The sequence below is a fragment of the Reyranella sp. genome, assembly GCF_036558665.1.
Classification (GTDB): domain Bacteria; phylum Pseudomonadota; class Alphaproteobacteria; order Reyranellales; family Reyranellaceae; genus Reyranella.
Window position 1 is genome coordinate 1 of the sequence record NZ_DATBFE010000139.1, and the last position, 55,097, is coordinate 55,097.

Annotated in this window: 56 protein-coding genes, 1 tRNA gene and 1 riboswitch (1 of these 58 running past the window's edge); of the genes, 29 read left to right on the top strand and 28 right to left on the bottom strand. The window is 66.5% G+C overall.

The features are described 5' to 3' along the window. The 3 genes from VH499_RS20155 to sugE form a co-directional block, all read left to right on the top strand. On the top strand, positions 1 to 524 hold a 524-nt coding region (locus VH499_RS20155), incomplete at its 5' end, for a DapH/DapD/GlmU-related protein (RefSeq protein WP_332054543.1). Further along, entirely contained in the window at positions 521 to 1,456 is a 936-nt protein-coding gene (locus VH499_RS20160; RefSeq protein ID WP_332054544.1) for an N-carbamoyl-D-amino-acid hydrolase, read from the top strand. The genes VH499_RS20155 and VH499_RS20160, both read left to right, overlap by 4 nt. A gap of 139 nt (positions 1,457 to 1,595) precedes the next feature. After that, positions 1,596 to 1,916, top strand: a complete 321-nt coding sequence (sugE, locus tag VH499_RS20165; RefSeq protein ID WP_332054545.1) for a quaternary ammonium compound efflux SMR transporter SugE — start codon at positions 1,596 to 1,598, stop codon at positions 1,914 to 1,916. Here the strand turns inward: sugE and VH499_RS20170 are convergent. The 3 genes from VH499_RS20170 to VH499_RS20180 are packed head-to-tail and all read right to left on the bottom strand — an operon-like array spanning position 1,913 to position 3,990. After that, complete coding sequence (locus VH499_RS20170) at positions 1,913 to 2,386, bottom strand: ketosteroid isomerase (protein WP_332054546.1); 474 nt, start codon at positions 2,384 to 2,386, stop codon at positions 1,913 to 1,915. The two genes, sugE and VH499_RS20170, sit on opposite strands and share 4 nt — an antisense overlap. Before the next feature lie 10 nt (positions 2,387 to 2,396). Further along, complete coding sequence (locus tag VH499_RS20175) at positions 2,397 to 3,224, bottom strand: S49 family peptidase (RefSeq protein WP_332054547.1); 828 nt, start codon at positions 3,222 to 3,224, stop codon at positions 2,397 to 2,399. 40 nt (positions 3,225 to 3,264) lie between these two features. Further along, positions 3,265 to 3,990, bottom strand: coding sequence for a tRNA1(Val) (adenine(37)-N6)-methyltransferase (locus VH499_RS20180; RefSeq protein ID WP_332054548.1), 726 nt, complete (start codon positions 3,988 to 3,990; stop codon positions 3,265 to 3,267). A gap of 69 nt (positions 3,991 to 4,059) precedes the next feature. Between VH499_RS20180 and VH499_RS20185 the strand changes: the two genes are divergently transcribed. The 13 genes from VH499_RS20185 (at position 4,060) to VH499_RS20245 (ending at position 18,121) form a co-directional block, all read left to right on the top strand. Further along, on the top strand, positions 4,060 to 5,082 hold the full coding sequence (locus VH499_RS20185; protein WP_332054549.1) for a polyprenyl synthetase family protein: 1,023 nt from the start codon (positions 4,060 to 4,062) through the stop codon (positions 5,080 to 5,082). An 11-nt stretch (positions 5,083 to 5,093) separates the two neighbouring features. Then, entirely contained in the window at positions 5,094 to 6,578 is a 1,485-nt protein-coding gene (gene glpK / locus VH499_RS20190) for a glycerol kinase GlpK (RefSeq protein WP_332054550.1), read from the top strand. 105 nt (positions 6,579 to 6,683) lie between these two features. Next, on the top strand, positions 6,684 to 7,655 hold the full coding sequence (locus VH499_RS20195) for an ABC transporter permease (protein ID WP_332054551.1): 972 nt from the start codon (positions 6,684 to 6,686) through the stop codon (positions 7,653 to 7,655). A gap of 49 nt (positions 7,656 to 7,704) precedes the next feature. Beyond that, entirely contained in the window at positions 7,705 to 8,730 is a 1,026-nt protein-coding gene (locus VH499_RS20200) for a sugar ABC transporter substrate-binding protein (protein WP_332054552.1), read from the top strand. A gap of 95 nt (positions 8,731 to 8,825) precedes the next feature. Continuing rightward, positions 8,826 to 10,943 carry an ABC transporter permease gene (locus VH499_RS20205; protein WP_332054553.1) on the top strand — a complete coding sequence of 706 codons (2,118 nt, stop codon included), beginning with the start codon at positions 8,826 to 8,828 and terminating at the stop codon, positions 10,941 to 10,943. After that, positions 10,940 to 12,037 carry a hypothetical protein gene (locus VH499_RS20210; protein ID WP_332054554.1) on the top strand — a complete coding sequence of 366 codons (1,098 nt, stop codon included), beginning with the start codon at positions 10,940 to 10,942 and terminating at the stop codon, positions 12,035 to 12,037. Before VH499_RS20205 ends, VH499_RS20210 begins: the two co-directional genes overlap by 4 nt. Beyond that, positions 12,034 to 13,530, top strand: a complete 1,497-nt coding sequence (locus VH499_RS20215; RefSeq protein ID WP_332054555.1) for a sugar ABC transporter ATP-binding protein — start codon at positions 12,034 to 12,036, stop codon at positions 13,528 to 13,530. Before VH499_RS20210 ends, VH499_RS20215 begins: the two co-directional genes overlap by 4 nt. Before the next feature lie 42 nt (positions 13,531 to 13,572). Beyond that, complete coding sequence (pyrF, locus tag VH499_RS20220) at positions 13,573 to 14,319, top strand: orotidine-5'-phosphate decarboxylase (RefSeq protein ID WP_332054556.1); 747 nt, start codon at positions 13,573 to 13,575, stop codon at positions 14,317 to 14,319. 4 nt (positions 14,320 to 14,323) lie between these two features. Beyond that, entirely contained in the window at positions 14,324 to 14,959 is a 636-nt protein-coding gene (locus tag VH499_RS20225; protein ID WP_332054557.1) for a phosphoribosylanthranilate isomerase, read from the top strand. A gap of 11 nt (positions 14,960 to 14,970) precedes the next feature. Beyond that, positions 14,971 to 15,516, top strand: a complete 546-nt coding sequence (locus VH499_RS20230) for a RidA family protein (protein ID WP_332054558.1) — start codon at positions 14,971 to 14,973, stop codon at positions 15,514 to 15,516. Between the two features lie 59 nt (positions 15,517 to 15,575). Further along, the gene (gene trpB / locus VH499_RS20235) at positions 15,576 to 16,796 is read left to right on the top strand and encodes a tryptophan synthase subunit beta (protein ID WP_332054559.1); all 1,221 of its coding nucleotides are present in this window, start codon (positions 15,576 to 15,578) and stop codon (positions 16,794 to 16,796) included. Further along, positions 16,793 to 17,626, top strand: coding sequence for a tryptophan synthase subunit alpha (gene trpA, locus VH499_RS20240; RefSeq protein ID WP_332054560.1), 834 nt, complete (start codon positions 16,793 to 16,795; stop codon positions 17,624 to 17,626). The genes trpB and trpA overlap by 4 nt, the downstream gene beginning before the upstream one ends. A 114-nt stretch (positions 17,627 to 17,740) precedes the next feature. Then, positions 17,741 to 18,121 (top strand): hypothetical protein, encoded by a 381-nt coding sequence (locus tag VH499_RS20245; protein WP_332054561.1) that lies wholly within the window; start codon positions 17,741 to 17,743, stop codon positions 18,119 to 18,121. Positions 18,122 to 18,123: 2 nt separating this feature from the next. Here the strand turns inward: VH499_RS20245 and VH499_RS20250 are convergent, their stop codons facing one another. Next, positions 18,124 to 18,786, bottom strand: coding sequence for an MBL fold metallo-hydrolase (locus VH499_RS20250; protein WP_332054562.1), 663 nt, complete (start codon positions 18,784 to 18,786; stop codon positions 18,124 to 18,126). Between the two features lie 115 nt (positions 18,787 to 18,901). Between VH499_RS20250 and VH499_RS20255 the strand changes: the two genes are divergently transcribed. The 3 genes from VH499_RS20255 to VH499_RS20265 are packed head-to-tail and all read left to right on the top strand — an operon-like array spanning position 18,902 to position 22,338. Next, complete coding sequence (locus tag VH499_RS20255; RefSeq protein WP_332054563.1) at positions 18,902 to 20,074, top strand: D-alanyl-D-alanine carboxypeptidase family protein; 1,173 nt, start codon at positions 18,902 to 18,904, stop codon at positions 20,072 to 20,074. A gap of 55 nt (positions 20,075 to 20,129) precedes the next feature. Beyond that, positions 20,130 to 21,023 carry an acetyl-CoA carboxylase, carboxyltransferase subunit beta gene (gene accD, locus VH499_RS20260; protein WP_332054564.1) on the top strand — a complete coding sequence of 298 codons (894 nt, stop codon included), beginning with the start codon at positions 20,130 to 20,132 and terminating at the stop codon, positions 21,021 to 21,023. Positions 21,024 to 21,045: 22 nt separating this feature from the next. Beyond that, a complete protein-coding gene (locus VH499_RS20265) occupies positions 21,046 to 22,338 on the top strand; it encodes a folylpolyglutamate synthase/dihydrofolate synthase family protein (protein ID WP_332054565.1) in 1,293 nt (430 codons plus the stop codon). A 12-nt stretch (positions 22,339 to 22,350) separates the two neighbouring features. Here the strand turns inward: VH499_RS20265 and trxA are convergent, their stop codons facing one another. The 13 genes from trxA to VH499_RS20330 form a co-directional block, all read right to left on the bottom strand. Next, a complete protein-coding gene (gene trxA, locus VH499_RS20270; RefSeq protein ID WP_332054566.1) occupies positions 22,351 to 22,671 on the bottom strand; it encodes a thioredoxin in 321 nt (106 codons plus the stop codon). Between the two features lie 82 nt (positions 22,672 to 22,753). Then, entirely contained in the window at positions 22,754 to 26,224 is a 3,471-nt protein-coding gene (gene addA / locus VH499_RS20275) for a double-strand break repair helicase AddA (RefSeq protein WP_332054567.1), read from the bottom strand. Continuing rightward, positions 26,221 to 29,169, bottom strand: coding sequence for a double-strand break repair protein AddB (gene addB / locus VH499_RS20280; RefSeq protein WP_332054568.1), 2,949 nt, complete (start codon positions 29,167 to 29,169; stop codon positions 26,221 to 26,223). Before addB ends, addA begins: the two co-directional genes overlap by 4 nt. After that, positions 29,166 to 29,858 (bottom strand): nucleotidyltransferase family protein, encoded by a 693-nt coding sequence (locus VH499_RS20285; RefSeq protein WP_332054569.1) that lies wholly within the window; start codon positions 29,856 to 29,858, stop codon positions 29,166 to 29,168. Before VH499_RS20285 ends, addB begins: the two co-directional genes overlap by 4 nt. Next, positions 29,855 to 30,850 (bottom strand): aminoglycoside phosphotransferase family protein, encoded by a 996-nt coding sequence (locus VH499_RS20290; RefSeq protein ID WP_332054570.1) that lies wholly within the window; start codon positions 30,848 to 30,850, stop codon positions 29,855 to 29,857. Before VH499_RS20290 ends, VH499_RS20285 begins: the two co-directional genes overlap by 4 nt. After that, the gene (gene tsaE / locus VH499_RS20295) at positions 30,843 to 31,271 is read right to left on the bottom strand and encodes a tRNA (adenosine(37)-N6)-threonylcarbamoyltransferase complex ATPase subunit type 1 TsaE (RefSeq protein ID WP_332054571.1); all 429 of its coding nucleotides are present in this window, start codon (positions 31,269 to 31,271) and stop codon (positions 30,843 to 30,845) included. The genes VH499_RS20290 and tsaE overlap by 8 nt, the downstream gene beginning before the upstream one ends. A gap of 69 nt (positions 31,272 to 31,340) precedes the next feature. Beyond that, on the bottom strand, positions 31,341 to 32,747 hold the full coding sequence (gene ahcY / locus VH499_RS20300; protein ID WP_332054572.1) for an adenosylhomocysteinase: 1,407 nt from the start codon (positions 32,745 to 32,747) through the stop codon (positions 31,341 to 31,343). Between the two features lie 181 nt (positions 32,748 to 32,928). Continuing rightward, the gene (locus VH499_RS20305; protein WP_332054573.1) at positions 32,929 to 33,228 is read right to left on the bottom strand and encodes an HPr family phosphocarrier protein; all 300 of its coding nucleotides are present in this window, start codon (positions 33,226 to 33,228) and stop codon (positions 32,929 to 32,931) included. Next, positions 33,225 to 33,629 carry a PTS sugar transporter subunit IIA gene (locus VH499_RS20310; RefSeq protein WP_332054574.1) on the bottom strand — a complete coding sequence of 135 codons (405 nt, stop codon included), beginning with the start codon at positions 33,627 to 33,629 and terminating at the stop codon, positions 33,225 to 33,227. The genes VH499_RS20305 and VH499_RS20310 overlap by 4 nt, the downstream gene beginning before the upstream one ends. A 17-nt stretch (positions 33,630 to 33,646) precedes the next feature. Continuing rightward, entirely contained in the window at positions 33,647 to 34,543 is an 897-nt protein-coding gene (gene rapZ / locus VH499_RS20315) for an RNase adapter RapZ (RefSeq protein ID WP_332054575.1), read from the bottom strand. 16 nt (positions 34,544 to 34,559) lie between these two features. Continuing rightward, positions 34,560 to 34,943, bottom strand: coding sequence for an HPr kinase/phosphatase C-terminal domain-containing protein (locus VH499_RS20320; protein WP_332054576.1), 384 nt, complete (start codon positions 34,941 to 34,943; stop codon positions 34,560 to 34,562). Between the two features lie 70 nt (positions 34,944 to 35,013). Continuing rightward, the gene (locus VH499_RS20325; RefSeq protein WP_332054577.1) at positions 35,014 to 36,783 is read right to left on the bottom strand and encodes a sensor histidine kinase; all 1,770 of its coding nucleotides are present in this window, start codon (positions 36,781 to 36,783) and stop codon (positions 35,014 to 35,016) included. Then, the gene (locus tag VH499_RS20330; RefSeq protein ID WP_332054578.1) at positions 36,752 to 37,447 is read right to left on the bottom strand and encodes a response regulator transcription factor; all 696 of its coding nucleotides are present in this window, start codon (positions 37,445 to 37,447) and stop codon (positions 36,752 to 36,754) included. The genes VH499_RS20325 and VH499_RS20330 overlap by 32 nt, the downstream gene beginning before the upstream one ends. Positions 37,448 to 37,562: 115 nt before the next feature. Between VH499_RS20330 and VH499_RS20335 the strand changes: the two genes are divergently transcribed. Continuing rightward, entirely contained in the window at positions 37,563 to 38,300 is a 738-nt protein-coding gene (locus VH499_RS20335; RefSeq protein WP_332054579.1) for a HugZ family protein, read from the top strand. Between the two features lie 135 nt (positions 38,301 to 38,435). Continuing rightward, entirely contained in the window at positions 38,436 to 39,458 is a 1,023-nt protein-coding gene (locus tag VH499_RS20340; RefSeq protein WP_332054580.1) for an aromatic ring-hydroxylating dioxygenase subunit alpha, read from the top strand. Here the strand turns inward: VH499_RS20340 and VH499_RS20345 are convergent. Continuing rightward, complete coding sequence (locus tag VH499_RS20345) at positions 39,455 to 40,072, bottom strand: glutathione S-transferase (protein ID WP_332054581.1); 618 nt, start codon at positions 40,070 to 40,072, stop codon at positions 39,455 to 39,457. The two genes, VH499_RS20340 and VH499_RS20345, sit on opposite strands and share 4 nt — an antisense overlap. Positions 40,073 to 40,210: 138 nt before the next feature. After that, on the bottom strand, positions 40,211 to 43,117 hold the full coding sequence (gene polA / locus VH499_RS20350; protein WP_332054582.1) for a DNA polymerase I: 2,907 nt from the start codon (positions 43,115 to 43,117) through the stop codon (positions 40,211 to 40,213). 71 nt (positions 43,118 to 43,188) lie between these two features. Beyond that, a riboswitch (yybP-ykoY riboswitch) is annotated at positions 43,189 to 43,331 on the top strand. A 65-nt stretch (positions 43,332 to 43,396) separates the two neighbouring features. On the opposite strand from polA, the gene VH499_RS20355 reads away from it, so the two are divergent. Further along, a complete protein-coding gene (locus VH499_RS20355; RefSeq protein WP_332054583.1) occupies positions 43,397 to 43,969 on the top strand; it encodes a TMEM165/GDT1 family protein in 573 nt (190 codons plus the stop codon). Positions 43,970 to 43,987: 18 nt separating this feature from the next. On the opposite strand, the gene VH499_RS20360 is transcribed toward VH499_RS20355, so the two are convergent. Continuing rightward, positions 43,988 to 44,686, bottom strand: coding sequence for a molybdate ABC transporter substrate-binding protein (locus tag VH499_RS20360; protein WP_332054584.1), 699 nt, complete (start codon positions 44,684 to 44,686; stop codon positions 43,988 to 43,990). Next, positions 44,683 to 45,654, bottom strand: a complete 972-nt coding sequence (locus VH499_RS20365) for a tripartite tricarboxylate transporter substrate binding protein (protein WP_332054585.1) — start codon at positions 45,652 to 45,654, stop codon at positions 44,683 to 44,685. Before VH499_RS20365 ends, VH499_RS20360 begins: the two co-directional genes overlap by 4 nt. Before the next feature lie 143 nt (positions 45,655 to 45,797). On the opposite strand from VH499_RS20365, the gene VH499_RS20370 reads away from it, so the two are divergent. Further along, positions 45,798 to 46,208 (top strand): GFA family protein, encoded by a 411-nt coding sequence (locus tag VH499_RS20370; protein WP_332054586.1) that lies wholly within the window; start codon positions 45,798 to 45,800, stop codon positions 46,206 to 46,208. Between the two features lie 38 nt (positions 46,209 to 46,246). Here VH499_RS20370 and VH499_RS20375 read toward each other — a convergent pair whose 3' ends face one another. Genes VH499_RS20375 through VH499_RS20385 form a run of 3 tightly spaced genes read right to left on the bottom strand, consistent with a single transcriptional unit; the run spans position 46,247 to position 49,036 of the window. Continuing rightward, the gene (locus tag VH499_RS20375; protein ID WP_332054587.1) at positions 46,247 to 46,990 is read right to left on the bottom strand and encodes a DUF4336 domain-containing protein; all 744 of its coding nucleotides are present in this window, start codon (positions 46,988 to 46,990) and stop codon (positions 46,247 to 46,249) included. 3 nt (positions 46,991 to 46,993) lie between these two features. Then, positions 46,994 to 48,139 (bottom strand): GTP-binding protein, encoded by a 1,146-nt coding sequence (locus tag VH499_RS20380; protein WP_332054588.1) that lies wholly within the window; start codon positions 48,137 to 48,139, stop codon positions 46,994 to 46,996. Between the two features lie 24 nt (positions 48,140 to 48,163). Then, complete coding sequence (locus VH499_RS20385) at positions 48,164 to 49,036, bottom strand: CHAD domain-containing protein (protein WP_332054589.1); 873 nt, start codon at positions 49,034 to 49,036, stop codon at positions 48,164 to 48,166. A gap of 194 nt (positions 49,037 to 49,230) precedes the next feature. On the opposite strand from VH499_RS20385, the gene VH499_RS20390 reads away from it, so the two are divergent. Then, positions 49,231 to 49,746, top strand: a complete 516-nt coding sequence (locus VH499_RS20390) for a flavin reductase family protein (protein WP_332054590.1) — start codon at positions 49,231 to 49,233, stop codon at positions 49,744 to 49,746. Positions 49,747 to 49,806: 60 nt separating this feature from the next. After that, positions 49,807 to 49,881: transfer RNA gene (locus VH499_RS20395), tRNA-Gln, on the top strand. 61 nt (positions 49,882 to 49,942) lie between these two features. On the opposite strand, the gene VH499_RS20400 is transcribed toward VH499_RS20395, so the two are convergent. Then, positions 49,943 to 50,836, bottom strand: a complete 894-nt coding sequence (locus VH499_RS20400; protein WP_414709817.1) for a LysR family transcriptional regulator — start codon at positions 50,834 to 50,836, stop codon at positions 49,943 to 49,945. A gap of 99 nt (positions 50,837 to 50,935) precedes the next feature. Here VH499_RS20400 and VH499_RS20405 point away from each other — a divergent pair, with 99 nt between their 5' ends. Both VH499_RS20405 and VH499_RS20410 read left to right on the top strand, forming a co-directional pair. Further along, positions 50,936 to 51,358, top strand: a complete 423-nt coding sequence (locus VH499_RS20405) for a PaaI family thioesterase (RefSeq protein ID WP_332054592.1) — start codon at positions 50,936 to 50,938, stop codon at positions 51,356 to 51,358. 2 nt (positions 51,359 to 51,360) lie between these two features. Further along, positions 51,361 to 51,870 carry a PaaI family thioesterase gene (locus VH499_RS20410; protein ID WP_332054593.1) on the top strand — a complete coding sequence of 170 codons (510 nt, stop codon included), beginning with the start codon at positions 51,361 to 51,363 and terminating at the stop codon, positions 51,868 to 51,870. Here VH499_RS20410 and VH499_RS20415 read toward each other — a convergent pair. From VH499_RS20415 to VH499_RS20425, 3 genes are all read right to left on the bottom strand, one after another. Then, complete coding sequence (locus VH499_RS20415) at positions 51,826 to 52,524, bottom strand: helix-turn-helix transcriptional regulator (protein ID WP_332054594.1); 699 nt, start codon at positions 52,522 to 52,524, stop codon at positions 51,826 to 51,828. The genes VH499_RS20410 and VH499_RS20415 overlap by 45 nt on opposite strands. A gap of 73 nt (positions 52,525 to 52,597) precedes the next feature. Continuing rightward, entirely contained in the window at positions 52,598 to 52,957 is a 360-nt protein-coding gene (locus tag VH499_RS20420) for a DUF6285 domain-containing protein (protein ID WP_332054595.1), read from the bottom strand. Between the two features lie 2 nt (positions 52,958 to 52,959). Further along, positions 52,960 to 53,985: a phosphotransferase family protein gene (locus VH499_RS20425; RefSeq protein WP_332054596.1), complete on the bottom strand. Its 1,026-nt coding sequence runs from the start codon at positions 53,983 to 53,985 to the stop codon at positions 52,960 to 52,962. Between the two features lie 71 nt (positions 53,986 to 54,056). Between VH499_RS20425 and VH499_RS20430 the strand changes: the two genes are divergently transcribed. Then, the gene (locus tag VH499_RS20430; protein WP_332054624.1) at positions 54,057 to 54,500 is read left to right on the top strand and encodes a MaoC family dehydratase; all 444 of its coding nucleotides are present in this window, start codon (positions 54,057 to 54,059) and stop codon (positions 54,498 to 54,500) included. 7 nt (positions 54,501 to 54,507) lie between these two features. Further along, positions 54,508 to 55,097 carry the 5' portion of a bifunctional riboflavin kinase/FAD synthetase gene (locus VH499_RS20435; RefSeq protein WP_332054597.1) on the top strand. The gene runs 337 nt beyond the window's last position, so 590 of the gene's 927 nt are visible here — the first part of the coding sequence; the start codon lies at positions 54,508 to 54,510; its stop codon lies off the right edge, out of view.

Here is a 55,097-nt window from a genome sequence, read left to right on the forward strand (position 1 = left end):
TCCCGCGCATGACCGACTACGTCGTGCCGAGCGGCGTGCGGCTTGCCGACGCGGCTCGCGTGCGGCTGGGCGCGCACCTCGCCGCCGGCACGATGGTGATGCACGAGGGGTTCTGCAACTTCAACGCCGGCACGCTCGGCGCCTGCATGGTCGAGGGCCGCATCAGCGCCGGCGTGGTCGTCGGCAACGGCAGCGATGTCGGCGGTGGCGCCTCGATCATGGGCACTCTGTCGGGCGGCGGGAAGGTGCAGGTCTCGGTCGGTGAGCGCTGCCTGATCGGCGCCAATGCCGGCATCGGCATCTCGCTCGGCGACGACTGTGTGGTCGAGGCGGGCTGCTACATCACTGCCGGTGCGCGGGTGCGGCTGGAGGATGGCAGCGTCGTCAAGGCCGGCACGCTGTCCGGCCGGTCGAACCTCATGTTCTGGCGCAATTCGCAGACCGGCGCGCTCGAGGCGATCGCGCGCAAGAAGACCTGGGGCACCCTGAACGCGCAGCTTCACGCCACGGCGGACGCGACATGACCCGTTTCCTGACCGTGGGGGCCGCGCAGATGGGGCCCATCCAGCGCAGCCACACCCGCCGCGACGTGGTCGAGCGGCTGATCGCGCATCTGCGCGAGGCCAAGCGCATGGGCTGCGAGCTGGTGGTGTTCCCGGAGCTCACGCTGACGACGTTCTTCCCGCGCTGGTGGATGACCGACCAGGCGGAGATCGATGCCTTCTTCGAGCGCGAGATGCCGTCGAACGAGACGGCACCGCTCTTCACCGAAGCCAGGCGGCTTTCGCTGGGCTTCTGCCTGGGCTACGCCGAGCTCGCCAACGAGAACGGCCGCGTGCGGCGGTTCAACACCTCGATCCTGGTCGAGCGCGATGGGCAGATCGTGGGCAAGTACCGCAAGGTCCATCTGCCGGGCCATGCCGAGCACGAGCCCCAGCGGCCGTTCCAGCATCTCGAGAAGCGCTACTTCGAGGTCGGCAACCTCGGCTTCCCAGTGTTCAAGGCGTTCGGCGGCAACATGGGCATGTGTATCTGCAACGACCGACGCTGGCCCGAGACCTACCGCGTGATGGGCCTGCAGAACGTCGAGATGGTGATGCTGGGCTACAACACGCCGCTGCACAATGCGCCGGCGCCCGATCATGACGAGCATTCCTGGTTCCATAACCAGCTCTCCATGCAGGCCGGCGCCCATCAGAATGGCACGTGGGTGGTCGGTGTCGCGAAGGGCGGCACGGAAGAAGGCGTGCCTTCGCTGGCCGACAGCATGATCGTGGCGCCGTCGGGCAAGGTGGTGGCGCGTGCGGCGAGCGAGGGCGACGAGCTGATCGTGCATCGCTGCGATCTCGACGCCGGCCGGAGCTACAAGACGACGACCTTCAACTTCGCCCTTCACCGCCAGCCCGACCAGTACGGGCTAATCGTCGAGCGCAAGGGGGCGGTGGATCCGGCGTGAAGCCCGGCGAGACCGAATGGCGCAACCGTAACGCCTTGCATGTCCCGTTGCCGCTTCCCAACTGAACGCGCAGCCTGCGGGGACGACCCCGCTTCCGGGCGAGCGTCGGGACGACCCGGCTTTTGAAAGGGTGCGTCCCATGGCATGGCTCATTCTCCTGGTCGCCGGTCTCTGCGAGATAGGCTGGGCAATCGGCCTGAAATATACCGAGGGCTTCACGCGGCTCGTGCCGTCGATCCTGACGGGCGGCTCGATGGTCGTGAGCGTGGTGCTGCTTGGCATCGCGCTCAAGACGTTGCCGGTCGGCACCGGCTACGCGATATGGACCGGCATTGGCGCCGTCGGCACGGCGATCCTCGGGATCGTCCTCCTGGACGAGGCGACGGACTGGATGCGACTTGCCTCGATCGGGTTGATCGTGGCCGGCATCGTCGGCCTCAAGCTGACGAGCGCCGCCTAGCTCTGCTCGATTGCCGAAGGTGCGAACTTCCCGTAGCTGCGTTCCGGCGTGCCTCGGAACAGCGACATGTGCGTGTGGGTCGCGACGAAGGAATCGCCGATCTCGTTGCGGCCCAGCACCACGGTCGTACGACCGGGCCGATCGAAACGGTCGCCGTTGGGATGGAAGCCGTCCGACTGCCAGACCGCCATGCCGACTGCGGTCAGACGATCGGCCGAAACGATCGCCTCGACCTTGCCGAGATCGTAGCGGAAGTCGCGGATGGTGCCCCAGACGTTGCGCCACTGCTTCTGCTCGGCGAGCTCGCGGCCGTGCATGAAGTCGGTGAAGGTGCCGAAGGCGATCATGTCCTCGGCGAAGATCGAGCGCGCACCTTCATAGTCGACAGCGCGGCAGTGCCTCGCAAGCTTGTCGAACCAGGCGCGAACGGCGGCGAGATCGTCAGCGGCGACAGGAGCGAGGAGTTTCATCGCGGAAATCCTATAGTCCGAAGCGTTGCCAGTGGAACCGCTCCTCGAGCGCAAACAAGGCCGAAGTTCCGATCTGCTCGAGGCTGCCGCCAAGGCCGAAGCGGGACAACAGACGGCGGCGCGGCGCGATCAGAGGCAGATAGACCTTGGCACCGAAGCGCTCCTGCAGCAGCGCACGCAGCTCGCCGAGGCCGTCGGCGAGGCCCAGCTCGAGGCCACGCCTGCCGGTCCAGAACTCGCCTGAAAAGAGCGTCGCCTCGTCGCCCTTCAGCCGGCTGCCGCGCCGTTCGCGCACCCAGTCCTTGAACCCGTCATGAATCTCGGCCTGGAGTCGTTTCAGGCGCTCGACATCCTCGGAATCCTCCTCGCGAAAGGGATCGAGCATCGACTTGCGTTCGCCGGACGTGTGCACGCGCCGCTCGATGCCGAGTTTGGCGATCAGGTCCTTGAAGCCGAAGCCCGCCGAGATGACTCCGATCGAGCCTACGATCGAGGCGGGATCGACGATGATCTCGTCGGCGGCGCAGGCGAGCCAGTAGCCGCCCGAGGCGGCCACGTCCTCGACGAAGGCGATGACCGGCAGGTTCTTCTCCCTGGCGAGCAGCCGGATACGCTGCGCGATCAGCGCCGACTGCACGGGCGAGCCACCCGGTGAGTTGATGGCCAGCGCCACGGCCTTGGCTCCGCGCAGGTTGAAGGCGCGGGCAAGCAGCGGCGCCACACTCTCGATGGAGAGTCCCCGTGAACCCAGCAGAGGGTTCGAGGCGATGACGCCGGCCATGCGAACGACCGGTACGGCCGGCCCGCGCCGCAAGCGATTCCTGATCCATTCCAGCATGGCGGCACTCTCGCGGGGCGGCGCCGTGAAGGCAAGCACTCTAGAAGACGATGGCCGCGGCGTGGCGCAGAACGGCTTCGGCGGCGTCGGTAAACCCGCCGCCCGGCTTGTGCAGGATCAAGGGCGGCGACTCGCGAAGCCGCGGGAAGTCACCGCGCCGCGCGCGGATCAATATACGTGGCGCGGGTGGCAGGCGCTTTATCGCCATGTCGCCCCAGCCGAGACGCCCGAGCTGCGCTGCGATCTGGTCCAGCCGATCGCTGCGATGGATGAGCGTCAGGGTGCCGGCAGACTCGAGCGCGCCGGTCGCGACTGACAGCCAGCGCGCGAGATCGGCGCTCGACTCGACGGTCGCCAGGGCCTTGCTTTGGTCAGGTGGCGGATCGGCCGTCGCCGCCGCCAGGTAAGGCGGGTTGGTCGCAACGCACGCGAACTTTCCCAGCGTCTCGGGCAAGGGCTGCGCGATGTCGTGGACGACGACCTGGACGCGGCCTGCCATGCCATTGGCCTCGGCATTGCGCACGGCAAGAGCAGCGAGACTGGACTGCAATTCGACACAGGTAACGCTGCAATCCGGTACGCGCGTCGCCAGGCAAAGGCCTACTGCGCCGACGCCTGCTCCGAGATCCAGTACACGCGCTCCGGACGCGGGTGACGTCGCGGCGGCCAGCACGATCGCGTCCACGGCGACACGGTAGCCGCGGCTGGGTTGCGCAAGGCAGACGCGGCCGCCCAGCAACGCATCTTCTGTGGTGGACGTTTCCATGCAGTGACTGCATCCTCTCACGACATCGTGTCGCAACCTCGGCTTTTCCGGCGGGATTAACTTCAAATCATGGCAACCGTCGTCTCCCTGGAAGGAAAGCGCAAGGCGCCTGGCCTCGAGCCTCTGCTGGCCTTGTGCGCGGAGGACATGGCGCGCGTGGATCGAGAGATCCTGGCGCGCATGCGCTCGTCCGTCTCGCTCATTCCCGAGCTTGCCAACCATCTGGTCGGAGCGGGTGGCAAGCGCATGCGACCCCTGCTCACTGTCGCTGCGGCGCGGCTGTGCGGCTACGGATCGCCGGACGACGACCGCCATGTCAAGCTCGCGACCTGCGTGGAATTTATTCATTCCGCCACGCTCCTGCACGACGACGTGGTCGATGTGAGCGCTCTTCGTCGCGGCAAGCCCACTGCCAACTCGGTGTGGGGCGACAAGGCATCGGTGCTGGTCGGCGATTTCCTGTTCACCCGCGCGTTCGAGCTGATGGTCGATGTCGGCTCGCTCGACATTCTGGGCGTGCTGTCGCGCGCCTCTTCGACGATCGCCGAGGGCGAGGTGCTGCAGCTCGTCACGCAACGCGACAGCAGCACGCCCGAAGCGACCTATCTCGAGGTGATCAAGGCCAAGACCGCCAAGCTCTTCGCCGCCGCGGCCGAGGTCGGCGCAATGGTGGCCGGCCGCAATGGGGCGGAGCGGGTGGCGCTGGAAAGCTTCGGCATGAATCTCGGCATCGCCTTCCAACTCGTCGACGATGCGCTCGACTATGCCGGCCGCGAGGCCAAGCTCGGCAAGTCGGTGGGCGACGATTTCCGCGAGGGCAAGATCACGCTTCCGGTCATCCTCGCTTTTCTTCGCGGCGGCCGGGTCGACCGCGAATTCTGGAAGCGCACGCTCGAGAAACTCGACCAGCAGCCGGAGGATCTGGAGCGCGCCCAGAGCCTGATCGAACGCCATAATGCGCTCACCGATACGCTGGAGCGTGCTCGGCACTACGGCGCCATGGCGCGGGACGCGCTCGGCCTGTTCGGCGACTCGCCGCTCAAATCAGCGCTGCTCGAGGCAGTAGACTTCGCCATCGATCGCGCGCACTAATCGCGGCCGCCATGGCCGCCAAGCACATCCTCGCCGTCGATCAGGGCACGACCAGCACGCGCGCCATCGTATTCGACAACTCGGGCCGGCCGATCGCGTCGGCGCAGAAGGAGTTGCCGCAGATCTTTCCCAAGCCCGGCTGGGTCGAGCACGACCCCGAAGAAATCTGGCGCGCAACCGTCGAGGTTTGCCGCGGTGCGCTCGAGAAGGCGAAGCTCGAGCCCGGAGCGCTGGCCGGTATCGGTATCACCAACCAGCGCGAGACCACGGTGGTGTGGGACCGCGTGACAGGAAAGCCGGTGCACAACGCTATCGTCTGGCAGGACCGGCGCACTGCCGATCTCTGCGACGAGTTGAGGGCTGCCGGGCATGAGCCGATGTTGTCGCGGCGTACCGGTCTGCTGCTCGATCCCTATTTCTGCGGCACCAAGATTGCCTGGATATTGAAGAACGTCGCCGGTGCCCGCGTGGCGGCCGAGAAGGGAGCGCTGGCGGCGGGCACGATCGAGAGTTTCCTGCTGTGGCGTCTGAGCGGTGGCAAGGTCCATGCGAGCGACGCGACGAATGCCAGCCGCACCCTGCTGCTCGATATCCGAAAAGGGAAATGGGATCCCGATCTGGCGACATTGCTCGGGGTCCCGCTTGCAATGCTGCCCAGGGTCGTGAATTGCGCCGGCGAGCTCGGGGTTACGACGCCCGACATCCTGGGGGCGCCGGTTCCCGTGCTCGGTATGGCGGGCGATCAGCAGGCGGCAACGGTAGGACAGGCCTGCACCAAGCCGGGCATGGTCAAGGCAACCTACGGCACCGGCTGCTTCGCGGTCCTGAACACGGGCAGCCTTGCGGTCCAGTCCAGCCACCGCTTGCTCACCACGATCGCCTATCAACTGGACGGCCGGCGCACCTATGCGCTCGAAGGCAGCATCTTCGTGGCCGGCGCCGCCGTGCAATGGCTGCGCGACGGCCTTGGGCTCATCAAGCAGTCAGGCGAGATCGAAGCGATGGCGCGCAACGCGAAAGACGGCCACGGCGTCTACATGGTGCCCGCCTTTGTCGGTCTGGGGGCACCCTATTGGGATGCCGGGGCGCGGGGCGCCCTGCTGGGTCTGACACGCGACACCGGCCCGGCAGAGATCGCCGCCGCGACGCTCGATTCGGTTTGCTACCAGACGCGCGACCTCATTGAGGCGATGCGTGGCGACGGTGCCGAGATCGAAGAAATCAGGGTCGATGGCGGCATGGTGGTGAATGACCCGTTGATGCAGCGCCTCGCCGATACCGTCGGCACGCCGGTGCAGCGGCCCAAGGTCATCGAAACGACGGCGCTGGGCGCGGCCTTTCTTGCCGGACTGCACGCCGGCCTGTGGACCTCGCTCGACTCGCTGGCTGAGACCTGGATGCTCGATCGGGCCTTCACGCCGGCGGAAAATGCGCCCTCGCGAGACCGGCGCTATACCGGCTGGCAAAACGCGGTGAAGAGGGTGCGCAGCACTTAGTCGCTGCCGCACCTTGGCCGATTGACTTGGCCGCAAAAGTTCTGCGAGCATATTTGCACGATACGGTTGCGATCCGGCGCAATCGAGAAAGAGGTGCGCGGCCGTATGAAGCCTCTCCGCCTGACGCAGCAAGGGATCGTCTTTTCGATCTTCATCGTCTTGTTCGCAGGCTTTTCGGCCTTCCTGCCGGGCTTCCTCACCACCGCCAATATGCTGACGCTGCTGCAGAATGTGGCGGTGCTCGGCATCCTCGGCCTCGCCATGGCGATCGTCGTGATCGGCCGCGGCATCGACCTGTCGCTGATCGCGGCCCTTGCGGTGCCGCCGGGCGTCGTGTTGCAGCTCGTCCAGGATGGCGATTCGTTTTCCTACGCCCTTCTGATGGCGACGCTTTTGACCCTGGCCTTCGGTCTGATCAATGGCTGGCTGATCGCCTATGCCGAAGTGCCTTCGATCTTTGCAACCCTGGCCTCGGGCCTCTTTCTCGCCGGTCTCGGTCAGGCGGCCCTGTTCAAGCTCGACGTCGTGCAATGGAGTCCGGGGTTGAGTGGCTTCGAGAAGCTGGGCCAGGGCAACGTGCTCGGCATTCCGATGCCGATCGTGATGTTTGCCGGTGCCTGCGCCGCAGTAGGTCTGTTCCTGCGCAAGACCCGGTTGGGCGTCTTCATCTACGCGGTTGGCGACAATCCGTTCGCGGCGCGGGCCACCGGCATTCCGACGCGGCCGCTGATCGTGCTGCAATACGTACTGGCCGCGCTGATCGGCCTGATCGCAGGCCTGGTCCTGGCGGCGTCGGTGAACAGCATGCCGACCCGCATCTACAACTCGACCTTGATCTACGACGTGATCCTGGTGGTCGTTCTGGGCGGCATCGGACTGGCCGGCGGGCGCGGCGGCGTGCTGAACGTCGTGATCGGCACGCTCCTGATCGGCACGATGCTGAACGGCATGACGATCATGGACGTCTCCTATTCCGGGCAGAACCTCGTGAAGGGCGTCGTGCTTCTGATCGCGGTGATTGCCGACTCCTTTCTCAATCCTCGCAACGAGGAGACGGCGCAACAGGGGGACATCTGAAGCGGCAAGGGATCGTCTGAAAGAACCACAAACCGGAGGAGACGCTATCATGACTCATTCCATAACCACCCGGTGGGTCGGCAGGCTTGTCGCCCTGTCGGCGCTCGTTTGCGCCTTGGCCGCGCCCGCCTTCGCGCAGAAGGGGCTGGACGAGCCGTTCCAGGGCCCGTTCAAGAAAGCGCTGGCCGGCAAGACCGTGGGCTATGTGCCGGTGGCGATGAATTTCGATCTCACCGAGGGCTGGTTCGCCGTGCTCAAGAGAGAACTCGAGCCCTATGGCATGAAGGTGGTGGTTCGCGACGCCAACTGGAGCACCAATGCCGGCGCCCAGGCGATCACTACCCTCATCTCCGAGAAGCCGGCCGTGATCGTCGTGCACAATCCCGACGTCCAGACCTACGCCAAGCTGATCCAGCGCGCGGAGAAGGAGGGGATCTTCATCATCCAGATCAACATGGGCTCGGCCTTCAGGTCGACCGCCTTCGTCGGCGCCAACTGGATCGAAATCGGCGAGCGCGACACGCAAGCCGTCGTCGACTTCTGCAAGGGCAAATCGAACAAGATCGCAGTGGTGCAGGGGGCCCTGTCGGCCGCCGCCAGCGCCTATACGCTGAAGGGCGTCGAAAACGTGCTGGCCAAGAATCCCGACGTCAAAGTCGTTTCGAGTCAAGCTGCCGACTGGGACGCCGCGAAGGCCAAGGCGATCACCCAGACGGTGCTGAAGCAGAATCCCGACCTTTGCGGCATAGTCGGCTTCTGGGACGGCATGGACATCGGCACCGCCGCGGCGGTCAAGGAAGCCGGCCTTACCGGCAAGGTCTTCGTGGCGACGTCCGGCGGCGGTGAGCAGAAGGGCGCCTGCGATCTCGTGAAGTCGGGCGCTTTCGACCTCGACCTCAGCTATGACGTGCCGACCCAGGGAGCGGATATGGCCGCCCTCGTGAAGTGGCTGGTGTCGTCCGACATGAAGCCGGGCACGGTGAAGGGTTCCGTCTATACGACGCTGATCCCTGTCACCAAGGCGAATGCCGGTATCGACGGTACCTGCTGGAAGCTTGAACGACTGAAGCAATAGCGAGACGACGCGGAGCGGCTGGAGCGCGGCAGGCGTCGCGTCCCGGCGCCCCGCCCTTTTCTCCAGTTGCAACCGCCGCGCCGACAGGTCGTTCGATGAAAGAAGTCGTACTGCGTTTGCGTTATCGCTATTGGCCGGACCATCTGCTTGGTGAAATCCTGTCGAAGCGTTGGACCGAAACGGCCATTCCGGTCATCGTCCTGTTGCTCGTCGCTTTTGCCTTCTCGGAGGCGATCCCGGGTTTTCTCTCGCCCAACAGTCTCGCCGATACTGCGCGGCAGGCGGCCGAGATCGGCTTCGTCGTGCTCGGTATGGCGCTGGTCATCGTCGTCGGAGGCATCGATCTCTCGGTCGGATCGATGTTCGCGTTGACGGACTTCTGCGCGCTCTTCTGCCTCGACGTTCTCAATCTGCCGGTGCCGGCGGTGGCCGTCATCACCATCGTTTTCGGTGCGCTCCTGGGAGCGGTCAACGGCTTCCTGATCGGCTATCTCAGGCTGCGCGCCTTCATCACCACGTTGATCACCCTGATCATTTATCGCTCGGCCTACGACCTGCTGCTGTTCGACTATTCGAATACCATTGCGGCGGCCTTTCCCGACGATGCGGTCTGGGACTTCATGGGCGGCGGCGGCGTCTTCGGAGTCCCGAGCGTTGCGCTGCTCTATGCGATGGTCGCGATCTTCGGTCATGTCTTCATGACCCGCCTGCGCCCTGGCTGGCACATAACGGCGATCGGCGGTTCGCGTCGCTCGGCCTACAATTCCGGCGTCGCCGTGCGCCGCACGATCGCGCGCTGCTACGCCGCGAGCGGGGCGCTGACCGCAGTTGGCGCGCTATTCTTCGCGGCACGCCTCAGCACGGTCGGCGGTGACGTCGGTGTCGGGCTCGAGGTGACGGTGCTCACGGCGGCGGTGCTGGGCGGCATCAGCCTGGGCGGCGGGCGCGGCTCGGTTGCCCGCGCGCTGGTCGGCACGCTCATCGTGCTCCTGATCACGAACGGCCTCACCACGCTTTCGGTAAGGGGCGGCGTCAACCGCATGGTGCTGGCAGGCATCCTCCTCGTTGCCGCCACGATCGACATCCGCTGGCTCAAGAACCGGACCCGCATCATCGCCAAGGTCTATGTCAGTCCCACCTTTCACCATATGCCGGCGCTGCTCGGGCCCCGCGTCGGCCAGGGCAGCCGCTTCGAGCAGAACGACAAGCTGAAGGACGTGAGCCTGATCGGTCTCGGACGGATCGAGGCGCCGGAGGACGTGATCCTCGACCGGCACGACAACCTCTATGCCGGCTCGCGCCATGGCGACATCATCCGCTTTTTTCCACCCGATTACGAGAAGATGGAGGTTTATGCCCATATCGGCGGCCAGCCGCTCGGCATGGCCTTCGACCGCGACGACAACCTCTATGTCTGCATCGGCGGCATGGGTCTCTACCGCATCACGCCGGACCGCAGGGTCGAGAAGGCAACCGACGAGACCAACCGCAGCCTTTATTCGGTCAACGACGACAGCCGCCTGCGGCTCGCCGACGATCTCGATATCGCCGATGACGGGCGCATATTCTTCTCGGAAGCGACCGTGCGCTACGAGATGCACGAATGGCCGGTCGACGGGCTGGAAGCGCGCGGCAACGGCCGCATCATCTGCTACGATCCCGCGACCAAGACCACGCGCACGGTGCTGCGCGGCCTGAAGTTCCCCAACGGCATCTGCGTGTCGCGCAACGGGCAGTCGATCCTGTTCGCCGAGACCTGGGGCTGCTGCATCAAGCGCTACTGGTTCGAGGGGCCGAAGAAGGGCCGCGTCGAGATGCTGATCGACAACCTCCCGGGCTTTCCCGACAACATCAATCTGTCCTCCGACGGCAACTATTGGCTGGCCATGGTCGGCATGCGCTCGCCGGCGCTCGATCTTGCCTGGCGCATGCCGGGCTTCCGCCGGCGCATGGCCAAGCGCGTGCCGCTCGACGAGTGGTTGTTTCCCAACATCAACACGGGCTGCGTGCTGAGGTTCAACGAGGCCGGTGACATCCTCGAGACCTATTGGGATCAGGCCGGCGTCAATCACCCCATGATCACCTCGATGCGTGAACACAAGGGCTATCTCTATCTCGGCGGCATCATGAACAACCGGATCGGCCGGCTGAAGCTCGGCAAGGCCGACCCCGATTTCGTGCAGTACGAGACGCGCTGGAGGAAGAGCGCATGATCGGCGCGCTGCGGGCCATCGGCGACCGGGTTCTCGGCCGCGGGGACGCCTCGATCACGGTACCGATCTTCGACGGCGCCCTGAAGCCCAACCAGATCCTCGAGAACGCCGAGATCGTCGCGCAGTTCGACGCCGCGGACGACCTCGCGACGGACGGCAAGGCGCCGCTCGTCTGCGACGGAGGCCGCGTGCTGCTTCCGACCGACGGAGCCGGGACGGAAGTCGCGCACTTCGACCGGCCCGTCACGGCGCTCTGCGCCTTGCCCGATGGCGGAATCGCCGTCGCGCTCGACGGTCGCGAGGTCATCGTGCGCGAAGGCGCTGGCGGGGAACGTCGCTCGACGGGGCCGGCGAACGCGCCGTTTCGCTCTGCCAATGCGATCGCCTGCCTTGCCGACGGCCGGCTCGCCGTCACCGACGGGTCGCGGGACAACGACTGCGCGCAATGGACCCATGACCTCATGGGTCGGGGCGCGACCGGTCGCCTGATCCTGCTCGATCCGCGCAATGGCGATGCGCGCGAAGCGGCGCGTGGTCTGGAATATGCCTTCGGTGCCTGCGCGGCCGGCAACGAGACTCTGGTGTCGGAGAGCTGGCGCCATCGCGTGCTCGCCGTGACGTCCGATGGCCGCAGACGCATCGTGCTCGGCCGCCTGCCCGTCTATCCCTCGCGCCTCGCCGTCGCCGCCGGAGGCGGCTTCTGGCTCACCGCCTTCGCCGCTCGCACGCAGCTCGTGGAGTTCGTGCTGCGCGAGAACGCCTTCCGCCGCCGCATGATGAAGGAAATTGCGCCCGAGCACTGGATCGCACCGCGCCTGCGCTCGGGCGATAGCTATCTCGAGCCCATGCAGGGCGCACACTTGCGCACCATGGGTGTGCTGAAGCCCTGGGCGCCGCCGCGATCCTACGGGCTCGTCATTCGCCTCTCGGCCGACGGCGTGCCGCGGTACTCGCTGCACAGCCGCGTCGATGGCATCAATCACGGCATCGTGGCGGCAGCCGAGGTGGGAGGCTTCCTGTACCTGCTGGCCAGGGGGCCGGGCCGCCTGCTGCGGCTGCCGCTGGCCGACCTCGAGAAGGACGCGGCGGCATGACCACACCGATCCTCGAGCTGCGCCAGGCGACCAAGCTCTATGGCGGCTCGCCGGCGATCGATGCGGTGGACTTCGCCCTGATCACGGGCGAGATCCACGCGCTGGTGGGCGAGAATGGCGCCGGCAAGTCCACTCTGACCAAGGTCATGGCAGGGGTGGTGCCGCTCACGTCGGGCAAGATGCTGATCGGCGGCAAGGAAGTGGCGCCGCGCACGCCGCTCGAGGCTCGCCACCTCGGCATCGCCATGGTGTTCCAGGAAAACAGCCTGGTACCGTCGATGACGGTCGCGCAGAACCTGTTCCTCGGCCAGGAACGGTTCTACAACCGGCTGCGCGGCATTTACATTGCTGCCCAACAGTTCCTGCAGTCGCTCAACTTCGACGTGACGCCGACGGCCACCGTCGCCCAGCTTGGCGCCGCCAAGAAGCAGATGGTCGAGATCGCGCGCGCCGTCCTGCACGACGCCAAGGTGATCATCTTCGACGAGCCGACGGCGAGCCTCACGCCCGAGGAGAAGAAGTATTTCTTCGATCTCGTGCGCGAGCTGAAACGGCGCGGCGTCTCGGTCATCTTCATTTCCCATGCGCTGGAGGAAGCGCTGCTGATCTCCGATCGCATCACCGTGCTGCGCGATGGACGGCATGTCGTGACCGACGAGACCAGGAACTTCGACCGGGCCAGGGTCATCCAGGCCATGGTCGGGCGCGACCTTTCCAAGACGCTCTATGCCGGCCGCAAGGAGCAGGTACGGCCGCCCGGCCGGCGGGTGCTGACGGTAGAGAACTTGCGCATGGCGCCGATGGTGAAGAACAATTCGCTGTCCGTGTTCGCGGGCCAGGTGACGGGCGTGTTCGGTCTCGTGGGTTCCGGCCGCACGGAAACCTTCAAGATCGTCTCGGGCATCCTCAAGCGCGATTTCTTCCATGGCGGCGAGGTGATCCTGAACGGCCGCCCGGTCCGCTACCTGACGCCCGCTCCGGCGGTGCGCGACGGCATCGCCTACATCACCGAAGACCGCAAAGTTGAAGGCTTCTTCGAGACCATGTCGATCGCGAAGAATGTCTATATGGGTCTGCTGGCCAAGCTCGGCGGCAAGCGGCAGCTGGTCCTGAACAAGGAAGCGGAGACGGTCGGCAAGAAATGGGTGCAGGCGCTGAACGTTCGCGCGATAGGGCAGGACGTCAAGGTCGTCGAGCTGTCCGGCGGCAATCAGCAGAAGATCGTGATCGCCAAGTCGCTGGTGCAGGAGCCCAGGCTTCTCGTCTTCGACGAGCCGACGCGTGGCGTCGACGTCGGGGCCATCGCCGAGATCCACCAGCTCATCGACCGGCTGGCCGACGAGGGCAATGCGGTGGTCATGATCTCCTCCTATCTGCCGGAGATCATGGCGCGCTCCGACCGAATCCTGGTCTGCCGCCAGGGCAAAGTGGTCGAGGAATTCTCGGCGCACGAGGCCACTGAAGAAAAGATCATGTACGCGGCGATCCACTGACGCTTGCCGCTCGTGATGCGCGCCATTAGGTTGCGCGCCGTCATGCGAGGCCGCTCCAACCCCGTCTATTGCGCGATCGATACGATCGACCTGCCGCTGGCTGCCCGGCTGATCCGGTCGGTGGCCGGCGGGGCGGTTCCTGCCGTGGGTGGCGTCAAGCTCGGGCTGGAGTTCTTCCTGGCGCATGGTGCCCCAGGAGTACGCTACGCCTTTCCGGCCCCGGTTCGGGCGACCGGCATCGGCTTCTTCCTCGATCTCAAGCTGCATGACATTCCGAATACGGTGGCGGGCGGCATTCGCGCCGTGGTCGAGCTCGAGCCCACCTTCATCACCATTCACACCGCAGGTGGCGCGGCGATGATGAATATCGCGGCCGAAACCGCCGCGTCAGAAGCCAAACGGTTGGGCGTCGCACGACCGCGACTCCTCGGCGTTACGGTACTCACCTCGCTCGACCGGTCCGACCTCGAAGCGACCGGCGTCACGGTCGATCCCGGCCAGCAGGTATTGCGGCTGGCGGCGCTTGCGCGCCGGAGCGGCCTCGACGGCGTGATCTGCTCGCCGCTAGAGATCGCGGCGCTGCGTCGCGAATGCGGCAAGGATTTCGTCCTGATGGTGCCGGGCATCCGCCCTCCCGGGGCGGCGAGCGCTGACCAGAAGCGGGTGATGACGCCGCAGGAAGCCATGGCCCTCGGCGCCAATCACCTGGTCATCGGTCGCCCGATCACCGAAGCGGCAGACCCGGCACTGGCCGCCGAAGTTCTGGCGCGCGATCTCGGCGCGCTCTGACGCCATGGCGGTCGAGGCGAAGATCTGCGGGCTCTCGACGCCGGAAGCGGTCGATGCGGCGGTGCGCTTCGGCGCCCGCTGGGTCGGATTCGTGACCTACCCGCCCTCGCCGAGGCATGTCTCGACGGAGACGATGCGTGCGCTTGGCGAGCGCGTGCCCAAGAAGGTTGGCCGGGTCGGCCTGTTCGTCGACCCCGACGATGCGCTCCTCGACGAGAAGCTTGCGACCGGCGCTCTCGACCTCCTGCAGCTCCACGGGGCCGAGACGCCGGAGAGGATCGCGGCTATCAGGCGGCGTACCGGGAGGCCCGTGATGAAGGTGATCAAGGTCGCGACGCCGGAAGATCTCGAGCGCGGCATCGCCGCTTACGGAAGCGTCGCTGATCGGCTGATGTTCGACGCCGCAGAGGGAACGCTGCCGGGCGGCAACGCGAGAACGTTCGACTGGGCGATCCTGTCGGGTCGCAGCGTGCCCCTGCCCTGGTTCCTGGCCGGTGGTCTCACACCCGACAACGTGACCGACGCAGTGCGCATGACGGCCGCGCGCGCCGTCGACGTTTCTTCTGGCGTCGAATCGGGCCGGGGTGTGAAATCGATCGAGCTGATTCGCGCCTTCCTCGCGCGAACGGCGTCGCTTTAGGGGAGATCGCCATGAGGACCGAACGGCGGCTGAAGGAACTGGGCATCGAGCTTGCGTCCGCGACCTCGCCGATGGCCAACTACGTCAATGCGGTGCGTACCGGCAATCTTCTCTATCTCGCGGGCAAGGGTCCGGGACTGCCCGGCCAGCCGCTGCCGACAGGCAAGGTCGGCCGTGATCTCACGATCGAGCAGGCCTACCAGCACGCGCGCGAGACCGGCCTCAACCTGATCGCCGTCATGAAGGCGGAGCTGGGCGATCTCGATCGCGTGAAGCGCATCGTGAAGGTCCTGGGCATGGTGAACGCGATGCCGGAATTCGGCCATCAGCCGGAAGTCGTCAATGGCTGCTCCGACCTCTTCGTCGAAGTGTTCGGCGATCGCGGCCGGCATGCACGGTCGGCGGTCGGCATGGGCTCGCTGCCGCGTGGCATTCCGGTCGAGATCGAGGTGATCGTCGAGGTCGAGGCGCCCGCGGCGCGTCAGTCCGCGCCGGCCAAGGTGGCGGCGAAGCGGAAGGTTGCCGGCAAGAAGGCCGCGAGGAAGAAGAAGACATAGTCCGCTTTGACCGACCCCTGCCGGGGCTGCTAAGTCCGCGCGTCCCGACAGGAACCGCCATGCCATCGACACCCAACAGTTTCCGTACCGGGCCCGACGAGCGCGGGCACTTCGGCGTTTTCGGCGGTCGCTTCGTCGCCGAAACGCTGATGCCGCTGATCCTCGAGCTGGAGAAGGCCTACAGCGAGGCGAAGGCGGACCCTCAATTCCGGGGCGAGCTCGGCTATCTCCTGAGCCACTATGCCGGCCGCCCGAGCCCGCTCTACTTCGCCGAGCGCCTGACCAGGAGTCTGGGCGGCGCCAAGGTCTATCTGAAGCGTGACGAGCTCAACCACACCGGCAGCCACAAGATCAACAACGTGCTGGGCCAGGTACTGCTCGCCAGGCGTATGGGCAAGACGCGCGTGATCGCCGAGACCGGCGCTGGCCAGCACGGCGTCGCCACGGCGACCGCCTGCGCGCTGTTCGACATTCCCTGTGTCGTGTTCATGGGGTCGGTCGACGTCGAGCGCCAGGCACCGAACGTCTTTCGCATGAAGATGCTGGGGGCGGAGGTGCGGCCGGTGACGGCGGGCTCGGCGACCCTCAAGGACGCGATGAAGGAGGCGTTGCGCGACTGGGTCGCGACCTGCGACACGACCTTCTATTGCATCGGCACCGTGGCGGGCCCGCATCCTTATCCGGCGATGGTGCGCGATTTCCAGTGCGTGATCGGCGAGGAGACGCGCGAGCAGATGATCGAGGCCGAAGGCAGGCTGCCCGACACGCTTGTCGCCTGCATCGGCGGCGGCTCGAATGCAATGGGCCTGTTCCATCCCTTCCTCGACGATGCAGGCGTGCGCATCATCGGCGTCGAGGCAGCGGGCAAGGGCCTCGAGACAGGAGAGCACGCAGCGTCGTTGACGGGCGGACGGCCAGGTGTGCTGCACGGCAACCGGACCTATCTCCTGCAGGACGAGGAGGGTCAGATCACGGAGGCGCATTCGATCTCGGCCGGCCTCGACTATCCCGGCATCGGCCCGGAGCATTCTTGGCTCAAGGAGCAGGGCCGCGTCGAATATGTGTCGGCCACGGACAACGAGGCGCTCGAGGCGTTCCAGCTCCTCTGCAAGCTCGAGGGTATCATTCCCGCGCTCGAGTCGTCCCATGCGCTGGCGTATGTGACCAAGCTCGCGCCGACGCTGCCGAAGGACAACTTGCTGGTGATGAATCTGTCCGGCCGTGGCGACAAGGATGTTCCACAGGTTGCGGCTCGACTGGGTGTGAAGATCGGACCATGAGCCGCATCACCAGGCGCTTCGCCGCACTCAAGGCCGACAAGCGCGCCGGCCTCGTGACCTATGTCACCGCCGGCGATCCCGATCTTGCGCTGAGCTACCAGATTCTGAAGGGTTTGCCGGCAGCCGGCGCGGACCTGATCGAGCTCGGCATGCCCTTCACCGATCCGATGGCCGACGGGCCGTCGGTCCAGCATGCCGGCCAGCGTGCACTCAAGGCAGGCATCACGATCGATGCCACGTTCGACATGGTGAGACGCTTCCGCAAGGAGACCGGCGACGGCGAAACGCCCATCCTGCTCATGGGCTACTACAATCTCGTGTTTCAGCGCGGTGTCGAGCGCTTCTGCAAGGATGCGGCGGCGGCGGGTGTCGACGGTTTGATCCTGGTCGACCTTCCGCCGGAAGAAGCCGACGAATTGAAGCCGCATGCACGCGCCGCCGGCATTGATACCGTTCTCCTCACCGCGCCCACGACAGACGACAAGCGCCTGCCGGCAGTGCTGAAATATGCTTCAGGCTTCGTGTACTTCGTCTCGGTGCTCGGCATTACCGGCACCAAGTCTGCAACCGAGGAGGCGGTGCGCACGCATGTCGCGCGCATCAAGCGCCACACGGCGTTGCCCGTCGGCGTCGGCTTCGGGATCAAGACACCTGATCAGGCGGCGGCGGTGGCGCGTCACGCCGACGCGGCCGTCGTCGGTTCCGCGATCGTCGATCGCGTGAAAGCGGGGCTCGACGACAAGGGAAAGCCCAAGCCCGACCTCCTGCCGGGCGTGTTCGCCTACATCAAGGCGCTCGCTGATGGCGTGCGCGGGATACGCAAAGTTTAGAAGCGCCTTGCGTCGGCCTTTGTGATCCTTTTATGAGATCGCACCGACGGCCATTGTATGGCCGGATTTGCACTCCCATATGGTTGTCCTGAATCGACGGCAAGGGAGTGCGCAATGCAGCGGTTCACGACAGAACATCAAGAGCGGCTTCATCGAAGCTTCACCGCTGCGCTCGATCTTCTCGACAGACAAAACCGCGAGCCCGATCGCTGGGAGGAGGAATGCCTCTCCTACGCGCTGGGCGCCATGGCCTGCGGCCTCTACTCCGCGGCCGAAGTCGAGCTCGCCGCCTTTTCGCGGCCGGTGACTGAGCGGCCGCCGGAAGAGGTCGCGTTGCTCGACACGAAGCCAAGCCGCTTCACCAGGGAGATGCTGCGCCGTGGCCTCGACTATGTGCGGCACCGCAATCGTGAGTCGCAGAATGCGATGGACGACGTGTCGCTGCCGGCCGCCGGCCATCTCGCCGTCCGGTCCTTCCTCGGCGCGTCACTCTGAACTCAGGCTGCCGGATCGTCGTCGAACAGGAGATCGGCAACGAACGGATTGGTCTTGCGCTCCCAGCCGAAGGTCGAGGTCTGGCCGTGGCCTGGCACGAAGCCGATATCCTCGCCGAGCGGCCACAAGCGTCGCCGGATCGACTGCAGAAGCTGATCATGGTTGCCGCGCGGGAAATCGGTGCGGCCAATCGAGCCCCTGAACAGCACGTCGCCGACGAAGGCGATCTTCGCCTCCTTGCTCACGAACACGACATGGCCTGGCGTATGACCGGGGCAATGCACGACGTCGAGCGTCAGGTTGCCGAGGTTCACGGTGTCGCCGTTCACCAGCCAGCGGTCGGGCACAAAGGGCTTGTAGGCCGGAAAGTTGTACTTGCGGCCCGATTCGGGGAGCTTCTCGATCAGGAACAGATCGTCCTTGTGGGGGCCTTCGATCTTCACGCCGTAGTGCGCGGCCATGGTGCCGGCGGCGGAGGCGTGGTCGACATGACCGTGGGTCAGCAGCACCTTCGTGACCTTGATCCCCTGCTCGGAGATCGCGCGCTCCAGCATGTCGAAGTCCCCGCCCGGATCGACGGCGGTACCTTCCATGGTCTCGGAACACCAGACGATGGAGCAGTTCTGCTGGAATGGCGTGACGGGGGCGATCATGACCTTGATCATGCAATTTCTCTAATGCCTCCCGCCGGCGCAGGAAAGGGCGTATGCTGCAGCATCTCTTCGTGACAAGAGTTCAATGAAATTGTGTCTTCTGGCCGGCTTGGCGGCACTTCTGAGCTTGGCAACGCTTCCGGCCGCGGCCCAATTCACCTCGGTCGCGTCTCCTTCCGGCCCGGTCACGGCGGGACCCTACATCATCGTCGATGCGCATACCGGCGAGACACTGCTGGAAAGCAATGCCGGCGCTCCCTGGTACCCGGCGTCACTCACCAAGCTGATGACGATCTATATCGTCTTCCAGGAGCTGAAGGCGGGACGGCTGGGGTTGCAGAGTGCCGTGCCGTTCTCCGCCCACGCCGCCAGCATGCCGCCGGCCAAGCTCGGCCTGGCGGTGGGCCAGGCGATCACGGTGGAGCAGGCGCTCGAATCGCTGGTGGCGCATTCGGCCAACGACGTGGCGGTGGCGCTGGGCGAACTGGTCGGCGGCACCGAGGCCGCCTTTGCGCAGCGTATGACCCAGACCGCCAGCCAACTCGGCATGACGAGCACGACTTTCGACAATGCCAACGGCCTGCCCGATCCGGGCAATCTGACCACGGCGCGCGACCTCGTTCTGCTGGCGATGGCGCTGATCCGCGATTTCCCCCAGTACTACGGTTACTTCCGCACCCAGGACTTCATGCTGGGCAAGCGCTGGGTCGGACCCGGCGTGAAATTCGTGCACATGTACTCGCCTTATGCCGACGGGTTGAAGACCGGCTTCGTCTGCGCCTCGGGCTTCAATCTGATCGGCAGCGCCGTGCGCGACGGCCGCCGTCTGGTCGGCGTCGCTCTTGGCTTCCGGCGGGCGGATCTGCGCGACGAATTCCTGGTGCGCCTGTTCGACCAGGCCTATTCGCTGAAGACCGGGGGCGCACGGCCCAAAGTCTGGCAGTTGCGTAACGACGGCGGCCAGCCTCCGGTCGTCTTCAGCCAGAGCGAGTGCGGGACGATCCGCTACGACATGCCGGGCGATGCCGCCTGGCTGGGCACCTACCCCACCTGGGCCACCGCGCGCCATGTCTACGATCGCGGTCAGACCGAGCTCGTGCGGATGGGCGTCTCCCATCCCGGCAAGGAATACATCCTGCCGGTTACGGTAAACAAAGCGACGCGGCAGGCGGCGATCATCGCCGACCTGCCACCGGAAGTCGCGGAGAAGCTGTGCGCCGACTATCGGGCGCGCAAGCAATTCTGCGAGGTGAAGAAGCCGCAGGACTTCCACACCCCGTTCAGCGGCTTCTGGCGGTGAGCCCGCAGCCTGCATCGGCTTGGCCGCAGCCTCCAATCATGCGATACCGCGACCCATGAACTGGCTGACCAATTTCGTCCGCCCGAAGCTCCGTGCCCTCGTTTCGCGCAAGAAGGAAGCACCGGAGAATCTCTGGCTGAAATGCCCCAAGTGCGAGCAGATGCTGTTCACCCGCGACTGGGAGGCGAACCAGGAGGTGTGCACCCATTGCGGGCACCATATGCGCCTCCGTCCGATGAAGCGTCTACCGCGCCTGTTCGACGACGGCCGGTTCGAACTCCATCCTTTGCCGCGCGTGGCTTCCGATCCGCTGAAGTTCCGCGACACCAAGCGCTACGACGTGCGGCTGAAGGAGGCCCAGGGCAAGGCCGAGGGGGCGAGCGATGCGCTGGTCGTGGCGAGCGGCCTGATGGGCAGCCGCGTGACGGTCGTGGCCGCACTCGATTTCGGCTTCATGGGTGGCTCGATGGGCACGGCCGTGGGCGAGGGCCTGGTGATGGCGGCCGAGCTCGCCGTCAATCGCAAGGCGCCGCTGATCGTCTTTTCCGCTTCCGGTGGCGCGCGCATGCAGGAAGGCATCCTGTCCCTGATGCAGCTCACGCGCACCACCATCGCGGTGCGGCGCGTCAAGGAGGCAGGACTGCCCTACATCGTCGTGCTGACCGATCCGACGACCGGCGGCGTGTCGGCATCCTTCGCCATGCTGGGCGACATCCATATCGCCGAGCCCGAGGCGATCATCGGCTTTGCCGGGCCGCGCGTGATCCAGGATACGATCCGCCAGGAATTGCCGCCCGGCTTTCAGCGCTCCGAATATCTGCTCGACCACGGCATGGTCGACGCGGTCGTCCATCGCCACAGGCTGCGCGAAACCCTGATCCGGCTGCTCACGCTGCTCATGGATCCGCTGGTCGTCGAAAGCCGCAGTCTCGCCGTCGTCGGCGCCTGAACCTCCGTCGTCGGGGCCTGGCATGATGGATCCGATCCTGGAGCGCGTAACGCGGCTCCATCCGCGATCGATCGATCTCGGCCTGGAACGCATCGCACGCCTGCTGGCGGCACTCGGCTCACCGGAGCGCAGGCTGCCGCCGATCGTCCATGTCGCCGGCACCAACGGCAAAGGTTCTCTGATCGCTTATCTGCGAGCGATGGCCGAAGCTGCCGGCTATCGCGTCCATGTCTACACGTCGCCCCATCTCGTGCGTTTCAACGAGCGCATTCGCCTTGCCGGCCGCCTGATCGAGGACGACGAACTGGACGCCGTGCTGAGCGACTGCGAGCGGGCCAACGAGGAACAGCCGATCACCTTCTTCGAGATCACGACGGCTGCTGCCTACCTCGCGTTTTCACGCGTGCCGGCCGACCTCGCGTTGATCGAGGTCGGGATGGGCGGCCGCTACGATGCCACCAACGTGATCGAACCCGCACTCGCGGCCATAACGCCCATCGGTTACGATCACACCGGCTTTCTCGGCGACAGGCTCGAACGCATTGCCGGTGAGAAGGCGGGCATCCTGAAGGCCGCGGTGCCTGCCGTGGTAGGCCGACAGCGCGACGTGAGCGCCGAGGTCATCGCCGCCCGGGCGGTCAAACTCGCGGCGCCACTGTTTCGCCTCGGCCGCGAATGGCAGGTAACGCCCACCGCCGCCGGTTTCCGCTACGAAAGCGACATGCTGGCCATCGACTTTCCGGCTCCTGCTCTCGTCGGCGCCCATCAGATCGACAACGCCGCCAGCGCCGTCGCCTGCATCGAACGCTTGCGGTCAGCGACCTTCGCCATCGACGACCACGCCATCGCCAGGGGCCTCACCACTGTCGAATGGCCGGCGCGGTTGCAGAAGCTTGGGCGGGGACCCTTGGCCGAGGCCTTGCCGCCCGGCAGCGAACTGTGGCTCGATGGCGGGCACAACGAGGATTGCGGCTTCGCGCTTGCTGGCATGGCGGCCGATTGGGCAAAGGAGCCGGCGCCGTTGCCGCTCTATCTCGTGTTCGGCATGCTGACCAGCAAGGATGCGGCGGGCTTCCTGCGGCCGCTGGCCCGCTACGCGCGCGCGGCCCGGGCGGTGCCCCTTCCCGAAGGCCACAGCGCCTATACGCCTCAAGAAGCCTGCGCGAAGGCGGCTGAAGTCGGCCTCGATTGTGCTGCTGCAACCGATATCGGCGCGGCCCTGGAGGACCTTCTGGCCACCCAGCCCGCGCCGATGCGCATTCTGATCTGTGGTTCGCTTTATCTGGCGGGTGCCGTGCTGGAACGCAACGGCTGATCGGCCATCGGCTCAGCTGACGACGGTGTTGATCCAGTTCACCAGCTTCTGCTTGGGTTCCGCTCCAATCTTGGTTGCAGCGACCTGGCCGTTCTTGAACAGCAGGAGCGTCGGGATCGAGCGCACGCCGTACTGCGTCGGCACCATCGGATTCTCGTCGATGTTGACCTTCACTACCTTGAGCTTGCCGTCCATCTCCTTGGCGATGTCCTCGAGAGAGGGACCGATCATGCGGCAGGGACCGCACCATTCCGCCCAGAAGTCGACAAGCACGGGTTTATCGGATTTGAGCACTTCCTGGTCGAAGGAGGCGTCGGTCGCTTTGACGGTCATGGTGAGACTCCGCAGACAAATAAGGCCGGTCGATGGACCGGCGCCGTTCCTGCCGCCAAGCTAGGAACAGGGCCCGGCCTCGTCAAGGTTCGGACGTATAAGGCATTGATCTGTCTAGAGTTCTTGCATCGATTTCCATCAATCGCAGGGTCGATGTCCAGAGCAGGAAAGCCCGCACCCGATATCCGGGATAGATCGCGCCGAGCAGGGCCCGGTAGAGCGCGAGCTGGCGCCGATAGGCGAGCGGCGTTTGGGTCACCACGGTGGGGGGTGGACGATTGGTCTTGTAGTCGACGATCAGGACCTCCCGATCGGAAACCGCCAGACGGTCGACCTGGCCACTGACCGTGAAGGTGCCGTGTGGCGTCTTCACGGTGCCGACCAGCGGGACCTCCGCGCGTGACCCGGGAGCGAACAGCAGGCCATGTTCCGGTGCTTCCGTCACGGCCAGGGCCTCCGCCGCCCACTGCTCGGCCTCCTCGGCCGTGAGCCCGTGGACCGGCCGACCGAGGAAGCGGCGCGCCGCGGCGGCGCGCTCGGCGGCTGGCAATGCCGGCAAATGGCGCAGCAATTCGTGCAGCAGGCGGCCGCGCTTCCACTTGCCTGCGTCGCCGAGGCCGAGCGGGCTGAAGGCGCGGGGTTCAGCGGCTGCTTCGTCGGGCAGCGGCTGCGAAGGGGCGAGCGGCGTCGGCGGATCGGGCTCGGCTGGCGCGGGCTGGCTGGACCAGGCTGGCAGGCCAAGCGTCTCGGGCAGCGGCAGGGCCTGCTGTGCGGGCACGACGACACGGCCTTCGTTGGTGAGTTCGAAGCCGACGCCCGACCAGCCTTCATTGCCCAGCAGTCCGGTGAAGTCGAACGGTTTTGCGGTCGCGCGCCGCCGTCCCGTGACGCTTTCGCCTTCGACGCTGGCGGCAAGGCCGGCCGCGATGCAATCGTACCAGCAGCCCGTATCCTGCTTGCGAGCGCCGATCCAGCCGCCGACATAGAGCCGGTCCTCGGCGCGAGTCATGGCGACATAGAGAAGGCGGTTCTGCTCCTCGAGCGCGCGCTCGTTCGCTTCGGCGCGCCAGGCGCGTGCGGCTTCATTGGCATCATCGGCGCGCGGCAGCCAAAGCCGCGTGTCGCCGTCGTCGCCGGTCAACAGGCGCTCGCCGTCGCGCGCCACGCGGGTCGTGTCGGGCAGGTAGACGATCGGCGCCTGCAGGCCCTTGGAAGCATGAACGGTGAGGATGCGCACTTCATGGCGGCGATTGGCGTCGAGGTCGCGCTTGATCTCGCCGCCACCTGCTTCGAACCAGCGCAAGAAGCCCTGCAGGGACGCAGGTTCGGCATGCTGGTACTGCAGCGCTCGCGCCAGCAGCTCGTCGATCGGATCGGCGGCCTCGTGGCCGAGCCGCTCGAGCAGACGCTTGCGGCCGCCTTCGGGTCCGAGCGCCTGCGCGAAGAAATCGAACGGGGTGATGAAGTCGGCGCGAGCGAGCCAGGCGGACAAGCGCGCGTGCGCTTCGGCAAGTCCCGGCTCGCTCGCGCGTTCGCGCAAGGCCCGCCACAGCGTGCCGGTGCGTTTCCAGGCAAGCGAAAAGAGCTCGTCCTCGTTGAGCCCGATCAAGGGCGACTTCAGCAGGCAGGCGAGGTTGAGGTCGTCTTGTGGCAACAGCGCGAAGCGCGCCATCGCCAGCAGGTCCTTGATCGCGAGCTCCTCGCCAAGATCAAGTCGATCAACGCCCGCCACCTCGATCTGCTCGCGCTTGAGCGCTCGCACCAGGGCATTCACGAAGGCATTGCGACGCCGGACCAGCACCATGAAGTGGCCGGCATTCAGGAGCCCGCCGCTGCCAGCGCGGCGTTCCTTGCCGATCAGGCCCTTGACGTGAGCCGCGATCAGACGAGCCAGACGCTCGTGCGGCGCCGGCGCCATGCCCTGTGCCGGAGCGATATCGCCGGGATCGACGTTGCTCTTGTCCCGAGCGACCAGCGGCCAGAGTTCGACGCGCCCGGGATCATTCTTGCGGCTCGGCACATGGATGACCTCGGCCAGCCCGGCCACGCCCCGCGAGGCGTCTGGCTGCCGGAATACCCAGTCGACGGCATCGAGCACCGCCGGCGTGGAGCGGAACGAGACGTTGAGGCCGACCGACTCGAAGCCCTTGCGCGCCTGCTGGCTCCTGCCCTCGAACCATTCCCGCATCTCGGCGAGCTTGCGGGGATCGGCACGCTGGAAGCCGAAGATCGATTGCTTGGTGTCGCCCACTGCGAAGATCGTACGTTCGCGGTCGCCCGCACTGCTTTCGCCCACAAAAAACTCTTCCGTCAGCCGGCGAATGACCTCCCATTGGTCGGGATTGGTATCCTGCGCCTCGTCGACCAGCACGTGATCGATGCCGCCATCGAGCTTGTACAGCACCCAGGCGGCGTTTTCCGCCCTTTCCAGCAATCGACGCGTGGCGACGATCAGGTCATCGTAGTCGAGGGTCGCGCGACGACGCTTGGCGGCGCCATAGCGCTCCGTGATGTCGAGGCCGAGCCGCAGGAGCGCACAGGTGAGCTCTACCAGCGCCACGCCGCGCGAATGATCGATTTCCGCCCCGAGTCGCGCGGCCTCGGCGCGCAAGACCTTGTCGATATCGGGCATCGCTTTGACGGCGGCCTTCGTCGCAAGCCGTGCCTGAACGTTGCCGTCTTTGGTGAAGAACGCCCGGCAGTATGCATCCAGACAGGAAGCACGATCGGCGCCGGCATCGAGCCAGGCGGCAATCGCTTGGCCGCGGGCAAGGTCCTTGTCGGTGCCCTTGGCCAGCGCCCTTACCGCGGCACGCAATGCGACCTCATCAGGCCTCGAGTCGTGATCTTTGTCGCAGCCGAGCCGGCGCGTCAGCCGTTTGCGCATCTGCTTCATGCCCTTGGCATCGCCGATGCGGGCCAAAAGCCAGGTCCGCTCGCCGAGAAGCCTGCTCATCAGTTCGGCATATTCGGCGATCGAGATTCGGCCGGCGACGACGGCGAGGGCCTCACGCAATTCGGCAGGTGCATCGCGGTGGGCCAGCGCTTCGATCTGCGCGTCCTGCGCCTCGCGCAGCAATCTCGCCGCCTCGGCTTCATCCATGACCGCGAAGCCGGGCGCCACGCCCGCCTCGAGCGGGAAGCGCTTCAGCAGCGCCTGACAGAAGGCATGGATGGTGAGGATGTTGATGCCGCCCGGCGCATCGAGGACTCGTGCGAACAAGCGTCGCGCGATCACACGCTGGTCAGGTTCAGGCGGCCGGTCGATCAGCTTCTCGATTTGCATGTCGAGCGATGTCGGCTCGGCCATCGCCCATCGGCCGAGTTCGCCGGCCAGGCGGTTACGCATCTCGGCGGCAGCCGCCTTGGTGAAGGTGAGGCAGAGGATGCGCTCGGGCCGCACTCCGGCCAGCAGCAGGCGCATTACGCGCTCGGTCAGGACCTTGGTCTTGCCCGTGCCGGCGTTGGCCTCGACCCAGGCAGAGCAGTCGGGTGTTGTTGCGGTACGCTGTGCCGCGTTGGCAATTTCGAGCGGGTCGAAGGCGTCGTTCATTCCTCGCCTCCCCCCGCAGTCGACCATTCCGCGACGCGCTCGAGATGCGCATAGTCGTTGAAGTACGGACCGAATTCCGGCCAAGGGAGGGCGGGATAGGGCGTCGCAGGATCGGCGAAATGCTCGACCATCTTGGCGACCAGCAACAGCATGGCCGGCACCAGCTCGTCGCTGCCCTTGATCTCCTTGACCGCGCCGCCATCCCCCAGCCCGTTGGCCTGCCAGTAGGAGAGATGGACGGTGCGCGCCTTTCCCTTCACCCGGGTGAATCCTCCTTGCTCGGCCATCGCCGCCTCGAGCAGGAGCTGCGGCGCAAACAGGGCGTCAAGCTCCTTGTGTGACGGTACGCGGCCCGTCTTGTAGTCGATAACCTCCCAGCGGCCCGGCTCGGTTTCGTCGATACGATCGGCGCGCGCCTCGATGGTGAGCGGCCGCGCTGCAGGGCCCACCGTGATCTCGCCTTTGGTCTCGCTGTCCAGCAGCCGCGTGCCCGCAGCGCGCCGCGCATTCTCGGTGCTGACGAACCAGCGCGCCAGCCGCCTGAAGCGCGGCCACCAGAAGGCGCGCTCCGCCGGTGCGGTCATCAACTCACCCAGATGGTGCTCGCCCAGCGCTTCGAAGCGGCTAAGCGCATCGGGCGGCAGGAGACCCGATGGATGTGCCTTCAGGAACTCATCCAGCGCGGCATGCAAGGCGGAGCCGCGGTCGGCCGCCCCCAGCTCCGCCTCCAGAGGATCGAGCATATCGAGGCCAAGGATGCGGCGGGCATAAAGGCCATACGGGTCGCGGCGCCATTGCTCGATGCTCGACACCGACAGCCGTGTCGGCCGGGCGTCGAGCGGCGGGCGCGGTTCGGGCCGCAGCCATGGACGGTAGCGCTTCGGATCGTCTATCGCCTGGGCCCAGGCGAGCAGGCTCCGCCGGCCACGCTGGATGTACTCGGGCGGCGGCGAGCTGCTCTCGCCATCGTAGCCGAACAGTGCATCGAGCCGCACCAGCCAGCGTGACGGAACGGTGGGCGCGCCTCCTTCGCGTTCGGCCCGGGTCAGCAACACACGCTCGGAGGCCAGCGCCGTAGCGAAATCATGTGCGGAAAGGCCGACACGCCGCTCCGGCTGGGGCAAGCCGAGCGCAGCACGCATTGGCCGATTGATCCAAGGGCCGGTCTCCGCCAGGGGTGGCCACGAGCCCTCGTTCAATCCGCCAAGGATCAACAGATCGGCCCGCTGCAGGCGCGCTTCCAACGGCCCCCAGATGGCGAGCCGGGGATGGCGGCCGAAGCGCGGACGCAGGGTCTCCGGTGCCAGCATGGTCGCGAACAGCGCCGGCCATTCGCCGCCGGAGACAGGGCGCCGGCCTTGCCAACCCGTGCGCAGGCGCGCCAAGGCATCGGCCAGCGCTTCGCCCGCCTCGCCCGACCACAGGACGTCAGGCGAGCTGATCTTTTCGGCTGCCGCAATGGTGGTCTCGAGCAATGTTCCGGGGGGAGCACCGGCGCCCATGGTTGCGGCCAGTGCCGATGTAGCCGCATCGATCCGCTCGAGCAGGTCGGCGACCCGCCGGCGATCCGCCGCGTTGCCGAACCGGGCATCGTCAACGCGCGCCCGCAGGGCCGCCAGCCCGGGCGCCGGCTTGAGTCCGCGAAGACATTTGCGATCCAGCCGGCGCGCCGTGTTGAGCAGGTCGCCGCGCGACAGACCGAGGGTGCACAACGGATGCTTCAGGAGCGTCAGCAGATCGACCGGCGCGAAGCCGCTGTCGATCGCTGCGACCAGCGCGCGCATCAGCGTGGCGGGCGCGCAGTCGGCCAGCGGCTGACCGGCAGAATCGTCGATGTCGATCTTCCAGCGCTTGAGCTCGGCGGCAACCCGTCGGGCGAGATCGCGATCGGGCGTCACCAGCGCTGCCGTGCGCAGCGGCACTTCCAGAGCCTCGCGTAGCGCCAATGCGATCGCCAGTGCTTCCTGATGCGGGTTCGCGCAGTCGGCGCGCGTCACATGATCCAGCGCGGCAGCAGGCGGACGCGCCCACCGCTCGCTCGTCTCCGCCGGCCGCATCAACTCGGCGATCAATCGCCGCCGCGCCGGATCGCCGGCTGGACCGGGCCAGTCCGCCACTCGATGTCGGTCGATCTTGAAGGCCGCGAGCAATTCCCTGAGCCCGAACTGCGGGTGCGACGGCTCAAGCATCGCCCAGCTTTCCTCGTCCATCTCGTGATCGAGGCCGGGCAGCACTACGGTGCCCAGCGGCAAGTCCGCGATCGCTGCAAGAAGCTCGCGCGTAGCAGGCTGCGAGCCCGTGGAGCCGGCGGCAATCACCGGCGTGGCCGGCGGATGCCTGCGCCAGCGCGCCGCCTGGGCGCGGATCGCCGCGGTGCGTCGGGCGATCGCGTCGATCTGGCCGCGCTCTTCCAGCACCTGCGGCCAGGCCTTGCCGACGATGGCGAGGAATTCCAGGGTTCGCCGCCAATGACTGGCGAAGTTACCCTCCACCGCTGTTTCGAGCTTGTCGAACGGGACCCCGTCAATCGCGAGCTCGTCGAGCAGGCTGCCGAGCTCGCGGGCGAGCAACAGCGCCTGCGATGCCGATTGCGCGATCGGCTGCGCCTGATCGTCCCTGAAAGCGAGCACGAGCTCGGTCAGAAGCGCCTCGCGTTCGGCCGAATCGATCGCCGGCGGCAAGGCGAGGGCGGCGCCATCGTCGGCCGGTTCGCTCCAGTCGCTGTCGTCGAAATCGCCGAGCGGGGCAAGGCGCGGCAGGATCGTGGGCTTGCCATCGGCGGCGCGCAGAAAGGCATCAGAAAGCGCGCGCACCGATCGGCGGGTCGGCAACAGGATCAGGATATCGGCCAACGCCAGCGGATCGGCGCCATATTCGGCAAGGATCCCGCGCGCCAGTTCGTCGACAAAGCGGCGGTCCATGCCAATGGTGAAAATGCCCTTCATGCCAACGCCTTTTCGGCTTCGGCAAGTGCCTGCGGCGTGCCGATATGGAACCATTGGCCGTCATGGACCAGGCCCCGGAGCCGACCGGCGCCTTCGGCGCGCGTCCAGAGCTTCAGCAGCGAGAAGGGTTCGTCGGGCGAGTCACGGAACAGGCCGGCCGCGCAGACAGAGACGCTGGCGAAGAGGTAGGGAGCACCGTCGGCCGCGCGTCGATGGCGGGCGCGGCCATCCGCGTCGAGGAAGTAGTCGCCGCGGTCCATCGGCTCACGTCCGATGGTGCGGGCCAGCGGATGGAGCAGCAGCAGGGCGTCCATATGCCGAGGATCCCAGGCGCTTGCCATGCGGTCCAGCATGGGTAGCGGTCCATCGCGCCACAGGCCGTCACCGTTCACCACGAAAAACGGGCCGTTGCCCAACAGGGGCAGGGCGTTCTTCACGCTGCCGCCGGTTTCGAGCAGGCGCTCTTCGTGCACGACGGCGGCGCGTCCGGCGAGGTGCGACGCGATCTGCTCGCCGAGATGATGGACGTTGACGACGATCTTGCGGACTCCATGCGCCGTCAGCCGATCTATCGCGCGATCGAGCATCGATCGGCCGCCGACCGGAATGAGCGGTTTGGGCACCGTATCGGTCAGTGGTCGCAGGCGCTCACCGCGACCGGCCGCGAGAATCATCGCCGTCTCGATCATGCGGCCTCGATGCGCCGCAGGGCCGGCGGCAACAGCCGATCCACCCAGGCGCGCAGAGGTTGCAATGCATCGTGCTGCAAGGCGCGCTCGAACAGGCGCCAGACGCGCGGCAGATGCGTCAGATAGATCGACTTGCCGTCACGCTTCCACAACCGAACGAACAGGCCGATCACGCGCGCATGGCGCTGTGCGGCCATGAGGGCGAAGCCGGTCCGGAAATCGCAGGCATCGAGCCCCGTGGCGCTGATGTAACGGGCAAGGCAGGAGTCGTAGACCGAGGGCGTGACATCGCGGCGTGCATCCTCGAGCAGCGAGACGAGGTCGTAGGAAGGATGGCCGCGTTGCGCGTCCTGGAAGTCGAGCAGCCCGCAGGCCCGTACGCCCGGCCGTTCCGGCAGCCACAGAAGATTGTCTTTGTGGTAGTCGCGCAGGAGAAGCGTTTCACCCCCATTTGGTACATGGTCGAGACAGCCGTGCCAGGCGGCGCGATAGGCTTCGACCTGTTCGGCAGGCATTTGTCGTCCTGTTGCCGCCGGGAAGTACCATTCAGGCAGCAGCATGGCCGCGTCGATCAGCGCCTCCCCGGCATAGGCCGTGAGGCCCGGCAGCAAGCCTCGGCCGGGTGCGGCATGCAGCACAGCGAGCACGTCGGTCGCGCGCTCATAAAGACTTGTCTCGTCGCCGCCTCGAGCCAGCACCTGAGCGAAGGTGTCGTCCCCCAGATCCTCCAGCAGAAGAAAACCGCGCGCGGCGTCCTCGGCGAGAATTTCCGGCGCGCTCAGGCCGAGGGCGAGAAGATGCCGGCCGATGCGGACGAACGGTCGCACGTTCTCCTGCGGCGGCGGGGCATCCATCACGACTGCGCTGCCGCCCGGGCGACAGAGGCGGAAATATCTGCGAAACGAGGCGTCACCCGCCAGCAACACCTCCCTGGCATCGCCCCAGCCCGAGTCCGCAATGAAGTCCGCGCGCAGTTTCGCCCGATCAGACATCGCCGAACCGATCCTCGCCCTCGATCGTGGCCCGCCGCCCTTCGCCTTCGATGGAGAGTGTCACTGTCAGCCGCTCCTTCGGCAGCAGCCCGCCCAGCCGCTCGGGCCATTCCACCAGGACGATGCCATCGGCGCGCGCCTCCTCCCAACCGAGTTCGAATATCTGTCCGGAGTCTTCGAGCCGATAAAGATCGAAGTGCCAGAAGGCGCCTTTTGGGGTGTCGTAGACCTCTACCAGCGTGAAGGTGGGGCTGGGCACAATCAGCGCAGCGTCACCTGTGGCGGTGCGCAGGATCGCGCGCGCCAGCGTCGTCTTGCCGGCGCCGAGGCCGCCTTCGAGCGCCACCACGTCACGCGGCCGCAATCGCCCGGCGAGCGCGGCGCCCAACCGTACTGTCGCGGCCTCGTCGGGCAGGGACAAACAAAAAGTCGGCATCTCTCGACGCCGACTTCTAGCATGCAGCCGCCTGTGGGCAGTTATCTCTAATGATCAGTAGCGATAGAGGTCGCCCTTGAACGGTCCTGCCTCCGCTACACCGATATACCTCGCCTGATCGGGCCGGAGCTTGGTGAGCCTGGCGCCGACCTTCTCCAGATGCAGCGCCGCCACCTTCTCGTCGAGCGCCTTGGGCAGTGTATAGACTTTCTTCTGGTACTTGCCGGGATTGCTGAAGATTTCGACCTGGGCCAGCGTCTGATTGGAGAACGAGGCCGACATGACGAAGCTCGGATGGCCCGTGGCATTGCCGAGATTCACCAGTCGGCCCTCGGACAGGACGATGATGCGTTTGCCGTCGGGGAACTCGACCTCGTCGACCTGCGGCTTCACGTTGTGCCACCTGAAATTGCGCAGGCTCGCGATCTGGATCTCGCTGTCGAAGTGGCCGATGTTGCAGACGATGGCGCGGTGCTTCATCGCCTTCATGTGGTCGAGCGTGATCACGTCGACATTGCCGGTGGCCGTGACGAAGATGTCGGCCTTGGGTGCGGCGTCTTCCATGGTCACGACCTCATAGCCTTCCATCGCAGCCTGCAGGGCGCAGATCGGGTCGATCTCGGAGACCATGACCCGGCACCCGGCCTGGCGCAACGAGGCGGCCGAGCCTTTGCCCACGTCGCCGAAGCCCGCCACCATGGCGACCTTGCCGGCCATCATCACATCGGTACCGCGGCGAATGCCGTCGACCAGCGATTCGCGGCAACCGTAGAGATTGTCGAACTTCGACTTGGTGACGGAGTCGTTGACATTGATGGCGGGCCACAGCAGCCGGCCTTCCTTCTCCATCTGGTACAGCCGGTGCACACCCGTCGTCGTCTCCTCGGTGACGCCGCGGATCGCGGCGCCAAGCCTGGCGTACCATCCGGGCTTCGCCTTGTTGGTCCGGGCGATCGCCTTGTAGAGAACTTCCTCCTCCTCGTTGGCGGGTTTGGCGATCAGCGACGGTTCCTTCTCGGCACGGATGCCGAGATGGACCAGGAGCGTCGCGTCACCGCCGTCGTCCAGGATCATGTTGGGCTCGCCGCCGTCGGCCCATTCGAAGATCTTGTGCGTGTAGTCCCAATAGTCCTCGAGGCTCTCGCCCTTCACGGCGAATACCGGCGTGCCCGACTTGGCGACGGCCGCGGCGGCATGGTCCTGCGTCGAGTAGATGTTGCACGAGGCCCAGCGCACGTCGGCCCCCAGCGCCTTCAGCGTCTCGATCAGCACCGCGGTCTGGATGGTCATGTGCAACGAGCCCGCGATGCGCGCGCCCTTCAACGGTTTCTTCGGCCCGTATTCCTTACGGATCGCCATCAAGCCCGGCATCTCGGTCTCGGCGATGTCGATCTCCTTGCGGCCCCAGTCGGCGAGCCCGATATCCTTGACGACGTAGTGCTGTGCTTTGCTTGGGGCCATGCGGCGCTCCGGCGATCTTTGGGATGGAAGGCCGTCTCTTATCAGCGCCCTGCTGCCGTCTCAACGCGCGGCATCAACATATAAGCAAGAATTTATGACCATATGCGGCAGGCTTTATATCCCCGTCCGAGCGTGCCGCGTCGGTGGCGTTCATCGCAACGGCGCGCGACGGCAGCGCACGCTAATCCTCGCCGAACTTGCCTTCGACCAGCGCGGAGAGAGCGGCCATGGCGTCGGCGGCCTGCCGGCCGGAACAAATGAGCTCGATCTCGCTGCCCATCCCCGCCGCCAGCATCATCAAGCCCATGATCGAAAGGCCGGAGACTTCCTGGCCCTTGAAGGTCACCCGTATGGCCGAGTCGAACTGGCCCGCCGTGCGCACGAACTTGGCGGCGGCGCGTGCGTGCAGGCCGCGTTTGTTGGCGATGCCGAGCGTGCGCTTGAGGGTGCCGACGGCGGCGTCGGCGGTGCCGTCGGTCACGAGGCTTCCTTGGCCAGGATCCGCGAGGCAACGGTGATGTATTTGCGGCCCGCCTCCTGGGCCATGCGCACGGCTTCGGCGATCGGCCGGCTTCGGACGCTGGCCAGCTTCACCAGCATCGGAAGGTTCGCCCCGGCCAGCACCTCGATCCGCGCCTGTTCCATGATCGAGATCGCGAGATTGGACGGTGTGCCGCCGAACATGTCGGTGAGTACGATCACCCCTTGGCCCGTATCGCAGGCGCGGGCCTGTTCCAGAATCTCGAGGCGCCGTTTCTCCATGTCGTCCTCGGCGCCGATACAGACTGCCGAGACGCATTGCTGCGGACCGACGACGTGCTCCAGCGCCGCGAGGAATTCGCGGGCAAGATTGCCGTGGGTCACGAGTACGATGCCAATCATACACGCATGCCCGAAAACTACCCCCCTTGCCGAGTTCTGCCGAACTCGGCATCACGGTGGGTGAGAGTGACCGAGCGGCCGGTCTTTCGCAACCAGTCCGCAAGGGTCTCCGCCACAGCCACAGAACGGTGACGACCGCCGGTGCAGCCCACGGCGATCGTCAGATAGCTCTTGCCCTCGGCATCGAAACGAGGCAACAGCGGCCCGATCAGGGCCTCGAGGCGACCGATGAAGGCGCGGTAGTCCGGATCCGTCTCGATGAATGCGATGACGGCCGCGTCGCGGCCAGTCAACGGCTTCAACCCCGGCACATAGTGCGGGTTCTTCAGGAACCGTGTGTCGAAGACGAGGTCCGCCTCGCGTGGCAGGCCGCGACGGAACGAGAACGAAACGACGGCGAGACGCGTGCCGAGCGCCTGACCGAGCGCGAAGTGTCCCGACAGGATCTGCTTGAATTGATGCGGCGAGAGCCCGGTGGTGTCGATCACGACGTCGGCCGAATCGGCGACGAACCCGACCCGGTCGCGCTCGTCGACGATGCCGTCCATCACCGGACGATCGGCCGCCATCGGATGCGGTCGCCGCGACTCGGTATAGCGGCGTTGCAACGTCTCGGTGTCGGCTGTCAGGAAGAGGAGCCGCGGCGCGAGATCCAGTCGCTGACGCAGCTCCTGCATCCGCCGTACCAGCTCCGAGGCATCGAAGCCGTAGGTGCGGGTATCGATGCCGAAGGCGAGCGGCGCCGCCATCTCGCCGGGATTACCGGCCGTCGAGCGCATTAAATCGCTGACGAGTGGCAGCGGGATATTGTCGACTGCGACGTAGCCGAGATCCTCGAGCGCATGCAGTGCCGTCACGCGACCGGCGCCGGACAGACCGGTGACCAGCACGAAGGGACGGCGCGTCTCGGACATCGATGAACCGCCGCGATCATGCGGCGGGTATTTGCGCCAAGGCAAGGTGCAACTTTGCGACTGCCGACGGTTCGAACGGCGCCAGGGCAAGAAGCGGCAGAGCAATGCCCTGCTCCGATTCCCGCACGGGCTCCGGCATGCGCTCCACCTCCGCCGGCGTCACGAGATTGACGAGCAGGGCAACGGGTGCGCGCGCGATCAGCTTGGCGCGCGGCAAGCGCACAATGCCGACGCCGCGAACCTCCATGCGTCCGGCGATCGCGGCGGGCGCCGAGGCAATCAAGGCTCTGCCCTTGCGTTCGAGGTGAGTCTGGTCATCGGCGATCAGGCGGGCACCCGCGTCGATCAGGCGCAGCGCCAGGTCGGACTTGCCGGCCCCCGACGGACCGCGCAGCAGCACGGCGCACCATGATCGTCCCGGGCTCTTGCATGCCACGGCGGTCGCGTGCGCGAACATCGGCAATTCCGCTTCAGCCGCGACGGTCGGCCGCGGGGACGCGGATGGTGAAACGGGCACCGAGCACGCGGCCGTCAGGCGCGTGGCGGTTGGTGGCGGAGATCGAGCCGCCGTAGGTCTCCATGATCTGCCGGCAGATCGACAGCCCGAGGCCGGAATGCTGGCCAAAATGCTCGGTCGGCCGCTCGGAGTAGAAACGCTGGAAGATCGATTCCAGATTGTCCTCGGGAATGCCCGGGCCCTCGTCGTCGATCGTGACCACGAATGGCCCGTTGCGCGGCTCGCGGCCGAGCTCGATCACGATGCGCGATCCGGGCGGGCTGAAGGACAGCGCGTTGTCGACGACGTTGCGGAACACCTGCCCGTAGCGGCCGTCGTGACCGTGGGCAGCAAACGGCGGATTGGCGGCGACCCGGAAGTCGATCGCGACACCGGACTTGTTCGCTGTCGAGGTTGCGTAGTGGCGGGACATGTCGGCAAGCAGCGCCTGCAGGTCGACCGGCTTCACCTCGCCTCGCATCAATTCGGCATCGAGGCGCGATGCGTCGGAGATGTCGGAGATCAGCCGGTTCAGCCGGTTGATGTCGTCGATCACGATCGACATCAACCGGACCCGACGTTCCGGCTCGAGATCCGGTCGCGCCGCCACCTCGATCGCCGATCGGAGGGACGTCAGCGGGTTCTTGAGCTCGTGGGCCACGTCGGCAGCGAAGCTCTCGATGGCGTTGAGCCGTTGCCACAGTGCGTCGGTCATCGAGCGCAGCGCATCGTTCAGGTCACCAATTTCGTCGCCGCGTCGGCCGAGGTCGGGAATCTCGGGTCGCGTATCGCGGGCGAGGCGCACAACGTCGGCAGCCCGTGCCAATCGCACGATCGGCTGGGTGATCGTGCCGGCGAGGTAGAGGGAGAGGAGCACCGTGATACCGAGAGCCGCCACCGCGATGGTCAGCATGTCGTAGCGCACCTCGCGCAGGGAGGCCGCGATCGCCCGGTTGTCGCGGGTCAGCAGCAGCGCCCCCATCACTTGCTTGTAGCGCTGCACCGGCACCGCGGCGCTGAGCATCAGCCGACCATCCGACGCCACGCGCACGGCCGAGGCATTGAAGCCCCTGAGCGCACTCGCCGCCTCGGGAAAGTCGCGCACTGTCGGCGAGGGCTGCTCGACATAGTGCGGGTAGCGGTCGGCGTGCGAGAGCTGGCGCGCGATCCAATCGGCAATGCCTTCGCCGAACCGCTCGTCGTTCGGCTCCGGCGGCGACTGCTGGGGCGGCGGCAGGGGTGTCACGTGGATGCGGCCGGCATCGCTCAGCAAGGCCGAATCGCCCAGCAACTCGCCGGTCTCGCTGAACAGGCGCGCCCGCACTCCGGTCGGCCGCACCAGGCGAGTCAGGAGCTGGCGCGCGGCGTCCGCATCGAGCCGGTTCACCGTCGTCTCGCCGCCGACGACGGCGACTTCGCCGATGCCGGCCGCCACCATCTCGCCCTGCACCAGCAGCGAGGCGAGCTCGGCGTCGATCAGCTCGTCCTCGTAGTCGCTGAGATAGACGGCGCCCAGCGCGAGCAGCGCCACCGGCACGATGTTGAGCAGCAGAATGCGGCGCGTAAGCGGCGAGTAGCGGCGGCTGTGGCGGCGCCGGCGACGAACGGTCGAGGGCGACTCGACACGCGTCGTGCGCCGCGCACGTCGGAACCTCAGGAACAGGCGCTTCAGCGCTGCCGGTAAGCCGCCGCCCCTGGCCGGTGAACGGGGCTTAGCTGTCGCGGTATCGATATCCGATGCCATAGAGCGTTTCGATCTGCTCGAACTCGCCGTCGACCTCGCGGAACTTGCGGCGTACCCGCTTGATGTGGCTGTCGATCGTGCGGTCGTCGACGTAGATCGTCTCGCCGTAGGCGGCATCCATCAACTGGTCGCGATTCTTCACATGTCCCGGCCGTTCGGCGAGAGACTTCAGCAGCAGGAATTCGGTGACCGTGAGATGCACCTCCTTGCCTTTCCAGGTGCACTGATGACGGCTGGGGTCAAGCACCAGGTCGCCTCTTACGATGCGCTCGGCCTGGCCTTCGCCCTTGCCGGCTCCGCCATCGGCCCGGCGCAGCACTGCCCGGATGCGCTCGAGCAGGAGCCGCTGCGAGAACGGCTTGCGGATGAAGTCGTCGGCGCCCATGCGCAGACCCAGCACCTCGTCGATCTCCTCGTCCTTGGAGGTGAGGAAAATCACCGGAAACTGCTGCGTCTTGCGGACGCGGTTCAGGAGCTCCATGCCGTCCATGCGCGGCATCTTGATGTCGAAGATGGCGAGGTCGGGCGGTGTCTGGTTCAACCCCTCGAGTGCGGTGGCGCCATCGGGGTAGGTCTTCACCTGGAAGCCCTCGGCTTCGAGCAGCATCGATACCGACGTGAGGATGTTGCGGTCATCGTCGACCAAGGCGATGTTCTTGCGCACGGGGTAGCGTCTCCTGCAGGCTTGGCAACGAATGTTAGCATAGACCGGGGCGTTGCCGTCGTCCGCCCGATCTGCCATCGATAACTGAGCAAATGCGGCTTTTTTCGACCCTCCGATGACCGACGACCTGCCGCACCTGGTGCGCGAGCTGGTGCGCGGCCGGGACCGCGCGTCGCTTGCGACCGCTCTGCCCGATCCGCACGGTCGGACGGGCTGGCCTTATGCGTCGCTGGTCCTGGTCGCGGTCGATCACGATCTCTCGCCTGTTCTTCTGTTGAGCGATCTTGCCGACCACAGCAAGGCGATCGCGGCCGACGATCGGGTGTCGCTTCTGTTCGACGGTACGGCGGGTCTCGATCAGCCGCTCACCGGTCCGCGCGCATCGCTGCTCGGGCGGGCCGCCCGGACGGACGACGAGCGGCTGAGAAGGCGCTTTCTGGCGCATCATCCCGACGCCGACATGTATGCGGGCTTCAAAGATTTCAAGTTCTATCGGGTGGCGGTCGAGCGGGCCCATCTGGTGGGCGGGTTCGGCAAGATACGCTGGTTGTCGGCCGACGAACTGCTTCCGGCCGATCTGCGCGCCGCGATCTCCGCCTTCGCAGCCGCTGAAAGCGGGATCGTTGGCCACATGAACGCCGATCACGCCGAGGCGGTGCAGCTTTATGCCACGCAGCTTCTTGGCCTCGTTCCGGGGGATTGGAAGATGACCGGAATCGACGCCGAAGGCCTCGACCTGCGGCGCGCGGGCGAGGTGGCGCGCCTCGCCTTCGAGACGGCACTCGCTGCCCCGGAGCAGACGCGAAGCGCCCTGATCGCACTGGTGACCAAGGCGCGCGCCGCCGGGACCTGATCGGAAGTTCACCGGCTCCCTAACGCCCGGTAGGCTCTTCGGTTCCTGATGGCGAACGTCGCGGCCCGTGGCGCTGGCTGTCGCGTTCGTGACCAGTGGGCCATAAGATGTACTGGCCCAGTCAGGGAGGATGGCATGTGGGTGCGCAACGCCTGGTATGTCGTGGCCTGGACGCACGAGCTGGAGGCGGGCCGCATTCTGGCGCGCACCGTCATCGACCAGCCGCTCGCGCTCTATCGCACGGCCGACGGGGCGATCGTGGCCTTCGAGGATCGCTGCTGCCATCGCTTCGCGCCACTCACCATGGGGCGCCTGGAAGGCGACAACCTGCGCTGCATGTATCACGGGCTGAAGTTCGCGCCCGACGGACGCTGCATCGAGATTCCCGGCCAGCCACGCATCCCCTCGAGCGCCTTCGTGCGGCGGTATCCGACGGCAGTCGTGGGCAGCTGGGTGTGGATCTGGATGGGCGAGCCGGCGGGCGCGGACCTCGCGACCATCCCGCCCTCGGTCGCACTCGAGGACCCGGCCTATCGTCTGAAGGGCGGGCAAATCGACTACGCCGCGCATTATCTCCTGATCGACGACAATCTCCTCGATCTCTCGCATCTCTCTTTCGTGCACGAAAACACCCTCGGCCTCGACATGCCGCAATGGGCGGACGGACGGCCGCACGTCGTGCCGCTCGGGCGCGGGCTGCGCATGCAGCGGTGGCTGCGCGATCACCGGCCTCGCGGCTTCATGAAGAAGCTCGGCGAGCGCCTTGATGTCTGGAACAGCTATGATTTCCTGTTTCCCGGCGTGTTCCTGCAGCGCACCGGCTTCCATCGGCTCGGCACTGCGGATGCCAGTGGCGGCAAGGAGGCCAGCGAGGCGCCGCTCTTCTATCGCCTCGATGAACAGGCGGTGACGCCGGTCTCTGCCCGCGCCTCGCGATATTTCTATGCCGCCGGCGCACGCGCGGGCGACATCGACCCGGACAAGCTCGACCGGCTGTTTGCCGTCACCGAGAAGGCTTTCCGGGAAGACAAGGCGATCATCGAGGCGCAGCAGAAGCTGATCGATCTGGAACCCGAACGGCAGATGCTGCCCACCAGCCTCGACGCCGGGCCGACCCAGTTCCGCCGATTGGTCGAGAACCTTCTGACTGCGGCCTAAGTCATCTTCACCATGATGTGCCTGGCATAGGCCGGGCGTGTTGCGAGCCGGTCGTACCAGGCCCGCACGTTCTTGAGCTCGCGCCGTTCGATGTCGAGCGCGTACCAGCGATAGACCATGCAGCCCACCGGGACGTCGCCCATGGTAAAATACTGGCCGGCCACGTACTTGCGGCTCTCGAGCCATCCGTCGAGCCGGGCCCACAGCGCGCCGAGCTCCTTTGCCGCTTTGCCGATTGCGGTCATGTCGCGCTCTTCGGCGGGTGTCCGGATCAGCCCCCAGAACACGGTGCGCATGCCATCTGAGATCGTGCTCAGCTGCCAGTCCATCCAGCGCTCGGCTTCGCTTCTCTCGCCCGGATCGGTGGGCCACAGCGAGCCCGCGGCATAGCGGGCGGCAAGATAGCGCACACAGGAATTGCTCTCCCAGATGATGCGTCCGCCATCCTCGATGGTGGGCACCACGCCATTGGGATTCATCTTCAGGTACCATGGCTTGTCGTTGCCGCCGAACGCGCCACCCACGTCCTCGCGTTCGTACTTCACGCCGCATTCGTCGGCGGCCCACAGCACCTTCATCACATTGATCGAATTCGCCCGACCCCAGATCTTCATTGCGTTCCTCCTCAATCCGACAGACCTCACCCCGACGAGCGGCCGGAGGCCGCGTCTCGAAGGATGGGAGCGAGCACTGTGCCTGTTGCCATCCTTCGACGCGGCCGCTGCGCGGCCTCCTCAGGGTGGAGTTTTACATCAATGCGCCGCCGCCCAGTTGGCGCCGACGCCGGTGTCGACGACCAAAGGCACCGACAGCGTGGCGGCGCTTTCCATCACGCGGCAGGCGATCTCCTTCGTCCTTTCGATTTCCTTGTCGGGCACCTCGAACAGGAGCTCGTCATGCACCTGCAGGAGCATGCGCGCCTGGAGATGCGCGTCCTTCAGGGCCTGCGGCAGACGGATCATGGCCCGCTTGATGATGTCGGCCGCGCCGCCCTGCAACGGGGCGTTGATCGCTGCGCGTTCGGCAAAGGCGCGCATCGCCTGGGCCTTGTCGTTGATGTGCTTCAGATGGATCTTGCGGCCGAATGGCGTCTGCACATAGCCGTGCTTGCGTGCGAGATCCTTGGTGCGTTCCATGTAGTCGCGAATGCCAGGATAGCGCTGGAAGTATTTGGCGATGTACTCGCGCGCCTCCGGCTGCCCGATGCCGAGCTGGTTGGCGAGGCCGAAGGCGGAGATGCCATAGATGATGCCGAAATTGATCGCCTTGGCGCGACGACGCACCAGCGGGTCCATGCCCTTGACCGGCACGCCGAACATCTCGCTCGCGGTGATGGCGTGGATGTCGTCGCCGCGCGCGAATGCCTCCTTGAGAGAGCCGATGTCGGCGACGTGCGCGAGCAGGCGAAGCTCGATCTGCGAATAGTCGGCGCTCACGAGCTTGTGGCCCTTCTCGGCGATGAAGGCCTCGCGGATCTTGCGGCCCTCCTCGGTGCGCACCGGGATGTTCTGCAGGTTGGGATCCGTCGAGGCGAGCCGGCCGGTCGCCGCGCCGGTCATCATGTAGGAGGTGTGAATGCGGCCCGTGCTGGCGTCGAGCTCGCGCACCAGGGCGTCGGTGTAGGTGCCCTTGAGCTTGGCGATCTGGCGATGCTCGAGGATCTTGACCGGAAGCGCGTGGCCCTGCGCCGCGAGCTCCTCCAGGATCGAGGCGTCGGTCGACCAGGCGCCGGTCTTGCTGCGCCTGCCGCCGGGCAGCTTCTGCTCGTCGAACAGGATCTCGCCCAACTGCTTGGGCGAGCCGACATTGAACTCGCGCCCCGCGATCTTGTGGATCTCGCGCTCGAGCTCAATCAGGCGCTTCTCGAAGTCGGCCGAGAGCTTGCGCAGCGCGGACGCATCGACCTTGACACCGGCCTGCTCCATGCCGAGCAGCACCGGCATCAGCGGCCGCTCGATGGTCTCGTACATCGACACCATGCGCTCGGCGGCGAGCCGTGGCTTGAACCTCGCCCACAGCTGCGAGACCGTGTCAGCGCTGCCGGCGGCGTACTCGCGCGCGCGCTCGATCGGCACCTTGTCGAAGCTCACCTGCTTGGCACCCGAGCCGGCCACGTCGGAGAACTTGACGGTCTTCAGGTCGAGATACCTCTCGGCGAGATCATCCAGGCCGTGGCTGTGCTTGCCGCCGTCGAGTACGAAGGACAGCAGCATCGTGTCGTCGATGGGCGTGAGCCGGATGCCGTGCTGCTCGAACACGCCGAGGTCGTCCTTGAGGTCGTGGCCGACCTTGAGTACGCCCGGGTCCTCGAGCAGGGGCCTGAGCTTCTCGATCACCGTCTCCAGAGGAAGCTGATCGGGCAGCAGCGTGCCGTCGCTCGTCTTGCCGCCGCCGCCGAGGTCGAGCGCGCCCTGCGCCTCGCCTGGTGCGCGATGGCCGATCGGCAGGTAGGCTGCGCGCCGGCGGCGGGAATTGACATTGCCCCACGGCCCTTCAAGCAGCGCGAACGACAGGCCGACCAGTCCGGTCTCGCCGGCGCTCTCGAGGTCGACGCTGACGACGCCCGCCCTGGTGGCCTCGCCGATCCATTCGTCGAGAGCGGCCTCGGTGCGGATCGTCTCGTAGTCCTCCGCGGTGAACGGCTTGTTGGAATTGGCACGCGCTGGCGCCGGGCGCCGGGCCTCGGGCATCTGCGGTGCCGGGGCGACCGAGGCCATGGACGTCAATGCCGCGACGGGCTCGCCGAACTCCTTGGCATACTTGGCAATCAAGGTCTTGAAGCCCTGCTGCTCCAGCCAGGGCAGGAGCACGTTGGGATCGGGTTTGCGCTTGTCGAAGGAGTCGGGATCGGCTGGTGCCGGCACGTCGTCCCTGAGTGTCACCAGCTTCTTGGAGATGCGCGCCAGCTCGGCATTGGTCTGCAGGGCCTCTCGTCGCTTGGGCTGCTTGATCTCGCCTGAGCGCTCGAGCAGCGCTTCGAGACTGCCGTACTCGGTGATGAGCTGGGCTGCCGTCTTGACGCCGATGCCCGGCACGCCGGGCACGTTATCGGTAGAATCGCCGGCCAGCGCCTGCACGTCGATCACCCTGTCCGGCGCGACACCGAACTTCTCCATCACCGCCTCGGGCCCGAGCTTGCTTTTCTTGATCGGGTCCATCATCTCGACACCCGGCCGGATCAGCTGCATCAGGTCCTTGTCGGACGAGACGATGGTGCAGGTGCCGCCGGCCTCGACCGCCATCCGCGCATAGGTCGCGATCAGGTCGTCGGCCTCGTAACCGGCAAGCTCGCAGACCGTGACGTTGAACGCCCTGGCCGCCTCGCGGATCAACGGGAACTGCGGGATCAGGTCCTCCGGCGGCTCGGGCCGATTGGCCTTGTACTTGTCGTAGATCTCGTTGCGGAAAGTCGTGCCGCTGGCGTCGAGGATCATCGCCACATGGTCGACCTCGGGCTTGTCGAGGATGTCGGCAGCCAACATGCGACAGAAGCCGTAGACGGCGTTGATCGGTGTGCCGTCGGGCCTGTTCATCGGCGGCAGCGCGTGAAAGGCGCGGAACAGGTATCCCGAGCCGTCGACCAGCCAGAGATGCTTGAGCGGCTTGTTGTCTGTTGCCAGAGCGGCCGCCGCCGCCGCGGAAGGCTTGGATTTCGCCATGGGCCAAGGTCTAGCACGTGAAAAGCGGCGGCAGGGAGACGCTTGCAGGGAAATGCTCACCGCGTTATGTCCCTGTCGTCATTGGGGAGTAGCCGGCCCTGCGTGCAGGGGCGGGAGCGTCAACAGACTTGGCTCGCAGGAGCCATGGCGCTTCCGGCGATCGACGGCCCGCAAGCGGGCCAAGCTTGGCGAGACCTTTGGCCAGCCGATGCTTCACCCGCGGGATCGGGCGGCATCGACGGCCAACGGTTGTGCGCTCGATCCCGCCCGATGTGCCTGATGGAAGCCTTCCTCGTCTCGGCCGGCCTCGTGGCGGTCGCCGAGATCGGCGACAAGACGCAGCTCCTGGCGATGATCCTGGCCAGCCGCTATCGGCGGCCTGTGCCGATCATCCTCGGCATTCTGGTGGCGACATTGGCCAATCACGCGCTGGCCGCGGCGGTGGGTGCACAAGTCGCGGCCTGGGTCGGGCCGCAAACCATGCGCTGGACTCTGGCCGTGCTGTTTCTGGCCATGGCGGCTTGGTGCCTCATCCCCGACAAGGCCGAGGACGGACCCAAGGCGGTCGGCCGTGCCGGCGCGTTCCTTGCCACAGCGGTGGCCTTCTTTCTGGTCGAGATGGGCGACAAAACCCAGATTGCGACGGTCGGCCTTGCTGCCCGCTTCCAGGATATCGTCACGGTGACCGCCGGCACGACGGCAGGCATGCTGCTCGCCAACGTTCCCGCGGTCCTGTGCGGAGACCTGCTATCCCGCAAGATCCCGCTGAAACTGGTGCGCACGGTCGCCGCGGCTGCCTTCGCGATCCTCGCCGTGCTCACGGTGGGCGGGCTCGAGATGGGCCTCTTTTGAGAAGCTGATGTCTTCTCTCTATCCGAAACCGAGCCGGCGGCGGAGTGCGCCGGCCGAGTCGGCGGTCAGCCGCGAGATCAATGCGGCGGCCTCGCCGGGTGCCTCGGCCCTTGTCGCTATGGCGGCGGTATAGACGGTCGAGAGATCGCAGCCCCGCGGCAGTGGCGCGGCGAGTACAATGCCAGGCGTCGCCAGGATTTCCGTCGCCTGGGTGCAGCCGATCGGCCGTCGCGTTCTTGCGATGGCGAGTTCGCGCATGGCGGCGGCGCCATTCGGGGCCGGACGCAGCCGGGCCGCCAGTTGATCCCCGATGCCGAGCTTCTCCAGCACCTTGGCGAAATGGATGCCGGCGGTGGCGTGCTGCGGATCGGGAAAATGGATCGCGTCGGCGGCGAGCAGCGCGGCGCGCAAGGCCTCGGCATCGCCAATTGCGGGCAGGGGATCGCCTTCACGCGCGGCGATCGCCGTGGCGACGGCGCCGAGATCGCGCGCCGAGGCGCCATTGACGCAGCCCTGGCGCGCCAGCGCCTCTATCAGTGCGCGGCTCAGGATCACGAGGTCGGCGGGCTCGCCTGCGACCAGCTTGTCGCGCATCGTCCCCACGGCGCCGAAGGTGCCGTCGATGCGGCAACCGGTCTCGGCCTCGAACGCCGGCCGCATTGCCTCGACCAGTCCCTGTGCCGCGCCGCCGCTCAGGATCGACAGAGTTCTTGTCATTGGATCTTGGCGCCCGAGACCTCGACCACTTTCGCCCACTTCTGGATCTCGCGGCGCAAAAAGGTGTCGAATTCGGCGGGTGTCATTGCCGCCATCGGCACAGCCCCCTGTTTTGCCCAGGCTGCGCGCACCTCGGGCCGGGCGACGATCTTCGCGATCTCGGCATTCAGACGCTCGACGATCGGCTTGGGCGTTCCGGTGGGCGCCATCAGGCCGAGCCATAGCGTGGCCTCGTAGCCCGGGACGCCGGCTTCGTTCACGGTCGGCAGATCAGGCAGCGCGATCGAACGTTTGAGACCGGTGGTCGCGAGGGCGCGCACCTCGCCCGCTTCGACGTTGCCCTTCATCGACGCCACGGCATCGAACATCATCTGCACATGGCCGCCCAGCACGTCGTTGCGTGCCTCGCCACTGCTCTTGTGCGGGACGTGCAGGATGTCGGTGCCGCTCATCGCTTTGAACAGCTCGCCGGCCATATGGTAGGGCGTGCCGGGACCCGACGAAGCATAGGTGAGCTTGCCGGGATTGGCCTTGGCGAGCGCGATGAATTCCGCAAGTGTCCTGGCCTTCACCGAGGGATGCACGACCATCACGAGATCGGTGGAGTTGACCGGCGCCACCGCTTCCAGATCGCGCATCAGAACGTAGGGCTTGCGCGCGAACAGCGTCTCGTTGGTCGCCTGGGTGTTGGACATCATCAAGAGCGTGTAACCGTCGGGCGGCGACTTCGCGACCACCTCGGTGCCGATCACGCCGCCCGCGCCCGGTTTGTCGTCGACGATGAACTGCTGCTTCAACTCCTCCGTGAGCGCCTGCGCCAGGATGCGCGCAAAAATGTCGGCCGGACCGCCCGGCCCGAAGGGGACCACGATCTTGACGGGATTGGCCGGCCAGGTTTGTGCAGCGGCCGGCGCGGCGAGCGCCAGCGCGGCTGCGGCCATCCCTGCGAGTCGGATCTTGTAGAGCATGGCCTTCCTCCCGGGCTCAGGTCGTTGTGCGTGCGGTACGCGCATCTTCGCCGGACGCCGATGGCAAGTCACGACGTGCCGGCGTGACAGGCCTGCCCCGAAGTGCGCCGGCATGGCAGAATTGCCTGCAGCGAAGGAGAGGGATGATGCTGACGGGTGGCTGTCTATGCGGCGCGGTGCGCTATCGCGCGACGGGAACGCCCGAGTTCCAGGGCCTTTGCCACTGCCGCGATTGTCAGAAGCTGAGCGGCGGCGGCCATGTCGGCTTCATCTGCCTTCCGAGGGAGGCGGTGGCGACCGAAGGCGAGGTCCTCGTCCATCGCGGCAAGGGCGGCAGTGGCCTGGCCGCCGACCGCATCTACTGCCCGACCTGCTTCAGCCCCCTGTTCGGCACGTCGGAGATGATGCCGGGCAAGATAAACGTCTATGCAGGCTCCCTCGACGACCCCGGACAGTTCCAGCCGCAGATCGCGATCTTCACCCGCAGCCGTCAGCCCTGGGATGACGGCTCCCGCAACCTCAGATGCTTCGAGACCATTCCCGGCGCCAGTTGACCGGCGGCTGCGACCGGCCGTTGCCCGTTTGCGACGACCTACAGCAGCCAGCGGAAGGCGCGGCGCAGTTCGGCTTCGCCGTCGGTCTCGAACCAGCGGCCATGCGCGATGATGACGCGCTCCGGTTTCCAGGCGATCATCCGTTCGACCGCGGCCTTCACCTGTAGCCGCTGCCGCCGATAGGTAAGCCGCATGTCGCGCGGAGTCTGGCCATCGGGCGCCAGCGCGCCGCCAAGCCGCATGGCCCAGCGAGCCAGCGGCGAACGTACCTTGCGCGCCTCGAAATTCTCGATGAGGTCGGTGAGGACCAACGTCCGGCTCGGACGGTGGAAGAACACGACCTCGGTCATGAAACTGCCGCGCACCGGCAGGGTGTCGATGGCGCTGTCCCACGGATAGCCCCCTGCCTGATCGAGCGGCCGATGTGGAACGTCTATCCGGCCGCGTGCCTGCTCCTCGATGCGAGGCGCCAGGTAGACCTCCGCTTCAGGGAAGGCCGCCGTCCAGTCGGGAATCCACCAATAGTGGAGCCGGTTGGGACCGATGATCCAGCGCGGCGTGCCGATCGTTCGGATCTCGGCGCGCAACGACGACGGCAGCGGGGTCGGCGAATGGATGAGGAGATCGCCGCCGATGCGGATCACCGTCATGCGGGTCGGGAAGGGCATTTTCAGCCATCGCATGCCGAAGCCGATCACTGGGCCGTCGACGATCCAGAGATCGTCGGCAACCGCTTTCAGCGTGTTCAGGGGCTGGTAGGTCGGCTCCGTGCCTTCTCGCATGTCCTATTGCGGAGCCTGTTCCTGCTGACCCCAGCCCTTCTTCTCGGCGTCGAAGAAGGAAGCGAAAACCTTGCGGATGGTGCTCTCGCCGATGTCGCGCGTGATGAAGACGACGCGGCTCTTGCGATCGTCGCCTTCGGGCCAGGCGTCGAGTGTGGCCGGTGGATGGAACACGTGCTGCACGCCATGGATCACCACCGGCTTGTCGGTGTCCTTGACGTTCAGGATGCCCTTCATGCGCAGGAGATCGGGGCCGCGATAGGTGACCAGCGCGTCGAACGCCGCCGCCACCGTCGACCAGCTCATCGGCTCGTCGAAGGTCATGCAGAAGGCGCGGATGCGATCGTCGTGCCGGTTCACGTTGTGCGGGTCCTGGTCGGCGCCGGCTCCCTCGTGATGATGTTCGTTGCCGTGGCCATGGTGGTGATGCCCGTGGCCATGCTCGTGGCCTTCGGCATAGGCCTCTTCATGCAGCCATCGCTTTACGTCGGCGCTCTTGGTCTCCGGATTGTAGAGCCCGGCATTCAGAACCTCGTTGGGCTCGATCTCGCCGCCGGCGATCGCATGGAAGGGCGCGGCGGGATTGAGCTGGTGCAGGCGTTGCTGGAGCTCGGAAAGCCGGGGCGCTTCGGCGATGTCGGTCTTGGTGAGCAGCAGCCGGTCGGCGACCGCGGCCTGCTTCACCGCCTCCGCGTGGTTGTCCAGGGTCGAGACGCCGTTCACCCCGTCCACCGTCGTCACCACACCATCGAGGCGATAGCGCGAGGCGAGGAGAGGATCGGTCATCAGCGTATGCAGGATGGGCGCCGGATCGGCGAGCCCGGTGGTCTCCACGACCATGCGCCGGAACGGCGTCACCTCTCCCTTGGAGCGCTTCAGGAACAGCTCGCTCATGGTGCGCACCAGGTCGCCGCGCACCGTGCAGCAGAGACAGCCCGAGTTCAGCGTCACCATACCGTCTTCGCTCGACTTCTCCACCAGCAGGTGATCGAGGCCGATCTCGCCGAACTCGTTGATGATCACCGCAGTGTCGGCGAGCTCGGGCCGGCGCAGAAGCTTGTTCAGAAGCGTGGTCTTGCCGCTGCCCAGGAAGCCCGTCAGCACGGTGACGGGAATGCGTTCTTCGGCGGCGGTCTGGGTGTCGGTCATGTCTACTCCGTCCTCGAAGGCGCGCTACTTCCAGAACCGCCCGGCCTTCCTGAACGTCTTCCAGGCCCGCTCGAGCTTGTGCCGCCGGCGCTTGTGGCCGGACGCGACCTGCTTGTCGAGCTTACGCAGCGCGCGCCCGACCTGTTCCGTCGGACGGGCTGCTGCGGCGATATCGGCCAGCATCCGGGCCGCCACCGCGCGATCGTTCAAGGCGCCGAGCGCGCCCTGCAGGCGCACCGTCGCCTCGATATAGGCTTTCGCCCGGGCGGAATCAAAACCAGGCCCGGAGAAGGCGGGCTGCAGGAAGCCCGCGGCATAGCGCAGCTTCTTGACCGCGATGCGCAGGCGATGCAGACGTTCGCCGTCGAGCGAGGCAAGCTTGCGGCCAAGGTGCTCGACCTTCGCGTGGCGTTTCTCCAGCCTGTCTTGGCCGAATGCGTCCAGCCGGCCGCCGCCGGCGGGCTTGCCTTCGACAAGCGCCTGCATCTGCTCCCCGAAGGCCGCGAAGCGCGCGCCCGAGAGCGCCGCGCGGGCGCGCTCGAGATGCGTACGGGCAAGGCGCGCGGCTATTCGCTTCACCTCGGCCGGCATTTCTTCCACCGACTCGGCAAGGAAGACGTGGAGGTCGCGTGATGGCCCGCATTCGGCGGCCAGCCATTTGGCCTCGGCCGCCAGGGCCCGCACCAGCCGTCGCTCGGTCTCGCCGGGCACGGCATTGCGAAACAGGCCGAGGGCCGCGCGCAAGCGGCGCAGCGCCACGCGGCTCTGATGAATGCCGATCGGGCGGCCGCTGGCCAACACGATGGCGCGGTATTTCAGTAAATCGGCTTGGCAGTCCGCCGCGATCTGGCGCAAGGCCGCATCCGGCGGGGTGTCTGGGGCGAGCGAGGAAGCCATGGAAGCGCCTCGACGGTAGCGGGGGGCGGCCTTTGGGCAACCGCAAAAAACGTCACTCTGATGAATGTTTTGTTGCACGCGGTGGGCTTGGCCCGGATGCCTGGAACTTGTTGCGACGGTGATTTCGCTGGCCGGGCGGGCAGTTAGCGGCCGTTTCCGGTGGCGAGCGTCAGCTTGATTGCTAGGATCGGCCCATGAGTATTGACGCGGTCGCCTTCAAAAAGGGCATGCGCCACCTGGCGGCGAGCGTAACCCTGATCACCACCCGCCATCACGATCTGCGCGGCGGATTGACGGCGACGGCGGTCTGCTCGGTCTCCGCCGAGCCACCGCAAATCCTGGTCTGTGTGAACAAGACGGCCTCCGCCCATGATCCGATCGGAGAGGCAGGCTTCTTCTGCGTAAATATCCTGGCGCCGGGCCATCGCAAGCTCGCCGAGCGCTTCGCCGGCATGGACGGCGTCGAAGGCGACGAACGGTTCCGCGACCTCGGCGAATGGTCGACGCTCACGACCGGGGCGCCGGTGCTCAAAGGTTGTCCGGTGTCGTTCGATTGCCGGCTGGTGACGAAGGTGTCGGCCGGTACGCACACGATCTATATCGGCGAGATCGTCGACCTCGCCCTCGATGCCGCCGCGACACCGCTCCTGTACGCGGACGGCGCCTTCGTTCATGGCGACCTTCTCAAGAAGGCGATCTCGGGCGGCTGATGCCGGCCAGGTTTGCCTGCTTTGATTCCACCCCTTTAGCCACTATGTTCCGCCGCCTGCTGGGGCGTAGCCAAGTGGTAAGGCAGAGGATTTTGATTCCTCCATTCCCAGGTTCGAATCCTGGCGCCCCAGCCAAACCCCCTTGTCCGCCAGCGACGAGCCCGGGCAAGCACGGTGTGGCGACTGGTCGACGTGCTCATGACGACGTGAGGTGTCGCGCAAGCTCGATGAAGGCGAGTGTCGCGGCTGAACGTTCGTCGCGACGGCAGGCGAGGTTGAGTGGCACCCGTAGTGCAGGCTTGCCGCGCAGGGGACGGTAGACGACGCCCTCGAGCGGCAGGCGGCCGAGCGACGCCGGCACGATGGTGATGCCGAGCCCCGCCGCGACGAGGTTGAGCGTCGAGACGATGCGCGGCGCCTCCTGACCGACATGCGGGCTGAACCCTGCCGCGCTGCAGGCAGCGATGATGACGTCGTAGAGACCGCGGCCATCCGGCCGGCGGTAAAGAATGAAGGTCTCGTCCGCCAGCTCCTTCAGGCTGAGGGCCGCCCGCTTGGCCAATCTGTGCCGCGCCGGGAAGGCGACCGCCGTGTCCTCATGCAGAAGAGCATGCACGTCGATGCCCTGCGGCTCGACCAGGCCGGAGCGGATGAAGGCGATGTCGAGCCGCTCGTCGCGCAAGGCGCTCACCAGCTCGCCGGAGCTGCTCTCCTCCAGGACGAAGGACACGTCCGGGCGCTTGTGCCGGAACTCGCGGATCGCGCGCGCCACCAGCGGATGGAACGGCGCCGAGGTGGTGAAGCCCACGGCGATGCGGCCCGTTTCGCCGCGGGCAGTGCGGCGGGCACGGATCTTGGCGTGCTCGGCCTGCGCCAGGATGGCCTCGGCATCGGCGAGAAACGAGCGGCCCGCATCGGTCAGCGTGACGCCGCGCGGATGGCGCACGAACAGCGCGGCGTCGATCTCGCGTTCCAGAGCGCGGATCTGCTGGGAAAGCGGCGGCTGCTGCATGCTGAGCTTTTCCGCGGCACGGGTGATGTGGCCCTCGCGGGCCACGGCGACGAAGTAGCGAAGGTGGCGCAGTTCCATCGGCATATCGCAAAGGTATGAAAGCAGGCTTCATCATACATCAGCCGCATGACCCCGCGATGGCTTGGTTCGCGGCCTCGCTGCGGCTAAAGAACTGCGGTGTCCATTCCGCCAGGATTTCGCGAGCTCACCGAAGCATCGGGCTTCGCGGCAGCCAACGGCCCATGGTTCGAGAAAGTCGAAGATGGTCGCGCCATCCGCGCCTTCCGCCCCGGACCGCAGCATGCCAATGCGCTCGGCATCGTGCATGGCGGCATGCTGGCGGCGTTCCTCGACTCGGCCATGGGCACGGCCGTTTGGCATGCGTTGAAGCGACGTGCCGTGACGCTCCGCCTGTCGCTCGACTATCTCGGCCCGGGCCGCGTCGGCGACTGGCTGCAGGCCGAGGGCGAGTTGGTGGGCCACGACGAGCAAGTGGCGCAGGTGCGCGGGCGCCTCTATGGTCCGCGCCACGATGTGCTGGCAGGGCTCGGTGCATTTGCGCTCCTGAGCCGCCAGCGCTCGCTCAACATCCGGAGTTAGCGTTGCTTCCCGACAATCCGCCCGACGGCTTCCGGCGCATCGATTTCGATCGCGATCGTGCAGATCCCACCTTCAACACCCATATCGGGACGCTCTACGCCAAGCGCGGGCAGAAGGGCACGCGCGACGAGTTCGTGATGGGCTTTCGCGTGCAGGCGCATATGTGCAATCCGGCGGGCGGCCTGCACGGCGGCATGATGATGACGGTCGCCGATCTCGTGGGCACGATGGGCGGCGGTACCCTGGCCGGTCTGCGCAAATTCCTGCCGACGGTGAACATGACTTTCGACTTCGTGGCGCCGGCCGCGATCGGCGACTGGGTCGAGGGCCGGCCCGAGCTGGTGCGAGTCACGCGTTCGCTCCTCTTCACCAACATCTATCTGACCGTGGGCGAGCAGAAGATCCTGCGTGCGTCCTCGATCGCCAAGATCCCTTCGGGCGCGGGTCTCGCCTTCGGCAAGGCAAAGTTAGATCGAGGTTCCGAAGTGGCTGGAAAGAGCGCGGCGCCCTGAATCGGTGAGCCTTACGGTGCGGCCACGCCGCATCCGCTCCGCCCAGCCCTTCTTGAAGAAGATATCGGCGATCGCCGAACCCAGCGCGCCGGAAATGTGCGGACGCCGCTCGCTCCAATCCAGGCATTGGCGGGCGAAGTGCCGGGAGTGGGCCGCTCTGGCGCCGGCGAGGTCGACACCCAGTCGGGTACAGAAGGCCTCGCCCGACGACGTCAGCTTCCAGTCGCGCGGGCCCCTGGGCTCGAGATGGCCGTGCTGGGTCAGCGAATCGGTGACCGCCAGCCCCACCTGGCCGGCGAGATGATCGTAGCAGGTTCGGCAGAAGCGCAGGTCCGGGTCGCGGCGCCATGCGGCAGTCCTCGAAGCCGGTGCGGCACGCGTACCGGCCAGCGCCATGATCGACTCCATGGCATGCGCGACGTCGCCCGAGGCCAGGCGGTAGAAGCGGTTGCGGCCCTGGGGGCGGGCGGCCAGCAGGTTGGCGTCGACCATGCGGGCGAGATGGCCGGACGCGGTCTGCGCCGTGACGCCCGCCGACAGGGCGAGCTCTGATGCGGTATGGGCACGGCCGTCCATGAGGAGCGACAGCATGGATGCGCGCGCCGGATCGCCCATCAGGGCGGCAATTTCGGACAGGGCGTTCACGGTAACCATGGCCCCAATCTAGGCTCGTGCGCGTGCATGCGCCATGGCCAATAGTTCGGTCACCACCGAACAATGGCAGAAGCTATTTCCACTTTGGATTGGCGATGGCGATCTTGTCGGCGACGGTCGCCTCGAGATGGGCCATCAGGGCAGCGTCCGACTCGTCGCGTTCGCCGCTCCGCAGTTGCCGGGCGAGCTCGCGGTTCAATTCAGCGAGCGTGCCCTCGCGGCCTAGCAGGCGCACGAGGCGTCTGTGCTCGCGGGCATCGGCCGCGGGGCCGAGCCGTCCCTCGCGCTCGAGGATCGCCAGTGCATTGACCGCCACCCGCATCTGGAAGCCCAATCGCGGCTCGCTGCGATCGACCACGGGCATCGCCTCCTCGCGCAGGAAGTCGGCGATGGCGGTAAGGAGCTCGGAAGCGGTGGGTCGATCCTGTGCCACGATCAGTGTTCCGCCTTCAGAAGTTGCAGGAGGTCGACCTCGGTCTCGACGGCGCGGCGGCCAATCGCGGCGTGCTCCATCGACTTGATCGAGCCCGAGAGATGTTTCCAGGCCTGATTGAGGCAGATCACGCCCCAGTGCACGGTGCCGAACACCTCCCACCAATGGGCCCGCGCGCGTTCGACGGTGCGGCCGCTCGCTCGCTCGTAGGCGTCCCATAGCTCCTCGCGGCTGCCGAAGCCTCCCGCCGGCTTGTCGACTGCACCGAAGCGCCAGCTCTTCACGCACAGCCAGCCGAGGTCCTCGAGCGGGTCGCCGAGGTGAGCGAGTTCCCAGTCGAGGATTGCCGTCACCCCTGTTTCGTCGGCGAGATAGTTGCCCGTACGGTAGTCGCCATGGACCAGCAGGGGGTTGTCGAGCGGCCGGGGCTTGCGGCGATCGAGCCATGTCAGTGCAAGCTCGAACACCGGCTGCGCGCTGGCCAACAGGTCGAGCGAGCGGCGCAGGCCCGCGATATGGTCAGCCGCTTCGCGACGCTTGAGCGGCGGCAGCGTTCTTGTATCGGTGGCGTGGATCGCTGCGGCGATCCCACCCAACTGGCCTGCGATCAGGCCCCGGGCCGCAGCATAGGGCGGGTCGCGCAAGAGCTTGCGCGCGATCGCGGTGCCGTCGACCCGCCGCATGACGTAGGCCTCGCCCAGCCCGTCCTCCGGCTCGAGCTCGAATAGCGGCTCGGGTGCGCGCACGCCGGCGCAGTGCGCCGCCTGCAGCACCCGGAACTCGGTGGCGCGGTCGATCGACACCGACTGCTCGCGATCGGTCTTGCCGTTTACCGGCGGATCGCGGCGCAGGATCAAGCCGTGGCGGCGTCCTCCCACCAGAGCATCAAAGCTCCAGGTCTGGCGAGAGGCACCGCCGGACTGTCGTACAAGGCCTTCGATCTCGGCCACGCGGCCGAAATGGCGTCCCGCGGCCGCGGCCAGCGCCGATCGCGCCAGCTCGGCCTCGCCCTGCGTATGAATGGTCATTCACCGGACTGTGGCACAGAGGCCGCCGCGTGGTAAGAGGGCGCGCCAAAAGCAGGAGATCCGGCGACGTGATGCAGACTTTCGAGGCGATGAACGGCCTTTTCCTGGAAGACCTCAAGCTCGGCCAGTCGGCCATGTTCGGCCGCACCGTGACCGATGCCGATATCGCGGCCTTCGCCGGCGTCTCGGGGGATACCAACCCGATCCATTTGCACGAGGGATTTGCTCGCAGCACCCGCTTCGGGCAGCGCATCGCCCACGGCATGCTGAGTGGCAGCTTCATTTCGACGGTGATCGGCACCAAGCTGCCGGGCCCCGGAGCGGTCTATGTCTCGCAGACCATGAACTTCATGGCTCCGGTGATCATTGGCGATACCGTGACGGCGGTCGCCACGATCACGGCCATCGACGAGAAGCGCCGGCGCGTCACGCTCAAGACCCAGTGCCTGAACGGCGACAAGGTGGTGATCGACGGCGAGGCCGTCGTGCTGGTGCCGCGTCGCGGCATCGCCTGATCCATCGATGATTCCGGTCTTCGACGAGTGGCAGAGCGTTCCCGCGCCATGGAAGGGCAGCGCGGTGGCGCTTGGCAATTTCGACGGGGTCCATCGCGGCCACCAGGCGCTGATCGAGCGCACGGTGAAGCAGGCGCAGGCGCTCGACGCGCCGGTTATCGCGCTCACGTTCGAGCCCCATCCGCGGCGCTTCTTCGTGCCGGATACCGGTCCCTTCCGCCTGACCTTGCCGCCGGCCAAGCTCCGCCTGCTCGAGGAGCATGGCGTACGGGCGGTGCTGGCCCAGCACTTCGACCAGGCTTTCGCTGCCCTCTCGCCGGATGCCTTCGTCGACGAGGTTCTGTTGAGGGGGCTTGCCGCGCGGCATGTCGTGTGCGGCTACGATTTCACCTTTGGCGCCCGCCGCGGCGGCAACGTCGAGAAGCTGCGCAAGCGAGGCCGCGAGCGGGGCTTCGGAGTCACGATCCTCGATCCCGTGATGCGGGAAGGCGAGATCTACTCCTCTACCCGCATTCGCGAGGCACTGCGTGCGGGCTGGGCCAGCGAGGCGGCCGAACTCCTGGGGCACGCCTGGGAGATCGAAGGCGTGGTCGAACA

Excerpts from the sequence above, each read along its gene's own strand:
- VH499_RS20210 (WP_332054554.1), top strand. The coding sequence starts at position 10,940 with ATGATCGGCGCGCTGCGGGCCATCGGCGACCGGGTTCTCGGCCGCGGG.
- VH499_RS20195 (WP_332054551.1), top strand. The coding sequence starts at position 6,684 with ATGAAGCCTCTCCGCCTGACGCAGCAAGGGATCGTCTTTTCGATCTTC.
- ahcY (WP_332054572.1), bottom strand. The coding sequence starts at position 32,747 with ATGGCCCCAAGCAAAGCACAGCACTACGTCGTCAAGGATATCGGGCTC.
- glpK (WP_332054550.1), top strand. The coding sequence starts at position 5,094 with ATGGCCGCCAAGCACATCCTCGCCGTCGATCAGGGCACGACCAGCACG.
- trpA (WP_332054560.1), top strand. The coding sequence starts at position 16,793 with ATGAGCCGCATCACCAGGCGCTTCGCCGCACTCAAGGCCGACAAGCGC.
- VH499_RS20365 (WP_332054585.1), bottom strand. The coding sequence starts at position 45,654 with ATGCTCTACAAGATCCGACTCGCAGGGATGGCCGCAGCCGCGCTGGCG.
- VH499_RS20340 (WP_332054580.1), top strand. The coding sequence starts at position 38,436 with ATGTGGGTGCGCAACGCCTGGTATGTCGTGGCCTGGACGCACGAGCTG.
- VH499_RS20345 (WP_332054581.1), bottom strand. The coding sequence starts at position 40,072 with ATGAAGATCTGGGGTCGGGCGAATTCGATCAATGTGATGAAGGTGCTG.
- pyrF (WP_332054556.1), top strand. The coding sequence starts at position 13,573 with ATGCGAGGCCGCTCCAACCCCGTCTATTGCGCGATCGATACGATCGAC.
- polA (WP_332054582.1), bottom strand. The coding sequence starts at position 43,117 with ATGGCGAAATCCAAGCCTTCCGCGGCGGCGGCGGCCGCTCTGGCAACA.
- VH499_RS20415 (WP_332054594.1), bottom strand. The coding sequence starts at position 52,524 with ATGGTTACCGTGAACGCCCTGTCCGAAATTGCCGCCCTGATGGGCGAT.
- VH499_RS20160 (WP_332054544.1), top strand. The coding sequence starts at position 521 with ATGACCCGTTTCCTGACCGTGGGGGCCGCGCAGATGGGGCCCATCCAG.
- accD (WP_332054564.1), top strand. The coding sequence starts at position 20,130 with ATGAACTGGCTGACCAATTTCGTCCGCCCGAAGCTCCGTGCCCTCGTT.
- VH499_RS20180 (WP_332054548.1), bottom strand. The coding sequence starts at position 3,990 with ATGGAAACGTCCACCACAGAAGATGCGTTGCTGGGCGGCCGCGTCTGC.
- VH499_RS20225 (WP_332054557.1), top strand. The coding sequence starts at position 14,324 with ATGGCGGTCGAGGCGAAGATCTGCGGGCTCTCGACGCCGGAAGCGGTC.
- VH499_RS20425 (WP_332054596.1), bottom strand. The coding sequence starts at position 53,985 with ATGACCATTCATACGCAGGGCGAGGCCGAGCTGGCGCGATCGGCGCTG.
- VH499_RS20245 (WP_332054561.1), top strand. The coding sequence starts at position 17,741 with ATGCAGCGGTTCACGACAGAACATCAAGAGCGGCTTCATCGAAGCTTC.
- VH499_RS20200 (WP_332054552.1), top strand. The coding sequence starts at position 7,705 with ATGACTCATTCCATAACCACCCGGTGGGTCGGCAGGCTTGTCGCCCTG.
- addA (WP_332054567.1), bottom strand. The coding sequence starts at position 26,224 with ATGAACGACGCCTTCGACCCGCTCGAAATTGCCAACGCGGCACAGCGT.
- VH499_RS20290 (WP_332054570.1), bottom strand. The coding sequence starts at position 30,850 with ATGTCTGATCGGGCGAAACTGCGCGCGGACTTCATTGCGGACTCGGGC.
- VH499_RS20355 (WP_332054583.1), top strand. The coding sequence starts at position 43,397 with ATGGAAGCCTTCCTCGTCTCGGCCGGCCTCGTGGCGGTCGCCGAGATC.
- VH499_RS20215 (WP_332054555.1), top strand. The coding sequence starts at position 12,034 with ATGACCACACCGATCCTCGAGCTGCGCCAGGCGACCAAGCTCTATGGC.
- addB (WP_332054568.1), bottom strand. The coding sequence starts at position 29,169 with ATGAAGGGCATTTTCACCATTGGCATGGACCGCCGCTTTGTCGACGAA.
- VH499_RS20325 (WP_332054577.1), bottom strand. The coding sequence starts at position 36,783 with ATGGCATCGGATATCGATACCGCGACAGCTAAGCCCCGTTCACCGGCC.
- VH499_RS20170 (WP_332054546.1), bottom strand. The coding sequence starts at position 2,386 with ATGAAACTCCTCGCTCCTGTCGCCGCTGACGATCTCGCCGCCGTTCGC.
- VH499_RS20230 (WP_332054558.1), top strand. The coding sequence starts at position 14,971 with ATGAGGACCGAACGGCGGCTGAAGGAACTGGGCATCGAGCTTGCGTCC.
- VH499_RS20380 (WP_332054588.1), bottom strand. The coding sequence starts at position 48,139 with ATGACCGACACCCAGACCGCCGCCGAAGAACGCATTCCCGTCACCGTG.
- VH499_RS20175 (WP_332054547.1), bottom strand. The coding sequence starts at position 3,224 with ATGCTGGAATGGATCAGGAATCGCTTGCGGCGCGGGCCGGCCGTACCG.
- VH499_RS20400 (WP_414709817.1), bottom strand. The coding sequence starts at position 50,836 with ATGGAACTGCGCCACCTTCGCTACTTCGTCGCCGTGGCCCGCGAGGGC.
- VH499_RS20285 (WP_332054569.1), bottom strand. The coding sequence starts at position 29,858 with ATGATCGAGACGGCGATGATTCTCGCGGCCGGTCGCGGTGAGCGCCTG.
- VH499_RS20390 (WP_332054590.1), top strand. The coding sequence starts at position 49,231 with ATGAGTATTGACGCGGTCGCCTTCAAAAAGGGCATGCGCCACCTGGCG.
- VH499_RS20265 (WP_332054565.1), top strand. The coding sequence starts at position 21,046 with ATGATGGATCCGATCCTGGAGCGCGTAACGCGGCTCCATCCGCGATCG.
- trxA (WP_332054566.1), bottom strand. The coding sequence starts at position 22,671 with ATGACCGTCAAAGCGACCGACGCCTCCTTCGACCAGGAAGTGCTCAAA.
- VH499_RS20335 (WP_332054579.1), top strand. The coding sequence starts at position 37,563 with ATGACCGACGACCTGCCGCACCTGGTGCGCGAGCTGGTGCGCGGCCGG.
- trpB (WP_332054559.1), top strand. The coding sequence starts at position 15,576 with ATGCCATCGACACCCAACAGTTTCCGTACCGGGCCCGACGAGCGCGGG.
- VH499_RS20430 (WP_332054624.1), top strand. The coding sequence starts at position 54,057 with ATGCAGACTTTCGAGGCGATGAACGGCCTTTTCCTGGAAGACCTCAAG.
- rapZ (WP_332054575.1), bottom strand. The coding sequence starts at position 34,543 with ATGTCCGAGACGCGCCGTCCCTTCGTGCTGGTCACCGGTCTGTCCGGC.
- sugE (WP_332054545.1), top strand. The coding sequence starts at position 1,596 with ATGGCATGGCTCATTCTCCTGGTCGCCGGTCTCTGCGAGATAGGCTGG.
- VH499_RS20370 (WP_332054586.1), top strand. The coding sequence starts at position 45,798 with ATGATGCTGACGGGTGGCTGTCTATGCGGCGCGGTGCGCTATCGCGCG.
- VH499_RS20360 (WP_332054584.1), bottom strand. The coding sequence starts at position 44,686 with ATGACAAGAACTCTGTCGATCCTGAGCGGCGGCGCGGCACAGGGACTG.
- VH499_RS20185 (WP_332054549.1), top strand. The coding sequence starts at position 4,060 with ATGGCAACCGTCGTCTCCCTGGAAGGAAAGCGCAAGGCGCCTGGCCTC.
- VH499_RS20250 (WP_332054562.1), bottom strand. The coding sequence starts at position 18,786 with ATGATCAAGGTCATGATCGCCCCCGTCACGCCATTCCAGCAGAACTGC.
- VH499_RS20310 (WP_332054574.1), bottom strand. The coding sequence starts at position 33,629 with ATGATTGGCATCGTACTCGTGACCCACGGCAATCTTGCCCGCGAATTC.
- VH499_RS20375 (WP_332054587.1), bottom strand. The coding sequence starts at position 46,990 with ATGCGAGAAGGCACGGAGCCGACCTACCAGCCCCTGAACACGCTGAAA.
- VH499_RS20205 (WP_332054553.1), top strand. The coding sequence starts at position 8,826 with ATGAAAGAAGTCGTACTGCGTTTGCGTTATCGCTATTGGCCGGACCAT.
- VH499_RS20385 (WP_332054589.1), bottom strand. The coding sequence starts at position 49,036 with ATGGCTTCCTCGCTCGCCCCAGACACCCCGCCGGATGCGGCCTTGCGC.